This is a genomic window from Flavobacterium sp. WG21, assembly GCF_000335775.1.
In the GTDB taxonomy this organism is placed as follows: Bacteria; Bacteroidota; Bacteroidia; order Flavobacteriales; family Flavobacteriaceae; genus Flavobacterium; species Flavobacterium tructae.
This window is the reverse complement of sequence record NZ_AMYW01000002.1, coordinates 173015-230685: the sequence shown is the minus strand read 5'-3', so window position 1 is coordinate 230685 and position 57671 is coordinate 173015. Positions and strand designations below refer to the sequence as shown.

At 34.8% G+C, this 57671-nt stretch carries 61 protein-coding genes (1 of these 61 cut by a window edge); 55 read left to right on the top strand and 6 right to left on the bottom strand.

The genetic code is table 11. From position 1 onward, the window contains the following. Nucleotides 1-330: 330 nt before the first annotated feature. The 5 genes from C245_RS0102640 to C245_RS0102620 all read right to left on the bottom strand — a co-directional run bounded on the left by C245_RS0102640 (nt 331) and on the right by C245_RS0102620 (nt 11998). On the bottom strand, nt 331-1764 hold the full coding sequence (locus tag C245_RS0102640) for a SusD/RagB family nutrient-binding outer membrane lipoprotein (RefSeq protein ID WP_017495027.1): 1434 nt from the start codon (nt 1762-1764) through the stop codon (nt 331-333). Between the two features lie 13 nt (nt 1765-1777). Beyond that, nucleotides 1778-4966 (bottom strand): SusC/RagA family TonB-linked outer membrane protein, encoded by a 3189-nt coding sequence (locus C245_RS0102635; RefSeq protein WP_017495026.1) that lies wholly within the window; start codon nt 4964-4966, stop codon nt 1778-1780. Nucleotides 4967-5280: 314 nt separating this feature from the next. Further along, nucleotides 5281-6783 (bottom strand): SusD/RagB family nutrient-binding outer membrane lipoprotein, encoded by a 1503-nt coding sequence (locus C245_RS0102630; RefSeq protein WP_017495025.1) that lies wholly within the window; start codon nt 6781-6783, stop codon nt 5281-5283. Nucleotides 6784-6794: 11 nt separating this feature from the next. Then, complete coding sequence (locus tag C245_RS0102625) at nt 6795-10007, bottom strand: SusC/RagA family TonB-linked outer membrane protein (protein WP_017495024.1); 3213 nt, start codon at nt 10005-10007, stop codon at nt 6795-6797. A 275-nt stretch (nt 10008-10282) separates the two neighbouring features. After that, entirely contained in the window at nt 10283-11998 is a 1716-nt protein-coding gene (locus tag C245_RS0102620; RefSeq protein ID WP_017495023.1) for a hypothetical protein, read from the bottom strand. Between the two features lie 169 nt (nt 11999-12167). Between C245_RS0102620 and rpsL the strand changes: the two genes are divergently transcribed. The 37 genes from rpsL to ctlX all read left to right on the top strand — a co-directional run bounded on the left by rpsL (nt 12168) and on the right by ctlX (nt 35856). Beyond that, the gene (gene rpsL, locus C245_RS0102615; protein ID WP_007136570.1) at nt 12168-12551 is read left to right on the top strand and encodes a 30S ribosomal protein S12; all 384 of its coding nucleotides are present in this window, start codon (nt 12168-12170) and stop codon (nt 12549-12551) included. A 119-nt stretch (nt 12552-12670) separates the two neighbouring features. Continuing rightward, complete coding sequence (gene rpsG / locus C245_RS0102610) at nt 12671-13147, top strand: 30S ribosomal protein S7 (protein WP_017495022.1); 477 nt, start codon at nt 12671-12673, stop codon at nt 13145-13147. 11 nt (nt 13148-13158) lie between these two features. Beyond that, on the top strand, nt 13159-15315 hold the full coding sequence (gene fusA, locus C245_RS0102605) for an elongation factor G (protein WP_017495021.1): 2157 nt from the start codon (nt 13159-13161) through the stop codon (nt 15313-15315). 11 nt (nt 15316-15326) lie between these two features. Then, the gene (gene rpsJ / locus C245_RS0102600) at nt 15327-15632 is read left to right on the top strand and encodes a 30S ribosomal protein S10 (protein WP_007803605.1); all 306 of its coding nucleotides are present in this window, start codon (nt 15327-15329) and stop codon (nt 15630-15632) included. Nucleotides 15633-16037: 405 nt separating this feature from the next. Then, on the top strand, nt 16038-16655 hold the full coding sequence (gene rplC, locus C245_RS0102595; RefSeq protein WP_017495020.1) for a 50S ribosomal protein L3: 618 nt from the start codon (nt 16038-16040) through the stop codon (nt 16653-16655). Beyond that, nucleotides 16655-17284, top strand: a complete 630-nt coding sequence (rplD, locus tag C245_RS0102590) for a 50S ribosomal protein L4 (RefSeq protein ID WP_017495019.1) — start codon at nt 16655-16657, stop codon at nt 17282-17284. Before rplC ends, rplD begins: the two co-directional genes overlap by 1 nt. A gap of 7 nt (nt 17285-17291) precedes the next feature. Beyond that, the gene (gene rplW, locus C245_RS0102585; protein WP_017495018.1) at nt 17292-17582 is read left to right on the top strand and encodes a 50S ribosomal protein L23; all 291 of its coding nucleotides are present in this window, start codon (nt 17292-17294) and stop codon (nt 17580-17582) included. Between the two features lie 9 nt (nt 17583-17591). Beyond that, nucleotides 17592-18416, top strand: coding sequence for a 50S ribosomal protein L2 (rplB, locus tag C245_RS0102580; protein WP_017495017.1), 825 nt, complete (start codon nt 17592-17594; stop codon nt 18414-18416). Nucleotides 18417-18422: 6 nt separating this feature from the next. Next, a complete protein-coding gene (gene rpsS / locus C245_RS0102575) occupies nt 18423-18701 on the top strand; it encodes a 30S ribosomal protein S19 (protein WP_008464288.1) in 279 nt (92 codons plus the stop codon). A gap of 6 nt (nt 18702-18707) precedes the next feature. Beyond that, nucleotides 18708-19121, top strand: coding sequence for a 50S ribosomal protein L22 (gene rplV, locus C245_RS0102570; RefSeq protein ID WP_007803631.1), 414 nt, complete (start codon nt 18708-18710; stop codon nt 19119-19121). A gap of 5 nt (nt 19122-19126) precedes the next feature. Beyond that, nucleotides 19127-19888: a 30S ribosomal protein S3 gene (gene rpsC / locus C245_RS0102565; protein WP_007803635.1), complete on the top strand. Its 762-nt coding sequence runs from the start codon at nt 19127-19129 to the stop codon at nt 19886-19888. 19 nt (nt 19889-19907) lie between these two features. Further along, on the top strand, nt 19908-20333 hold the full coding sequence (gene rplP / locus C245_RS0102560) for a 50S ribosomal protein L16 (protein ID WP_017495016.1): 426 nt from the start codon (nt 19908-19910) through the stop codon (nt 20331-20333). Between the two features lie 13 nt (nt 20334-20346). Continuing rightward, nucleotides 20347-20538 carry a 50S ribosomal protein L29 gene (gene rpmC, locus C245_RS0102555; protein ID WP_007803639.1) on the top strand — a complete coding sequence of 64 codons (192 nt, stop codon included), beginning with the start codon at nt 20347-20349 and terminating at the stop codon, nt 20536-20538. Between the two features lie 17 nt (nt 20539-20555). Continuing rightward, nucleotides 20556-20816: a 30S ribosomal protein S17 gene (rpsQ, locus tag C245_RS0102550; protein WP_007803646.1), complete on the top strand. Its 261-nt coding sequence runs from the start codon at nt 20556-20558 to the stop codon at nt 20814-20816. Between the two features lie 2 nt (nt 20817-20818). After that, nucleotides 20819-21187, top strand: a complete 369-nt coding sequence (rplN, locus tag C245_RS0102545) for a 50S ribosomal protein L14 (protein ID WP_007803649.1) — start codon at nt 20819-20821, stop codon at nt 21185-21187. Between the two features lie 11 nt (nt 21188-21198). After that, nucleotides 21199-21513, top strand: a complete 315-nt coding sequence (gene rplX, locus C245_RS0102540) for a 50S ribosomal protein L24 (protein WP_007803650.1) — start codon at nt 21199-21201, stop codon at nt 21511-21513. Nucleotides 21514-21515: 2 nt separating this feature from the next. Further along, the gene (rplE, locus tag C245_RS0102535) at nt 21516-22067 is read left to right on the top strand and encodes a 50S ribosomal protein L5 (RefSeq protein WP_017495015.1); all 552 of its coding nucleotides are present in this window, start codon (nt 21516-21518) and stop codon (nt 22065-22067) included. A gap of 3 nt (nt 22068-22070) precedes the next feature. Next, nucleotides 22071-22340 (top strand): 30S ribosomal protein S14, encoded by a 270-nt coding sequence (gene rpsN, locus C245_RS0102530; protein ID WP_008464305.1) that lies wholly within the window; start codon nt 22071-22073, stop codon nt 22338-22340. A gap of 104 nt (nt 22341-22444) precedes the next feature. After that, entirely contained in the window at nt 22445-22843 is a 399-nt protein-coding gene (rpsH, locus tag C245_RS0102525; protein ID WP_017495014.1) for a 30S ribosomal protein S8, read from the top strand. Nucleotides 22844-22861: 18 nt separating this feature from the next. Then, entirely contained in the window at nt 22862-23404 is a 543-nt protein-coding gene (gene rplF, locus C245_RS0102520; RefSeq protein WP_017495013.1) for a 50S ribosomal protein L6, read from the top strand. Between the two features lie 11 nt (nt 23405-23415). Further along, nucleotides 23416-23766 carry a 50S ribosomal protein L18 gene (gene rplR / locus C245_RS0102515; protein WP_017495012.1) on the top strand — a complete coding sequence of 117 codons (351 nt, stop codon included), beginning with the start codon at nt 23416-23418 and terminating at the stop codon, nt 23764-23766. A gap of 3 nt (nt 23767-23769) precedes the next feature. Continuing rightward, on the top strand, nt 23770-24294 hold the full coding sequence (gene rpsE, locus C245_RS0102510; protein ID WP_085950926.1) for a 30S ribosomal protein S5: 525 nt from the start codon (nt 23770-23772) through the stop codon (nt 24292-24294). 12 nt (nt 24295-24306) lie between these two features. After that, nucleotides 24307-24489: a 50S ribosomal protein L30 gene (rpmD, locus tag C245_RS0102505; protein WP_017495010.1), complete on the top strand. Its 183-nt coding sequence runs from the start codon at nt 24307-24309 to the stop codon at nt 24487-24489. An 11-nt stretch (nt 24490-24500) separates the two neighbouring features. Then, nucleotides 24501-24953, top strand: a complete 453-nt coding sequence (gene rplO, locus C245_RS0102500) for a 50S ribosomal protein L15 (protein WP_017495009.1) — start codon at nt 24501-24503, stop codon at nt 24951-24953. Nucleotides 24954-24966: 13 nt separating this feature from the next. Next, a complete protein-coding gene (secY, locus tag C245_RS0102495; RefSeq protein ID WP_017495008.1) occupies nt 24967-26313 on the top strand; it encodes a preprotein translocase subunit SecY in 1347 nt (448 codons plus the stop codon). A 7-nt stretch (nt 26314-26320) separates the two neighbouring features. Continuing rightward, nucleotides 26321-26536 carry a translation initiation factor IF-1 gene (gene infA / locus C245_RS0102490; RefSeq protein WP_007136545.1) on the top strand — a complete coding sequence of 72 codons (216 nt, stop codon included), beginning with the start codon at nt 26321-26323 and terminating at the stop codon, nt 26534-26536. 12 nt (nt 26537-26548) lie between these two features. Beyond that, nucleotides 26549-26665: a type B 50S ribosomal protein L36 gene (ykgO, locus tag C245_RS23870; RefSeq protein WP_002987490.1), complete on the top strand. Its 117-nt coding sequence runs from the start codon at nt 26549-26551 to the stop codon at nt 26663-26665. Between the two features lie 2 nt (nt 26666-26667). Further along, nucleotides 26668-27042, top strand: coding sequence for a 30S ribosomal protein S13 (rpsM, locus tag C245_RS0102485; protein ID WP_012022478.1), 375 nt, complete (start codon nt 26668-26670; stop codon nt 27040-27042). Between the two features lie 8 nt (nt 27043-27050). Continuing rightward, nucleotides 27051-27434, top strand: coding sequence for a 30S ribosomal protein S11 (gene rpsK, locus C245_RS0102480; RefSeq protein WP_007803677.1), 384 nt, complete (start codon nt 27051-27053; stop codon nt 27432-27434). A 91-nt stretch (nt 27435-27525) separates the two neighbouring features. Beyond that, nucleotides 27526-28131 carry a 30S ribosomal protein S4 gene (gene rpsD, locus C245_RS0102475; protein ID WP_008464326.1) on the top strand — a complete coding sequence of 202 codons (606 nt, stop codon included), beginning with the start codon at nt 27526-27528 and terminating at the stop codon, nt 28129-28131. A gap of 21 nt (nt 28132-28152) precedes the next feature. Then, nucleotides 28153-29145 carry a DNA-directed RNA polymerase subunit alpha gene (locus tag C245_RS0102470; protein ID WP_026109818.1) on the top strand — a complete coding sequence of 331 codons (993 nt, stop codon included), beginning with the start codon at nt 28153-28155 and terminating at the stop codon, nt 29143-29145. 36 nt (nt 29146-29181) lie between these two features. After that, nucleotides 29182-29670, top strand: coding sequence for a 50S ribosomal protein L17 (rplQ, locus tag C245_RS0102465; protein ID WP_017495007.1), 489 nt, complete (start codon nt 29182-29184; stop codon nt 29668-29670). Nucleotides 29671-29920: 250 nt separating this feature from the next. Further along, nucleotides 29921-31039 carry a glutamine-hydrolyzing carbamoyl-phosphate synthase small subunit gene (gene carA, locus C245_RS0102460; RefSeq protein WP_017495006.1) on the top strand — a complete coding sequence of 373 codons (1119 nt, stop codon included), beginning with the start codon at nt 29921-29923 and terminating at the stop codon, nt 31037-31039. Nucleotides 31040-31140: 101 nt separating this feature from the next. Next, entirely contained in the window at nt 31141-32433 is a 1293-nt protein-coding gene (gene eno, locus C245_RS0102455) for a phosphopyruvate hydratase (RefSeq protein WP_017495005.1), read from the top strand. A gap of 157 nt (nt 32434-32590) precedes the next feature. Next, nucleotides 32591-33868, top strand: a complete 1278-nt coding sequence (locus tag C245_RS0102450) for a citrate synthase (protein WP_017495004.1) — start codon at nt 32591-32593, stop codon at nt 33866-33868. Nucleotides 33869-33934: 66 nt separating this feature from the next. Beyond that, nucleotides 33935-34849, top strand: coding sequence for a dimethylarginine dimethylaminohydrolase family protein (locus C245_RS0102445; RefSeq protein ID WP_017495003.1), 915 nt, complete (start codon nt 33935-33937; stop codon nt 34847-34849). A 71-nt stretch (nt 34850-34920) separates the two neighbouring features. Continuing rightward, nucleotides 34921-35856, top strand: a complete 936-nt coding sequence (gene ctlX, locus C245_RS0102440) for a citrulline utilization hydrolase CtlX (RefSeq protein WP_017495002.1) — start codon at nt 34921-34923, stop codon at nt 35854-35856. Nucleotides 35857-35932: 76 nt separating this feature from the next. Here ctlX and C245_RS0102435 read toward each other — a convergent pair whose 3' ends face one another. Beyond that, nucleotides 35933-36562 (bottom strand): MarC family protein, encoded by a 630-nt coding sequence (locus tag C245_RS0102435; protein ID WP_017495001.1) that lies wholly within the window; start codon nt 36560-36562, stop codon nt 35933-35935. 154 nt (nt 36563-36716) lie between these two features. Between C245_RS0102435 and C245_RS0102430 the strand changes: the two genes are divergently transcribed. From C245_RS0102430 to C245_RS22615, 18 genes are all read left to right on the top strand, one after another. Then, nucleotides 36717-37082, top strand: a complete 366-nt coding sequence (locus tag C245_RS0102430) for a CoA-binding protein (protein WP_017495000.1) — start codon at nt 36717-36719, stop codon at nt 37080-37082. Between the two features lie 85 nt (nt 37083-37167). Beyond that, nucleotides 37168-37788, top strand: coding sequence for a recombination mediator RecR (gene recR / locus C245_RS0102425; protein ID WP_017494999.1), 621 nt, complete (start codon nt 37168-37170; stop codon nt 37786-37788). A gap of 70 nt (nt 37789-37858) precedes the next feature. After that, nucleotides 37859-38653 (top strand): polysaccharide biosynthesis/export family protein, encoded by a 795-nt coding sequence (locus C245_RS0102420; protein ID WP_017494998.1) that lies wholly within the window; start codon nt 37859-37861, stop codon nt 38651-38653. 15 nt (nt 38654-38668) lie between these two features. Further along, a complete protein-coding gene (locus C245_RS0102415; protein ID WP_017494997.1) occupies nt 38669-41110 on the top strand; it encodes a polysaccharide biosynthesis tyrosine autokinase in 2442 nt (813 codons plus the stop codon). A 10-nt stretch (nt 41111-41120) separates the two neighbouring features. Then, nucleotides 41121-42104 carry an SDR family oxidoreductase gene (locus C245_RS0102410; protein ID WP_017494996.1) on the top strand — a complete coding sequence of 328 codons (984 nt, stop codon included), beginning with the start codon at nt 41121-41123 and terminating at the stop codon, nt 42102-42104. Between the two features lie 28 nt (nt 42105-42132). Continuing rightward, complete coding sequence (locus C245_RS0102405) at nt 42133-43524, top strand: UDP-glucose 6-dehydrogenase (RefSeq protein WP_017494995.1); 1392 nt, start codon at nt 42133-42135, stop codon at nt 43522-43524. 83 nt (nt 43525-43607) lie between these two features. Further along, entirely contained in the window at nt 43608-44072 is a 465-nt protein-coding gene (locus C245_RS0102400) for a UpxY family transcription antiterminator (RefSeq protein ID WP_017494994.1), read from the top strand. 269 nt (nt 44073-44341) lie between these two features. Continuing rightward, nucleotides 44342-45655 (top strand): nucleotide sugar dehydrogenase, encoded by a 1314-nt coding sequence (locus C245_RS0102395; RefSeq protein ID WP_017494993.1) that lies wholly within the window; start codon nt 44342-44344, stop codon nt 45653-45655. Between the two features lie 29 nt (nt 45656-45684). Then, a complete protein-coding gene (locus C245_RS0102390; RefSeq protein ID WP_017494992.1) occupies nt 45685-46692 on the top strand; it encodes a mannose-1-phosphate guanylyltransferase in 1008 nt (335 codons plus the stop codon). 12 nt (nt 46693-46704) lie between these two features. Further along, nucleotides 46705-47751, top strand: coding sequence for a dTDP-glucose 4,6-dehydratase (gene rfbB, locus C245_RS0102385; RefSeq protein WP_017494991.1), 1047 nt, complete (start codon nt 46705-46707; stop codon nt 47749-47751). A 49-nt stretch (nt 47752-47800) separates the two neighbouring features. Beyond that, the gene (locus C245_RS0102380; RefSeq protein ID WP_017494990.1) at nt 47801-50320 is read left to right on the top strand and encodes an SLBB domain-containing protein; all 2520 of its coding nucleotides are present in this window, start codon (nt 47801-47803) and stop codon (nt 50318-50320) included. Nucleotides 50321-50331: 11 nt separating this feature from the next. Next, a complete protein-coding gene (locus tag C245_RS0102375; protein WP_017494989.1) occupies nt 50332-51396 on the top strand; it encodes a Wzz/FepE/Etk N-terminal domain-containing protein in 1065 nt (354 codons plus the stop codon). Then, complete coding sequence (locus C245_RS0102370; RefSeq protein WP_017494988.1) at nt 51396-52364, top strand: SDR family oxidoreductase; 969 nt, start codon at nt 51396-51398, stop codon at nt 52362-52364. The genes C245_RS0102375 and C245_RS0102370 overlap by 1 nt, the downstream gene beginning before the upstream one ends. Before the next feature lie 39 nt (nt 52365-52403). Beyond that, nucleotides 52404-53681, top strand: coding sequence for a nucleotide sugar dehydrogenase (locus tag C245_RS0102365; RefSeq protein ID WP_017494987.1), 1278 nt, complete (start codon nt 52404-52406; stop codon nt 53679-53681). 9 nt (nt 53682-53690) lie between these two features. Continuing rightward, a complete protein-coding gene (locus C245_RS0102360) occupies nt 53691-55130 on the top strand; it encodes a lipopolysaccharide biosynthesis protein (protein ID WP_017494986.1) in 1440 nt (479 codons plus the stop codon). After that, the gene (locus C245_RS0102355) at nt 55127-56209 is read left to right on the top strand and encodes a DegT/DnrJ/EryC1/StrS aminotransferase family protein (RefSeq protein ID WP_017494985.1); all 1083 of its coding nucleotides are present in this window, start codon (nt 55127-55129) and stop codon (nt 56207-56209) included. The genes C245_RS0102360 and C245_RS0102355 overlap by 4 nt, the downstream gene beginning before the upstream one ends. A gap of 382 nt (nt 56210-56591) precedes the next feature. Continuing rightward, nucleotides 56592-57227: an acetyltransferase gene (locus tag C245_RS0102350; protein WP_017494984.1), complete on the top strand. Its 636-nt coding sequence runs from the start codon at nt 56592-56594 to the stop codon at nt 57225-57227. A 1-nt stretch (nt 57228) separates the two neighbouring features. Beyond that, a protein-coding gene (locus tag C245_RS22615) for a glycosyltransferase family 2 protein (protein ID WP_017494983.1) crosses the window boundary here: on the top strand, nt 57229-57671 show its 5' portion. Its footprint extends 436 nt past the window's final position; 443 of the gene's 879 nt are visible here — the first part of the coding sequence; the start codon lies at nt 57229-57231; its stop codon lies beyond the right edge, outside the window.

The window sequence follows — 57671 nt, the reverse complement described above, 5'->3', positions numbered from 1 at the left end:
GTCCTCGGCATCTTTTAAAAAAAAAGAGGCCATCCTGATATGGATGACCTCTTTTTTATTAGTTTCAGATTTAGGGTGCAAGGGTGTATTTTATTGCAATAGTCTGAAGAAGCAAAAGAATTGAATCTTTGATTTTTTTTATATTGGGAAGTAAGTTTTGAAAATTAATTTGTAGAAAGGTCTCTTGTCAAATAAGCATCCATACTTAGATGGGTTGGCTGTTTGAGTTTTGTTTTCTTATTGCTTCAGCAAGTTATTAATGAAAAAAAGGGCGCTTATCATTCGATAAGCGCCCTTTTTTAGGAGTTGTTTTGTAAGTGAAGAATACTATTATCTAGTACCTCCAGCCCACCAAACTTTTTCTTTGTATACGTAAGAACCGTCTCCATATAGTTCTTTAACGTTTGTATTTGAAGCAACGTCAGATTGACCGTAAGCAAATCTTTGTGGGAACAATTCAGGTTTTGGATTTACCATAGGAATTAGGTCTCCATTACCCATTGCTTGTAAACGTCTGATATCGTTGTAAGATTCAATACCTTCATTTTCGAAGAAAGAAATGTGTTTTTCTACCATGATCTTTTTCAACAATGCATTACCAGTTAATGCTCCAATAGAAGCAATGTAAGTATCTGCTTGCGCTGGTGTAAATGCTACAGCTGTTTTTTTAGCGTAAGCTGCTTTAATAGCTGCATTCATTGTAGTTTGTGCCTCAGGTAAACCTAATCTCGCTTGTGCTTCAGCTTTAAGGAATAATAATTCGTGGTAGCTTAATAAGTAGATTGCGTTTGCTTCACTCATAAGAGCTGAGATAGAATATCTACCTTGCGCTTCAACATCTTCTTTTGAATTGTCAAAAGGAAGTACTACACCAGCCTTTTTTGTAAAGAAAGAAGCTGTACGAGCGTCTGCTGGTCCGTTAGCAACCATAGTGTCGTAGAAACTCTTAGCAACACAAATAGCACCTCTGTTTAATTCGAATCTTGCGAAAGGATTTGGAACACCACCATTTACAAGTTTTAATTCGTCGCTAGAATCTGCGAAAGAAGCATTTACATAGTTAATTACACCTTGGTAATCCGCTTTTCTAAGAGATAATCTCATAGTGTATCTTGCCAATAATCCGTTTGCAGCTTTGATCCATTTAGCAGAATTTCCACCATAAATAGGATCCTGAACACCTAAAGTTGCGTAAGTTGAAGTTTTGTTCAAGTTAGCAATACCTTCAGTAAGGTTTTTAAAGATGTCCTGATAGATAGCCTCCTGTTTGTCAACTTTTGGTTGAAAAATTACTCCTGGTTTTACAGCTTCAGAGTAAGGAACGTCTCCAAAAAGATCGGTAAGGATCGCTAAGTTGTAAGCCTTTAAGATTTGTGCTACACCTAAGGTTTGGAAGTTTCCTTTTTCTTTACCAGTTGTACAGTTGTCAATAATAACTCCTAAATTCAATAATTGTCTGTAGCTATTGTTCCAGCCGTTATTGTAAGTTGAAGATAATTGTGGATCAGCTCTTCTAATCTGAGCATTGTACATTTGATTGTGATTTCCTGCACTTAACTCAGAGTAGATACCTCCATAAAATGAAGCATCAGCACCAGTTACTGTGAAGGCAGAATTCACCATAACATCCGTAATGATTAAGCGGCTAGCCATCTCTGTCGGATTGTTCACATTCTTATTTATTTCGTCCATCTTGTCCTCAGAACAAGCTTGGAATAAGAACGTAGCCATTAAAGCTGTTAGTGTTATTTTTATATTTTTCATTTGATTTTTTTAATTAAAATGTAAAGTTCAATCCAAAACCAATGCTCTTAGTTTGTGGCATTGACCATTGTTCGAATCCACCAGCAAAGTTGTTGTTTCCTTGTGTTGCTTCTGGATCAAGGTTTGGCATTTTAGACCATAACAAGATGTTTCTTGCGAAAACAGAAGCTTTAATGTCTACTGCGTTGTCTAATAATTTAGGGAATTGGTATCCTAAAGTAACCTCTCTTAATTTTACAAAACTAGCATCAAATACTGCAGACTCTGCAATACCATTTAAAGCTGCTTGTAATTGTTGAGCTCCGTTTGGATCTGCAGCACCACCTCTAACGATGTCGTTTGGAGTTCCGTCAGCTTTAACACCTGGGTAAACAAACTGAGAAGTTCTGTCTGCTGTTCTTGCATCTACACCGTAAAAGTTCATTAAGTTGTTAGATCCACTGTACATTTTTCCACCATTTTTCCAATCTACAACTGCTCCTAAAGATACTCTTTTGTATGTGAATTGTGTAGAACCTCCTAAAGTAAATTTAGGTGCAACTTCTCCTAATACTTTTAATTTACCGTCAGCTTGTGGAAGACCTTGAGCGTTTACAACGATGTTGTTGTTAGCATCTCTTAAGTATCCTGTACCGTAGATAACTGGGAAACGATCTCCAACGCTAGCTCTAAGCTGTGGAGTTGTAAATCCTCCAAGGAAGATGTTGTCTACACCGTTTGCTAATGCCTCTACGTAAGAATCAATTTGAGAATAGTTTACGTTAAATGTCCAGTTGAAATCAGCAGTACGAACCGGATTAACGAATAAACTTAATTCGTGTACGTCATTACGCATTTTTCCTCCGTTTGTTACAAGAGAATTTGCTCCTGTAGAACCTGATAATGGAACATTGAAGATTTGATTTGTTGAATTTTGTTTAGAGAAAGTATAATCAACTCCAACTCTGTTGTTGAAGAATTTTAAGTCAACTCCAAGTTCATACGATTTTGTATTTTGTGGTTTTAAGTTTGGATCGTATTGTACGTTGCTAGGAATAAATGAACTAACTCCTCCTAATGGGTATTGTACAGGATTTCCAGACCAGAATCCACCTGAGTAACTTGGTGTTGTGAAAGAGTTACCAACGTAGTTTCCTGCTTGTCCTACTTCAGCAATAGATCCTCTAAGCTTAGCATAAGAAACAACTGAACCACCTTTTAATCCTTCTAATTCAGTTACCACAAAACCTAACGAAGCTGATGGGTAAACAAAATCTCTGTTACCTCTTGGCATATTAGACGCAACATCTTTACGGATAGTACCACTTAAGAAAACCATATTTTTATATGAGAACTCAGCATTACCGAAGAGACCAACAGTACGAATTTGTCTGCGGAATTCTGAAGCTGTTACGATTCTTGCGTTAGTGATAGTTGGGAAACCTCCAAAGTTGAAAGCTGTTCCATTATCATCATATTCTTTAGTGTTTTGGTGATTGTACTCGTTTCCAACCAAAACATTTAAGTTAAAATCATTAGTGATGTTCAAGTTGTAGTTTACTGTAAGTAAAGAGTTGATAACATCATTAGTTGTACCGTAAAGGTGTGCGCTACTAGTTTGTCCTGAAAGATCAAGTTTGCTTCCAAATTCAAAAATATCTCTGTAGTTTGTAGTCCAAGAGTCTACACCTGCTTGATATTTAACAGTAAGTTTTTGACTTCCGTTTTCACTGATAATTGGAGAGTACTGTATGTAAGCGTTACCGTAAACACGGTTTGTTTTTTCGCTGAACTCATTGTTTTTAGCAGCCCAGTAAGGGTTGTTGAAAACACCTGGTCTGTAATAAATCTGATCGTATGGGTTTGAAGGATTAGCATAACCAATTCCTTTTAAGTCGTAACTTCTTGGACCTCCAAATACACCAACAATAGCACCGTCATTTGCAGCTGAACTTTTGTTGATTTTAGTTTGAACGTAGTTAAAAGAGAAACCAGTTTTCCACTCGTTGTTTAACTTTGTATCTACAAGGGCTTTTACAGTATATCTGCTCATTCCTGTTTCAGGGATGATACCGTCTTGCTTAGAGTTTCCTACTCCAAAAGAGTAATTTGTTTTTTCAGTTGACTGAGCAATATTTAAAGTATTGTTGATTGTGAATCCTGTTTTGAAGAAATCACCAATATTGTCATAAGCACGAGGTGCAACCCATGGGTCTAATCCAGCTTTTGCTCTTTGTGGTACATAGTAAAGACCTGGTCTTAGAGTTCCACCGTTTAATGCGTTAGCAACGTTTCCTCCGTAAGTTGCATCATTTGGTAATTCAGAGATTTTTGGACCCCAGTTCATTGAAGAGTTTGGATCAAATTTTCCATTTATACCTTGTGCATACTCATTTTGAGTACTTGGTTTTTTTGAAATAGTTTCAAAACTTGTAGAAGTGTTGAAAGTAATAGTAGGCTTCCCGCTTTGTGCTAAGTTTTTACCACTTTTTGTAGTAATTAAAATTACACCATTAGAAGCTCTTAATCCGTATAAAGCAGATGCTGCTTGTCCTTTAAGAACGTTGATAGATTCAATTTCGTTTGGATCGATATCCACTGCTCTGTTAGCAACATCGGCTCCTGTTACACCGTTTCCAGTACCGAAATCAGGTTGAGATGCTACAGGCATACCATCAATAACATACAAAGGTGTGTTGTTTCCTGTGAAAGAACGGGCACCACGAATTATGATTTGAGAAGAAGCTCCAGGCGCACCACTAGAAGGAGTAATAGATACACCCGCTAATTTACCTTGTAAAGCTCCGGCAAGACTGTTGTTGTTTGCTCTTGTGATGTCTGCAGCTTTTACCTCCTGAGTTGCATATCCAAGTGCACGTGAGCTTTTCTTAACACCTAAAGCTGTAACTACTACGCTTTCCAATTCTACTGAATCGTCTTTTAATTTTGTGTTAACAGTGGTAGAACTAGCTGATACTTCTTGGGCTTTCATCCCAATGTAGCTAAAAACTAATACTTGATTTGGTGCTGCTTTGATAGAGTATTTTCCATCAAAATCTGTTTGCGTTGCTGTCTTAGTTCCTTTTACTAATACACTAACACCTGGTAAAGGTATTCCTGTATTGTCAGAAACTGTTCCAGAAACAGCTCTTTCTTGCGCGAAAGTAAGTTGCGCAACTAGTACTAAGAAAAGTACTAGGAATCCATTGAACTTTAGTTTCATTTTTAAATATTTTGAATTAGTCCGACAAAAATCTTAATAATTAGTTAATATACCTAATCAAAAAAGTTTTTTTTTCAGTGAAACGGCATTTTTGCTGACTGGAGTTATTTTTTTATCGTTAAAATGCATTCAAAAATGATGAATTGTTATTTTTTTACTTAAAAAGCAATGGATAGTTTAGTTTGTGCCTGCTGAATTAAATGTTAAATTTTATAGGAAGGACGATGAATTTCAGTTTTTTCTGCGTTTTCAACAAAAAAACCACCCCGGAAGGAGGTGGTTTTGTGTTAAATTATGTTATTTTTTGGCGATTCCTATTTATCCCAAAAAATCTTTGTGCTTAGTTTATCTCCTCCAATCGAAGTTGATGCAGCGTTATAATTTGTTGCATTTAATGTTTGTTCTCTAATAGGGTATGCCATTCTGGATGGAACCTTACCTTCGGCAGCTGCGTCTGCACTTGTTGGCGCTGTCAAAACTGGGAAGTCTAGTCTTCTTGTTGATGTCCAGCCTTCAAATCCTCTGTTGAACAGTGCATACCATGCTTGTTCTCCTACTTTTTGCTGCCAGGTTCCTGTGGCTGTAGCATATGCTACAGCTGGTTGGGCAAGATAAGCATTTGCATCTGCTGATGAAACGCCCCAGTCTTCCATAGAAGCTAGAATTGCTGCATTGTAATGTGAAGCAATTGTTCCTCCAACAGCAACTCCTCTTCCGGAAGCTTCTGCTAATAAGAATTCTACTTCGGCATAATCTAATAAAGTACCGCTAAAGTCCGGAGCTTTAATTTTGTCACTTGCATGAGTGTATCTTGATTGAGAGTTTTTTATTCCAACAATTCCACCTCTATAACCGGTTACAGTAATTAAGTCGCCTGCAGCATTTGTGTCTTTATAAGTTGGTCTGAAGTAAGGTGTTTTTCTTGGGTCATTTAGTGCGACCAGTTTGTCTACAAATGGTTTTGCTACAACAAAGTCATTTCTTCCTGAGAATACCATATCTACATAAAGCGGGTTAGTGTTTGGAAGATCTAACATATAAGGAAGTTTTGCGTTATCAGCATTTGATGTGAATCCGCCTGCTGCGCCGGAGATGATTGCTGCGTCTGCAATTGCTGATTCAAGACCAGATGATTTTAAGTTGATTCCTAATTTTAGTTTGATGCTATTGGCAAACTTAATCCAGGCAGTTAGGTTGTCTTTGTAGATAACTTCAGCAGAGCCAAAGGCCGGTTTTGAGGTGTCTAATCCAGCGATGTCTTTGTTTAGACGTACTATTAAGTCTTTATAGATGTCTACGGCTTTATCATATTTAGGTAAATAATCTCCGGATCCTTTTAGGGATTCTGAGTAAGGAACATCGCCAAAAGTGTCTACTAAAATTTGGTACGTATAAACCATTAATATGTCAATAAGGATCAATTGATTCTTTTTAACTGTAGTTTTTTGTGCAAATTCAGGATCTGCAGGTGAGATTACATCTTTTTCCAGAAAGCCCTTCGCTTGAGATAAATCAGCAAGTGGTCCTGCATAAAGCCTGTCCCAGTGATTGTCTGAAATTTTACGGGTTACCCAGTTGTAATTAGATTCATCCAGATAGGTGGTTTCAGTCCATTGTTGGTTTACTAATCTGAATATGTTTCTGTTTACATTGGTGTTGACAAGTTGCTCTGTTAAGTTTTTTTCAGCATTTGTAAATAAAGTGCTAGGGGGTACTACAGAAGGGTTTTTTACATCTACATTTAAGTCTGTTAGGCTGCTGTCGTCACATGAAACTGTGAGAAGCATGATTCCTAATGCATATAGTATTTTTTTCATTTTGTTCTGTATTAAAATTTGAATGTTAAGTTAAAACCAATATCTCTGGTAGTTGGAAGAGATCCAACTGAATAGCCTCTTGAGCTGTTTCCTGATGATAGTCCACTTTCTGGGTCTGCGTATGGTAGGTTTTTATGAATTATCCATAAGTTCGAACCAACTAAACTTGCTGATGCCGCGTTTATGAATGTATTTTCGAACATGCTTTTAGGGAAGTTGTAAGTGATAGATACTTCTCTAAGCTTAACAAACGAGGCATCGTAAATAAAAGCTTTGTTTGGTGCAGCTTGGTAGCCCATGCTGTTTGCGATTGATCCACCTTTTGTTTTTACAGTGTTTGGAGTTCCGTTAGGAGCAACTCCAGGATTTAAAAGACCATTTTCTCTAATGTCTCCTACAGCTGTTTCTCTATATAGTCCGGATGCAAGCCCGTAATACATATCTAGTGAGAAGATGTCTCCGCCTTTTTGAGTGTCAATTAAGAATCCAAAAGTCAAATTTTTATAAGTAAATTTGTTTCTAACTCCACCAATCCAATCCGGAGTAATGTTTCCGATTGTGTTGCTTGAAGATGTAGTGATCATGTATTTACCTGTGGCTTGATCTATTGTTGGCTGTCCGTTTGTGTAAACGAAATCAGTTCCTTTTAGGGCGCCATAAGCTTCACCAGGAGCTGCGTTAACTGTAACACCACCTTGGAATGCACCTAATTGAAGATTATCTAGTCCATTTGGTAATGTGATAACTTTACTTCTATTGTTTGACCAGTTTACAATTATTTCCCAGCTAAAGTCTTTTGTTTTAATTGGAGTTCCGTTTAACTGAATTTCAAAACCTTTGTTTTCGATGTTTCCACCGTTAACAAGTGCGTTCGTAAAGCCGGATCCTGAAGATACTGCTGCCGCAACAATCTGGTCAACTGAGTTTGTTTTGTAGTAGGTAATGTCAAATCCTAGACGTCTGTTTAATATACTTGTCTCTAGACCAACTTCGAAAGATTTTGTTCTTTCCGGTTTAAGGTCTGGGTTTTTGTTAATGCTACGGAATGGAAGTAATAAGGAGTTTGTGTAAAGAGGTTGTCCTTGAAAGTTAGGAACTCTTGTGTAAGTGTTGTTTAGTTGAAGTGCATCTGCATCATTTCCTACTTCAGCATAGTTCACTCTGAATTTTCCAAAATTTAACCAGTCTGCCTTTACTACGTTTGAGAAAAGGAATGATCCTGAAACCGCTGGATAAACATAAGAGTTGTTATTGTCAGGTAATGTAGAAGAAACATCTCTTCTGATAGAGGCATCTACAAAGTAAGTGTCTAGATAGCCAACAGATGCTTGAGCGTAGATACCATTAACACCTGAGGATATTTTGGCTTCTCTTGGGAATGGTAAGTCTAAACGTGAGTTAGATAGAGCATATATTCCAGGGGTAACTAAACCTCCAATAGTTGAAGAAAGGACATTGTCTCTTTTGTTTCTTCTGATGTTGGTTCCAATTACTCCATTTAAACTAATGTCTTCACCAATTTTTTTGTTGAAGTTTAACATGAAATCATAATTAATTTCCTGGAAGTCGATTTCGTTTCTTTGGTATCCTGATGATTCGTTAACAGGAGAAAGACCAAATCCTGAAGCAATTGACCCGACAGCTCTTCTTTCTTCCTGAAGTTGCTTATAGGTGTCAAGTGAGACTCTTCCTAATGCACTTAACCATGGAGCGATCTCATAATTAAGGGAAGCGTAGCTGAATAAACGGGTTCTGTCATCAGAAGAATAATTTTGATAACGTGTGAAATAAGGATTGTCCCAATATGCTGGTTTCAAACCTGAAGGATCTGTCGGATCAGTCCAGTTCCAGGTTATGTTTTGACCGCCTGATGCAAAGTAAACATCTTTTTGCGCTTGAACGTCAGTGTTGGTTTGCCACCATTGTCTGAAGTTACCCATAATGTTATCGTTATAACCAGTTGAGTTTCTACCTACAGTGCTTTGTAGGGTAACGGCCGCATAAGCATTAGCGGTAAGTTTATCGGTAACTTTTTGACTAAATCTTGCACTAATCTGATTTTTTTTCAATTCACTGTTTGGAAGAATACCAGTTTGATTAGTGTTTACATAAGTCAATGATAAGCTTGATCTGTCAGTTGATTTTTCTAATGCAATGCTGTTAACGAATGTATGAGCATTATTAAAGAAAGTTACAGGGCCATTTTTTGCAGCTGTCCATGGAGTGGCTTTTCCGTAGTTTGGCGAGAAAGGAGTAAAAGCATCCCATTGGTAAACTGGTTGGTTGTCAAAAGCATCTCCGTCAGAGGCATCATTTGATGTGTCTACAGTATCTGGTGTACCAGTTCCTAAAAATGAGGAGCCAATACCATATCCTGATCCATATCTGTTTTGATATTTAGGAAAAGTTGATTTGTCAACACTTCCGTTTGTGAATCCGCTTGAGAACGAAAAACCGATTTTGTTGTCTGATTTTCCTTTTTTAGTGGTAACCATTACAACTCCATTTGCAGCTCTGGATCCATATAATGCTGTTGCAGCAGCTCCTTTTAGGATGTTGATGCTTTCAATATCTTCCTGGTTGATATCCGAGGCATTGTTACCGTAATCGTAACCGCCTCCACCAACTTGTTGCGAAGAAACGTTTGAGTTGGAGTTGTCAATAGGCACCCCGTCAATGACCCAAAGAGCCTGGTTATTTCCGGTAAGTGATTTATTACCTCTAATTACAACGTTAGTAGAACCTCCGAAGTTGTTGTTTCTTTGAACTTCTACACCCGCGGCTTTACCTGATAATAAATTGGCAACGTTGGTGTTCCCTGCTCCTCCGTTAACATCTTTTCCTGAAATTTGTTGAGAAGCATATCCTAAAGATTTTTTTTCTCTTTTAATACCCATCGCTGTGGTTACTACAACTCCTTCCAGTTGCTGGGCATCTCCGGATAATTTTGTGTTTACTTGTGATGAGCTGGCGGCAATTTCCTGAGTCTTCATGCCGATGTAGCTAAATACTAAAATTTGACTTGACGTGGCTTTGATGGAATACTTACCATCAAAATCGGTCTGTGTGCCTGTTTTGGTTCCTTTGATTTGTACGCTTACCCCTGGTAGTGGCATACCTGCATCATCGGTAACAGTTCCCGAAACGGCTCTTTCTTGCGCAAAGGTTAGTTGCGCGAATAGTACTAAAAGTAGTACTAAAAATCCATTGAACTTTGGTTTCATTTTTGTAATTATTTTGAATTAGTCCTACAATATTCATAATAATTTGTTAATAATCCTAGCGTTGTGTTGTTGAATTTTCTCACAATGTCAAAATTTAACATTGTAACATATTGTAATCATTGTGTTAAATAATTGGGTTAATTGGGTGTTTTGCCCGTCAATGCTGAGATTAATCTGATATAATGGGTGTTATTATTTAGAATTTTTCGGTATTTTTTATTCCTTAATAATTTGTTAATAATGGGAATATTGTTTTGGTGAATTTTCTCACAACGTTAAAATTTAACATTGTAGTGTATGTTAACGATTGTGTTAAATAATTTTATTTCCTGAAGATTTTCCCCGCCATTGCTGAGATTAATGCGGAGCAGGCCACTCGTTGTCTGAATGGTTGTGCCGATTCCGACTCCTGATAATTTTTGTAATTTATTAAGATTTTGAGTGTTGGTTAAATCCTGATAAATGGCAAAATCGATAATGGAATTGATATACAGGTTGTTAGAGACTTTGTATCTGTATTCGGTAAGTAGCATAGAGGCGAAATTGCCCTGGAGACTGTTTTCTGCAAAACCTCTTATAGAGTTTGTTCCTCCAAATCGAAACAATTCGTTGGTAATGTAATTTTGACTTTTCAGATAAAGGATTTGTGGATTTATGTAGATGAAGTTTTTCTTGTTTAACTCAAAATTATAAGAGAGGTTAAGGTTGGTGTAGAATTGTTTGCTGGATTCGACGGTTTTAGGGCTGTTGTTGGTGTCTCTTTTTCCGTAGCCTAAAAGAAGGTTGAGGGAGGCTTTTTTTGGGAATAAACTTTGAAGATAATCTGTTTTTTTAAATTCAAGGGTAGAGGTGATGTATGAATTTTTGTAGTCGCTAATTGTGGTGTTGTTTGTGTTTTGAATGTCACTAGATTCTGTTGATTGATAGCCTAAGTATAGTCGTGTATTGTAGTTTAAAAAATAACCCAGGTCAATTGCGGTTTTGGTGTTTTGAAAAGTACTGTCCTGTTTGAAAATATTTAATTGTGCTTTGATGCCTAGTGAGGATTGAAATATGTAAGGAATTTCAATTTTAGTATTGAAGGTTTTTTGTTGATTTCCGTCACTTTTCCAGTATAGTGAAAATTGTTCTCCTGCGTGAAGAGTGTTTAATAATGATAAGTCCAGATATCCATTTAGAGTTGTTTTTTTATTTTCGTCATTAGAAAAACCAATATAGCCGTCAAAAGTGTTTGCTTGTCTTTTTTCTACATAGGTGTATATTTTCGTAGAATCGGTTGTTAATAATACCTCCGGATATTTGATTTGGGTTGTAAATTCAAATGCATTAATGTCGTTGTATAATTGTTTTACGGTTTCCTGATTAAAAGTCTTATTTAAGTACTTCTTTTTAAGTTGTTTTAGATGTCCTTTTGGGAAATAATCTCTTTTTGTTGGGTCATTCTGAGTTAGAATAATGGAATTTACGACGCGTTTTTTTTCGGATTTATAATTTAACTCCGCGTAAATTATGGATTTCTTTTTTTGTAGGTTTTCAAGTTTTAGTTTGTTTAAGGCGAAACCTGCTTTTTCAGCATCTAATGTTTTTTGGTTTAGATAATTTTCCAGTTCTTCATATGCTAGAATTAAAGTGTCGTTTTTGATTTTTGCTTCATCAAAAAAACGGTGATTCGCTCCTATATATATATGAACTTCTTTTGTTTTGTTTTTTAAGTCGATTTTTGAGATAAAAGTACTATCGTTTGTTTTTTTTGTTTCAAGTATAGCGTGGTCGAGATATCCTTGTTTGGTTAATTTTTCGGATACATTTTTAACTTCTTCGAAAAGAGATTTTATGTTAGTGTGATTTCCTGAATAATTCAGTGAATCAATAATTTGTGTTTCGATTTGATTTGCTCCTTTAATTTGTAAATGAAGGTTTTGAGCACAAGAAGAGATGCCGATTAGAAAAAACAGGAGAGGTAAAAGCGATTTCAAAAGCAATTGTTTCATTAAATTAAAAGTATTACAAATATCTATTGTTTGTTTGTAAAATCATATGCTTAAATAATGTTATTGAAAATTAATGAATTAACGTTTGTATAGTGAAAAATATTTTATACATTTGCAACCCCGTAAAAAGCGGGAATTTAATATACATAATAAATTTTTAGTATTAATTATGCCAACAATTCAACAATTAGTAAGAACAGGAAGAACTCAGATCACTAAGAAGAGTAAATCGGTTGCTTTAGATTCTTGTCCTCAAAGAAGAGGGGTTTGTACGCGTGTTTACACTACTACACCAAAAAAACCAAACTCTGCAATGCGTAAAGTTGCGCGTGTACGTTTGACAAATGGTAATGAAGTGAATGCTTACATCCCTGGAGAAGGACACAATTTACAAGAGCACTCGATAGTATTAGTGCGAGGTGGAAGGGTAAAAGATTTACCAGGTGTTAGATATCATATCGTTCGTGGAGCGCTTGACACGTCAGGAGTTGCAGGAAGAACGCAAAGAAGATCTAAGTACGGTGCTAAACGCCCAAAAGAAGCAAAAAAGTAATTTAAAACGTTAAGAGTTGGAGGTTAGGAGTTAAGGGTTGGGGTTTTAAGCATGTGCTTGAAATCTGTAACACATAACATTTAACGGATAACCTATAACTTTTTATTTAAAAAAAAGACATGAGAAAAAGAGCGGCAAAGAAAAGACCACTTTTACCAGATCCAAGGTTTAATGACCAATTGGTAACACGTTTCGTGAACAACTTAATGTGGGATGGTAAGAAATCTACAGCTTTCAAAGTATTTTATGATGCAATTGATATCATTGAATCTAAAAAGCAAAATGATGAGAAAACTTCATTAGAAATTTGGAAAGATGCTTTAACAAACGTTATGCCTCACGTAGAAGTACGTAGCCGTAGAGTAGGTGGAGCTACATTTCAAATTCCAATGCAGATTCGTCCAGACAGAAAAATTTCTATGGCAATGAAGTGGTTAATACTTTATTCAAGAAGAAGAAACGAAAAATCTATGGCACAACGTTTAGCGTCAGAATGTTTAGCAGCTGCTAAAGAAGAAGGTGCTGCGGTTAAGAAAAGAATGGATACTCACAAAATGGCAGAAGCTAACAAAGCATTCTCTCACTTTAGATTTTAATTCGTAAAGAAATGGCTAGAGATTTAAAATATACAAGAAATATCGGAATTGCTGCTCATATTGATGCTGGTAAAACAACAACTACTGAGCGTATTCTTTTTTATACTGGAAAGTCACACAAAATTGGTGAGGTGCATGATGGTGCTGCAACAATGGACTGGATGGCGCAAGAGCAGGAAAGAGGTATTACAATTACTTCTGCTGCTACAACTTGTACTTGGAATTTTCCAACAGAGCAAGGTAAAGTTCTTCCGGAATCATTGCCTTACCACTTTAATATTATTGATACTCCTGGACACGTTGACTTTACTGTAGAGGTAAATCGTTCTTTGCGTGTATTGGATGGTTTGGTATTCTTGTTTAGTGCAGTTGATGGTGTTGAGCCTCAATCTGAAACTAACTGGAGACTTGCTGATCAATATAGAGTTCCTCGTATGGGATTCGTAAATAAAATGGACCGTCAAGGTGCTAACTTTTTAGGAGTATGCGGACAGGTTAAAGATATGTTGAAATCGAATGCGGTTGCAATTACTTTGCCTATTGGTGATGAGGCTGATTTTAAAGGTATCGTTGACTTAGTTAAAAATCAGGCTATTGTATGGCATGATGAGACTCAAGGAGCTACTTTTGATATCGTTGATATTCCAGCTGACATGGTTGACGAGGTTAGACAATATCGTTCTATCCTTATCGAAGAAATTGCTACTTACGATGAAAATCTTTTAGATAAGTACATGGAGGATGAGAACTCTATTACTGAAGATGAGATTAACAATGCTTTAAGAGCTGCTACAATTGATATGGCAATCATTCCTATGCTTGCTGGTTCTTCTTTCAAAAACAAAGGAGTTCAATTCATGTTAGATGCAGTTTGTAAATATTTACCATCTCCTTTGGATAAAGAAGGTATTGAAGGAATTCACCCTGATGATGCTGATTTATTAGAAGAAGATCAAACTAAAATCTTGCGTAAGCCAGATGTAAAAGAGCCGTTTGCTGCTTTGGCATTTAAAATTGCTACTGACCCATTTGTAGGTCGTTTAGCTTTCTTCCGTGCTTATTCTGGTCGTTTAGATGCTGGTTCTTACGTTTTAAATACTCGTTCTGGTAATAAAGAAAGAATTTCTCGTATTTACCAAATGCACGCTAACAAACAAAATCCAATCGAATTTATTGAGGCTGGGGATATTGGAGCTGCTGTAGGATTTAAAGATATTAAAACTGGAGATACATTATGTGATGAAAAGAATCCAATTATTTTGGAGTCTATGAAATTCCCTGATCCGGTAATTGGTATTGCTATTGAGCCTAAAACTAAAGCTGACGTAGATAAAATGGGTATGGCTTTGGCTAAATTAGCTGAAGAGGATCCGACATTTACAGTTAGAACTGATGAGGCTTCAGGTCAAACGATTATCTCAGGTATGGGTGAGCTTCACTTAGATATCTTAGTAGATCGTATGAAACGTGAATTCAAAGTTGAAGTAAACCAAGGTGAGCCTCAGGTTGAATACAAAGAAGCTTTCACAAGATCAGCTACGCATAGAGAAACTTATAAGAAACAATCTGGAGGTCGTGGTAAATTCGGTGATATCGTATTTACAATCGAGCCTGCTGATGAAGTTGATGGTAAAGTTCCTGTAGGATTACAGTTTATTAATGCTGTAAAAGGTGGTAACGTTCCTAAAGAATATATTCCAGCTGTTGAAAAAGGATTTAGAGAGGCTATGAAAACTGGTCCGTTAGCAGGATACGCTGTGGATAGTTTGAAAGTAACTTTAACTGATGGATCTTTCCACCCTGTGGATTCTGATGCATTATCTTTTGAGTTAGCTGCAAGAATGGGTTATAAAGAATCAGGACGTGCTGCCGGAGCTGTTATTCTTGAGCCAATCATGAAAATCGAGGTTATTACTCCTGAAGAAAACATGGGTGATATCGTAGGTGACTTGAACCGTCGTAGAGGTCAGGTTAATGATATGGGTGACAGAAATGGGGCTAAAACTATTAAAGCTGATGTGCCTTTATCTGAAATGTTTGGATATGTTACAACATTAAGAACATTGTCTTCAGGTAGAGCTACTTCAACAATGGAGTTTTCTCACTATGCAGAAACGCCTTCTAATATTTCAGAAGCGGTAATTAAAAAAGCAAAAGGTAACGCTTAATTCTTAAGAAAATGAGTCAAAAAATCAGAATAAAACTAAAGTCTTACGATCACATGTTGGTAGATAAATCTGCTGAAAAGATCGTGAAAACAGTAAAAACTACTGGTGCAGTTGTAACAGGTCCAATTCCATTGCCAACTCACAAAAAACTTTTCACTGTGTTACGTTCTCCGCACGTTAACAAAAAAGCGAGAGAGCAATTTGAAGTAATGTCATACAAGAGATTGATTGATATTTATTCATCTTCATCTAAAACTATTGATGCTTTAATGAAACTTGAATTGCCAAGTGGGGTTGAAGTAGAGATAAAAGTATAATTTTTTTATATTTTTTATATAAAAAGCGAGTCAGAAATGTCTCGCTTTTTTTTGTTTTAAAATATTGCTTTTTTACGGTATGATTTTGAGTTTTTTTTATTTTTAATTTTTCTGTAAATTTTCATAAAGGCCTTTGTTTTAAGGGGATTCGGGTGTTTTTTGTTGTGAATTTATTAATTAATTGTTAAGCGTGAATGTGTTCAAAATGTAAAAAATGATTTCATTATTGGAAAAAAATAAGGTTGTTTTTGAAGTTGTTTTGATGCTTGGTTTTTGATAATGAGCGATTTAATTTTTCTAACTGTTTGGTATATTCAATTTTAATATCTACTTTTGCACTCCCTGTTTGGAAATTTCTGTTATTTTCAAATTGAAGGGAATTTTAGTAATTAATAATTAATATTTATGTCTGGGTTAATTGGTAAAAAAATCGGCATGACTAGTATTTTCGACGAAAACGGGAAAAACATTCCTTGTACAGTAATCGAAGCTGGTCCTTGTGTTGTTACCCAAGTCAGAACCAAAGGTGTTGACGGGTACGAAGCGTTGCAACTTGGTTTCGATGACAAAAACGAGAAACATTCCACAAAAGCGGCTTTAGGGCACTTTAAAAAAGCTGGAACTGTAGCTAAGAAAAAAGTCGTTGAATTTCAAGATTTTGCAACTGAGCAAAAATTAGGAGATCTTATTGATGTTTCTATTTTTTCTGAAGGAGAATTTGTAGATGTACAAGGTGTATCTAAAGGTAAAGGTTTTCAAGGGGTTGTTAAACGTCACGGATTTGGTGGTGTTGGACAAGCAACTCACGGTCAACACAACCGTTTAAGAGCGCCAGGTTCTGTAGGAGCATCTTCTTATCCATCTAGAGTATTCAAAGGAATGCGTATGGCTGGAAGAATGGGAGGAGACAATGTAAAAGTTCAAAACCTTAGAGTTTTAAAAGTAGTGGCTGAAAAGAACCTACTTGTTATTAAAGGATGTGTTCCTGGACATAAAAACTCTTATGTAATCATTCAGAAGTAATGGAAGTAAAAGTATTAGATTTCAACGGAAAAGATACTGGAAGAAAAGTTCAACTTTCTGATTCAGTATTCGCAATTGAACCAAACAATCACGCTGTATACCTTGATGTTAAGCAATATCTTGCTAATCAAAGACAAGGGACTCACAAAGCTAAAGAAAGAGCTGAAGTGACAGGAAGTACGCGTAAGATTAAAAAACAAAAAGGAACTGGTACAGCTCGTGCGGGAAGTATCAAAAATCCATTGTTTAAAGGTGGTGGAACAATTTTCGGACCAAGACCAAGAAGTTATTCATTCAAATTGAATAAAGGCTTGAAAAGATTGGCAAGAAAATCAGCTTTCTCAATCAAAGCAAAAGAGTCGAATATTATCGTTCTTGAAGACTTTAATTTTGAAGCGCCAAACACTAAAAATTTCATTAACGTTTTGAAAGCTTTAGGGTTAGAAAATAAAAAATCTCTATTTGTGTTGGGAGAGACGAATAAAAATGTATATTTGTCGTCACGCAATTTAAAGGCTTCTAATGTCGTAACTAGCTCAGAATTAAGCACTTACGCTATTTTAAACACTAACAATTTAGTGCTTTTAGAAGGTTCTTTGGAGTTAATCGAAGAAAATTTAAGCAAATAATAGGAGTATGAGCATCATAATTAGACCTATAGTAACAGAAAAAGTAACCAAAGAAAGTGAAGTTTTAAACCGCTTCGGATTCGTTGTTGACAAAAAAGCAAACAAAGTTCAAATTAAGAAAGCTGTTGAAGCTGCTTATGGAGTAACTATCGTTTCAGTTAACACGATGAACGTAAGACCGGACAGAACTACAAAATACACTAAAAGTGGTTTAATCAGTGGAAAGACAAATGCTATTAAAAAAGCAATTGTACAAGTACAAGAAGGAGAAACAATTGATTTTTACAACAATATCTAAGATAGAAAAATGTCAGTAAGAAAATTAAAACCTATTACCCCAGGTCAGCGATTTAGAGTTGTGAATGGTTATGACGCCATTACAACTGATAAGCCGGAACGCTCTTTGATAGCGCCGATAAAAAACTCTGGAGGTAGAAATAGTCAAGGAAAGATGACCATGCGTTATACGGGTGGTGGTCACAAGCAGAGATATCGTATTATTGATTTCAAAAGAACTAAAGTTGGAATTCCAGCTACTGTGAAATCAATCGAATACGATCCAAATCGTACTGCATTTATCGCTTTATTAGCTTATGCTGATGGAGAGAAAACTTATATTATCGCTCAAAACGGATTGAAAGTTGGTCAGAAATTAGTTTCTGGTCCAGAATCTCAACCAGAGATTGGTAATACATTGCCTTTAAGCAGAATTCCTCTTGGAACTGTTATATCTTGTATTGAGTTACGTCCAGGACAAGGAGCAGTTATTGCTCGTTCAGCTGGAACTTTTGCTCAGTTAATGGCAAGAGACGGAAAATACGCTACAATTAAAATGCCATCTGGAGAGACAAGATTAATCTTGTTAACATGTTCGGCTACAATTGGAGCTGTTTCTAATTCTGATCACCAATTAGTTGTATCTGGAAAAGCAGGTAGAACAAGATGGTTAGGAAGAAGACCTAGAACTAGACCAGTAGCGATGAACCCAGTTGATCACCCTATGGGAGGTGGTGAAGGACGTTCTTCTGGAGGGCACCCACGTTCAAGAAACGGATTGCCAGCTAAAGGTTACAGAACTCGTTCTAAGAAAAACCCGAGTAACAAGTATATCGTAGAACGTAGAAAGAAATAATAAGATATGGCACGTTCATTAAAAAAAGGACCTTTCGTTCATTATAAGTTAGACAAGAAAGTTCAGGAAAACGTAGAAAGTGGTAAAAATGCAGTTGTAAAGACTTGGTCTAGAGCTTCCATGATTACTCCGGATTTCGTTGGACAAACTATCGCAGTTCATAACGGTCGTCAATTTGTACCGGTTTACGTAACAGAAAACATGGTAGGTCACAAATTAGGAGAGTTTTCACCAACTAGATCTTTTAGAGGTCATGCTGGAGCAAAAAATAAAGGTAAAAAATAAGAAGCAATGGGAGTTCGTAAAAGAGAAACAGCAGATGCGAGAAAAGAGGCTAATAAGTCTATTGCTTTCGCAAAATTGAATAACTGCCCTACTTCACCTAGAAAAATGCGCTTAGTAGCGGACTTGGTAAGAGGTCAGAAGGTAGAAAGAGCACTTAACATTTTAAGATTCAGTTCTAAAGAAGCTTCAAGAAAATTAGAGAAACTATTATTATCTGCAATCAATAACTGGGAGCAAAAAAATAGTGAAGGTAATTTAGAAGAAGCTGGATTATTTGTTAAAGAGATCAGAGTAGATGGTGGAATGATGTTGAAAAGACTTCGTCCAGCTCCACAAGGTCGTGCACACAGAATAAGAAAACGTTCTAACCACGTTACAATCGTGCTTGGAGCTATCAATAACACACAAAGCAATTCTTAAGCAGCATGGGACAAAAGACAAATCCAATTGGAAATAGACTTGGTATCATCAGAGGGTGGGACTCAAACTGGTATGGTGGAAATGACTACGGTGATAAATTAGCCGAAGATCACAAAATCAGAAAGTATATCCACGCTCGTTTATCAAAAGCTAGTGTATCTAAAGTAATCATCGAGAGAACTTTGAAACTTGTAACCGTTACTATCACTACTGCTAGACCTGGTATCATTATCGGAAAAGGCGGACAAGAGGTAGACAAGTTGAAAGAAGAACTTAAGAAAGTTACTGACAAAGAGGTTCAAATCAACATCTTTGAAATTAAAAGACCTGAGTTAGATGCTTATCTTGTGGCGACAAGCATCGCTCGTCAAATCGAAAGCCGTATTTCTTACAGACGTGCAATCAAAATGGCTATTGCTGCTTCTATGCGTATGAACGCTGAAGGTATCAAAGTTTTGATTTCTGGTCGTTTGAATGGTGCTGAGATGGCGCGTTCAGAAGGTTTCAAAGAAGGTAGAATTCCTCTATCAACTTTCAGAGCTGATATTGATTATGCTTTGGCTGAAGCTCACACTACTTACGGTAGAATGGGTATCAAAGTATGGATCATGAAAGGTGAAGTTTATGGAAAGAGAGATCTTTCTCCACTTGCAGGAATGGATAAAAAACAATCTGGAACTGGTGGTGGTAAAGGTGGCGATTCTCCAAGAGGAGACAGAAAGCCTTTTAATAAAGGTGGAAAACCAGACGCTCGTAAAAGAAAGTAAATTTTTAAACTAAAGAAAAATGTTACAGCCTAAAAGAACAAAATACCGTAAGGTACAAAAAGGTAAGATGAAAGGTAACTCTCAAAGAGGGCATGAACTTTCTAATGGAATGTTTGGTATTAAATCTGTACATGAAGATGGAATGTTCTTGACTTCTCGTCAAATCGAAGCTGCGCGTATCGCTGCAACTCGTTACATGAAGAGAGAAGGACAATTATGGATTAAAATATTTCCAGACAAGCCTATTACTAAGAAACCTCTTGAAGTACGTATGGGTAAAGGTAAAGGAGCAGTTGAGTATTGGGCTGCTGTTGTTAAACCAGGAAGAATTATGTTTGAAGTTGGAGGAGTTCCATTGTCAGTTGCAAAAGAGGCTTTACGTCTTGCAGCTCAAAAACTTCCAGTAAAAACTAAATTCGTCGTTGCTAGAGATTTCGAAGCATAATTAAATTTATATTATGAAACAATCAGAAATAAAAGATCTTTCTGCAGCGGAGTTGCAAGAAAAACTTAGTCAAACTAAGAAAATATATGCTGACCTAAAAATGGCTCACGCTATTTCTCCAATTGAGAACCCACTTCAAATTAGAAGTGTAAGAAGAACAGTTGCAAGATTGGCTACAGAGTTAACTAAAAGAGAGTTACAATAATTGTATTCTGCTGAAAGATGGAAGAAAAAAGAAATTTAAGAAAAGAAAGAATAGGTGTTGTTACTTCAAATAAAATGGATAAGTCTATTGTTATTGCTGAAGTAAGAAAAGTAAAGCACCCATTATACGGTAAGTTCGTGTTGAAAACTAAGAAATATGTTGCACACGACGAAACAAACGACTGTAACATTGGAGATACTGTAAGAATTAGCGAAACGCGTCCTTTAAGTAAAACAAAATGTTGGAGATTAGTTGAAATCTTAGAAAGAGCTAAATAATTATGGTACAACAGGAATCAAGACTAAAAGTAGCAGATAACACGGGAGCAAAAGAAGTTTTAACTATCCGTGTTTTAGGAGGTACCAAAAGAAGGTATGCCTCTGTTGGTGACAAGATTGTAGTATCTATTAAAGATGCAACTCCAAACGGAAACGTGAAAAAAGGAGCTGTTTCAACTGCAGTTGTTGTACGTACCAAAAAAGAAGTGAGAAGAGCTGATGGTTCTTATATCCGTTTCGATGATAATGCATGTGTTCTTTTGAACGCTGCAGGGGAAATGAGAGGAACACGTGTTTTTGGTCCGGTAGCAAGAGAACTTCGTGAAAAACAATTCATGAAAATTGTATCATTAGCACCAGAAGTGCTTTAATTCGTTTTAAGATGATAAAGCTAAAAATAAAATCAGGAGATATCGTAAGAGTTATTGCTGGAGACCATAAAGGTGCTGAAGGTAAAGTATTACGTGTTTACCGTGAGAAAAATAAAGCGATAGTTGAAGGTGTAAACATGGTTTCAAAACATACAAAACCAAGTGCTAAAAACCCTCAAGGTGGTATCGTTAAGAAAGAAGCTTCTATACAAATATCTAACATTTCACTAATTGATCCTAAAACTAAGGAAACAACTAGAGTTGGTATTAGAGTAGAAGGAGATAAGAAAGTAAGATTTTCAAAAAAATCTAATCAAGTACTATAGTAATGGCATATACACCTAGACTAAAAGAAGAATATAAGAGTAGAGTAATCTCTGCTCTTAAAGAAGAATTCGGATATACAAACGTAATGCAAGTTCCTAAACTTGAAAAAATCGTTTTGAGCCGTGGAGTTGGTGCAGCTGTATCTGATAAAAAACTTATTGACTATGCAGTTGATGAGTTAACAAAGATCACTGGACAAAAAGCAGTATCTACAATTTCAAAGAAAGACGTTGCGTCATTCAAATTGAGAAAAGGGATGCCTATTGGAGCAAAAGTTACTTTACGTGGAGAGAGAATGTATGAGTTTTTAGATAGACTTATTACTTCTGCTTTACCACGCGTTAGAGATTTTAGTGGTATCAAAGCTACTGGTTTCGACGGAAGAGGTAATTACAATCTTGGAGTTTTAGAGCAAATCATTTTCCCTGAAATTGATATTGACAAAGTAAACAAAATTTCAGGAATGGATATTACTTTTGTTACTACTGCAAAAACAGACAAAGAAGCAAAGTCGTTATTGGCTGAATTAGGTTTACCTTTTAAAAAGAATTAAGACATGGCTAAAGAATCAATGAAAGCCCGTGAGGTGAAAAGAGAGAAAACGGTAGCTAAGTACGCTGAAAAAAGAAAAGCTTTATTAGAAGCTGGAGATTATGAAGGCTTACAAAGATTACCTAAAAATGCTTCACCAGTTCGTTTACACAACCGTTGTAAATTAACAGGTAGACCAAGAGGTTATATTCGTCAATTTGGTATTTCACGTGTAACTTTCCGTGAGATGGCAAATAATGGATTAATCCCTGGAGTAAAAAAGGCTTCTTGGTAATCTCGCAATAAGTTATTACTTTTGCAAACCGAAAAATAATTTTAATTGATTAAAGGTTCGGGAGACGGGTGTCTCCCGAAAACCATAATCGCAATCAAATACATATGTATACAGATCCTATTGCAGATTATTTGACTAGAGTTCGTAACGCTGTGGCTGCAAACCACAAAGTTGTTGAAATTCCAGCTTCTAATCTAAAAAAAGAAATAACTAAGATCTTATTTGATCAAGGTTATATCTTGAGTTACAAATTTGAAGACAACTCTGTTCAGGGTTCAATCAAGATCGCTTTGAAGTATGATAAAGATACTAAAGAGCCTGTAATTAAAGATATCCAAAGAATTAGTAAACCTGGTTTACGTAAATACGCAGGTGCTGCCAAATTACCAAGAATCCTTAACGGATTAGGAATTGCTATTGTTTCAACTTCAAAAGGTCTTATGACTGGAAAACAAGCGAAACAATTAAATGTAGGTGGTGAAGTAATTTGTTACGTATACTAATTTTAAAGACTAAATAAGATGTCAAGAATAGGTAAAAGCCCAATTGTAATCCCTGCTGACGTAACTGTAGAAGTTAAAGACGGTATCATTACAGTAAAAGGAAAAAAAGGTCAACTATCTCAGGAGTTTTCGGACGTAACTGTAAAAGTTGAAGGCGATCAAGTACAAGTTGAAAGATCGTCTGATCATAAAGACCAAAGAGCAAAACACGGATTGTACAGATCTTTAATCAGTAATATGATTGTTGGTGTATCTGAAGGTTTTACAAAAGAACTTGAATTAGTTGGAGTTGGTTATAGAGCTTCAAACCAAGGTCAAAAGTTAGATTTAGCTCTTGGATATTCTCACAATATTGTTTTAGAAATTGCTCCAGAAGTAAGTTTAGAAACAATATCTGAAAAAGGAAAGAACCCTATCGTAAAATTAACATCATTTGATAAACAACTTTTAGGTCAGGTTGCTGCGAAAATCAGAGGTTTCCGTAAGCCTGAGCCATACAAAGGAAAAGGTGTTAAATTTGTGGGTGAAGTATTAAGAAGAAAAGCAGGTAAATCAGCTTAAAAAATAAGATTATGTCATTAACAAAATCTGATAGAAGACAGAGAATTAGATTCAGAATTAGAAAATCGATTAGTGGTACTGCCGCTAACCCAAGACTATCTGTATTTAGAAGTAACAAAGAAATTTACGCTCAACTTATTGATGATGTAAATGGAGTTACTTTATTAGCTGCATCTTCAAGAGAAAAAGAAATAGGAAAAGGTACTAACGTTGAAGTAGCTGCTGCTGTTGGAAAACTAGTTGCAGAGAAAGCGTTAAAAGCCGGGATTGATACCATCACTTTTGACAGAGGTGGATATTTATACCACGGTCGTATTAAATCATTAGCAGAAGGCGCAAGAGCGGCTGGACTTAAATTCTAATATATTATGTCTAAATACAAAAATGTAGAATTGGTAAAACCAAGTGGTCTTGAACTTAAAGATCGTCTGGTAAGTGTTAATCGTGTTACTAAGGTTACAAAAGGTGGTAGAGCTTTCGGTTTTTCTGCTATTGTAGTTGTAGGTGATGAAAACGGAGTAGTTGGTCATGGATTAGGAAAATCTAAAGACGTTTCTGAAGCAATTGCGAAAGCAGTAGAAGATGCTAAGAAAAATTTAGTAAAAATTCCTTTGAACGGACAATCTGTTCCTCACGAACAAAAAGGTAAATTTGGTGGTGCGCGTGTATTCTTAATTCCTGCTTCTCATGGTACAGGAGTTATTGCTGGTGGAGCTGTTCGTTCAGTTCTTGAATCAGTAGGTATTCACGATGTATTATCTAAATCTCAAGGATCATCAAATCCTCATAACGTGGTAAAAGCAACTTTTGATGCTTTATTACAAATGAGAAGCGCTCATACTGTTGCAAAACAAAGAGGTGTTTCTTTAGAAAAAGTTTTTAAAGGTTAATTCAAGGAAATTATGGCTAAATTATTAGTAAAACAAGTAAGAAGCAAAATCAACTGCCCTCTTTCTCAAAAAAGAGGTTTGGAAGCTTTAGGTCTACGTAAAATGGGACAAGTTGTAGAGCATGATTCAAATCCTGCAATCCTTGGGATGATAAACAAAGTTAAACACTTAGTTTCTGTAGAAGAAGCTAAATAACAAATACTGTTATGAATTTAAGTAACTTACAACCAGCTGAAGGGTCAACACACAATCAAAATAAAAGATTAGGTAGAGGAGAAGGTTCTGGAAAAGGTGGTACTTCTGCAAGAGGTCACAAAGGAGCAAAATCTCGTTCTGGTTATTCTAAAAAGATTGGTTTTGAAGGAGGACAAATGCCACTTCAAAGACGTGTGCCTAAGTTTGGTTTCACAAACATCAATCGTAAAGAATACGAAGGTGTTAATTTAGATACGCTTCAATTATTAGTAGACAATGGTGTGATTACTGATTCTGTTTCTATGACAGATTTCGTAGCAAATCGTCTAGCTACCAAAAATGAAATCGTTAAGATTTTAGGTAGAGGAGAGTTGAAAGCAAAATTAAAAGTAACTGCCCACAAATTTACCGCTACTGCAAAAGCTGCTATCGAAGCTGCTGGTGGAGAAGCTGTAACTATATAACTTATCTATTAAGATGAAGAAATTTATTGAATCAATAAGTAATGTTTGGAAAATCGAAGAACTGAAAAATAGAATCTTAATTACATTAGGATTGCTTTTAGTATATCGTTTTGGTGCACACGTTACGCTTCCTGGAATTGACGCAACTCAGTTAACAGGTTTAGCGGGACAAACTAAAAATGGTTTAGGATCTATCCTGGACATGTTTACAGGAGGTGCTTTCTCTAAAGCTTCAGTTTTTGCTTTAGGTATTATGCCTTATATTTCTGCATCTATTGTTGTTCAGTTAATGGGAATTGCGATTCCTTATTTGCAAAAACTTCAAAACGATGGAGAGAGTGGTAGAAAAAAGATTAATCAAATCACTCGTTGGTTGACTATAGCTATTACACTGGTTCAAGGTCCAACTTATATCTATAATTTGTACAGAACATTGCCTGGAAGTGCATTCTTACTAGGCTTTAATTCACCTGAATTTTTGTTCTCGTCAGTTATTATCTTAGTTACAGGTACAATTTTTGCTATGTGGCTTGGAGAAAAAATTACAGATAAAGGTATTGGAAATGGAATTTCATTATTGATTATGGTTGGTATTTTAGCACGCTTACCGCAAGCTTTTATACAAGAATTCACAACCAGAGTTACCAATAACAATGGAGGTCCAATGTTGTTAGTTATTGAGATTATCGTGTGGTTATTAGTAATCATTTCTTGTGTATTGCTTACAATGGCAGTACGCAGAATCCCGGTTCAGTACGCTCGTCGTACGACAACTGGAGATTACGAGCAGGATTTAGCTGGTGGTAACAGACAATGGATTCCTCTTAAGCTTAATGCTTCAGGAGTTATGCCAATCATCTTTGCTCAGGCAATTATGTTTATTCCTGCAGCTGTAGCTGGATTGTCTAAATCAGACACATCACAATCTATTGTTGGTGCGTTTAGTAATATGTTCGGATTTTGGTACAATTTTGTATTTGCAACTTTAATTATTGTATTTACATTCTTTTATACTGCAATCACTGTTCCTACTAACAAAATGGCCGATGATTTAAAAAGAAGTGGTGGTTTTATTCCTGGAGTTCGTCCGGGAGCTGAAACTTCAGACTTCCTTGATAAAGTGATGTCTTTAATAACTTTCCCAGGATCTTTATTCCTTGCTTTGATTGCTGTGTTCCCAGCTATTGTTGTAAGTATTATGGATGTACAACAATCTTGGGCAATGTTTTTTGGAGGTACCTCATTAATAATTATGGTTGGAGTTGCAATAGATACTATTCAACAAATCAATTCATACTTGTTAAACAAACATTATGATGGTTTAATGAAGACTGGTAAAAATAGAAAAGCGGTAGCTTAATATATTTATGGCAAAACAATCAGCAATAGAACAAGACGGATCAATCATCGAAGCATTATCAAATGCGATGTTCCGTGTAGAGTTAGAAAATGGACATATTGTAATTGCTCATATTTCCGGTAAAATGCGTATGCATTACATCAAGTTATTACCTGGTGATAAAGTGAAATTGGAAATGAGTCCTTACGATTTGTCAAAAGCAAGAATTACTTATCGATATTAAAGGATATTCACTATGAAAGTTAGAGCATCAGTAAAAAAGAGAAGTGCCGAGTGCATTATCGTGCGTAGAAAAGGGAGATTGTACGTAATAAACAAAAAGAATCCTAGATTTAAACAAAGACAAGGATAATTATGGCAAGAATAGCAGGGGTAGATATCCCAAAAAATAAGAGAGGTGTTATCGCACTTACCTACATCTTTGGATTAGGAAAAAGTAGAGCTATTGAGATTTTAGAAAAAGCTCAAGTTAGCCAAGATAAAAAAGTTCAAGATTGGAATGATGACGAGATCGGAGCAATTCGTGATGCAGTTTCATTTTACAAAATTGAAGGAGAATTACGTTCTGAAGTTTCTTTAAACATCAAACGTTTAATGGATATTGGTTGTTACAGAGGTATCCGTCATAGATCTGGTCTTCCGTTAAGAGGGCAAAGAACTAAAAACAACTCTAGAACAAGAAAAGGTAAAAGAAAAACTGTTGCTAACAAGAAAAAAGCAACTAAATAATAAGTAATATGGCTAAAGCAACTGCAAAAAAACGTAAAGTTATCGTTGAATCAACGGGTGAAGCTCATATTTCTGCCACTTTCAACAACATTATCATTTCTTTGACTAATAAGAAAGGTGAAGTTATTTCTTGGTCTTCAGCTGGTAAAATGGGTTTCAGAGGTTCTAAAAAGAACACTCCGTATGCAGCTCAAATGGCAGCAGAAGATTGTAGTAAAGTAGCTCTTGAGGCAGGACTTAAAAAAGTGAAAGTTTATGTAAAAGGACCAGGAAACGGACGTGAGTCTGCTATCCGTTCTATTCATAACGGGGGAATTGAAGTTACTGAGATTATCGATGTTACTCCAATGCCTCACAACGGATGTCGTCCTCCAAAGAGACGTAGAGTTTAATTTTATTTATTCATAGTATAAACAAGGTAGAGCATAGATTATCGAAGGATTAGACCTGAATTCATAATCTCTACCTTAAATTTTTTTTAAAATGGCAAGATATACTGGTCCTAAAACCAAAATCGCTCGTAAATTTGGCGAAGCAATCTTCGGAGATGATAAATCATTCGAAAAAAGAAATTACCCACCTGGACAACACGGGATGGCTAAAAAAAGAGGAAAAAAATCTGAGTACGCTGTTCAGTTAATGGAAAAGCAAAAAGCTAAATATTCTTACGGAATTTTAGAAAAACAATTCAGAAATTTATTCGAAAAAGCGTCAGCAACTAAAGGAGTAACTGGTGAAGTTTTATTACAATTATGTGAAGCAAGATTAGATAATGTTGTTTTTAGAATGGGAATTGCTCCATCTAGAAGAGGTGCGCGTCAAATCGTATCTCACAGACACATTACTGTTAATGGTGAAGTTGTAAATATTCCTTCTTACCACCTTAAGCCTGGTGATAAAGTAGCAGTTCGTGAAAAATCTAAATCTTTAGAAGCTATCGAACGTTCTTTGTCAAATTCAAGTCATGTTTATGAATGGATTACTTGGAACAATGATCTTAAAGAAGGAACTTTCGTTTCTGTGCCTGCAAGACTACAAATTCCAGAAAACATTAAAGAACAATTAATCGTAGAGTTGTACAACAAATAATAATTGACTTAGTCGAAATTTATGGCAATATTTAATTTTCAAAAGCCCGATAAAGTTATCATGATCGATTCAACCGATTTTGAAGGTAAATTTGAATTTAGACCTTTAGAACCTGGTTACGGATTGACAGTTGGTAATGCACTTAGAAGAGTTTTGCTTTCAGCATTAGAAGGTTATGCAATTACATCTGTTCGTATCGAAGGTGTAGATCATGAGTTTTCTACTATTTCAGGTGTTGTTGAAGATGTTACCGAAATTATCCTTAATCTAAAGCAAGTGCGTTTCAAACGTCAAATTGAAGATATCGATAATGAAGCAGTTACAATTTCTGTTTCCGGTAAAGATCAATTGACAGCAGGTGATTTTCAAAAATTTATTTCAGGTTTCCAAGTTTTGAATCCAGACCTTGTTATCTGTAATTTAGATTCTAAAATCAAATTGAACTTCGATTTAACAATCGAAAAAGGTAGAGGATATGTTCCTGCTGAGGAGAACAAAAAACAGAATGCTGCAATTGGAACTATTTTTACAGATTCTATTTTTACTCCGGTAAAAAATGTAAAATATGCAATTGAAAACTTCCGTGTTGAGCAAAAAACAGATTATGAAAAATTAGTTTTTGAAATTAAAACTGATGGTTCTATTAATCCTAAAGATGCTCTTACTGAAGCTGCTAAAGTTTTAATTCACCACTTCATGTTGTTCTCTGACGAAAGAATTACACTCGAGGCTGACGAAATTGCACAAACAGAATCGTATGATGAAGAGTCATTGCATATGAGACAATTGCTTAAAACTAAGCTTGTTGATATGGATTTATCTGTGAGAGCATTAAATTGCTTGAAAGCGGCTGAAGTTGATACACTTGGTGATTTAGTATCGTTCAATAAAAATGACCTAATGAAATTCCGTAATTTTGGTAAAAAATCTTTAACTGAACTTGATGAACTTGTTGCAGTGAAGAATTTAACTTTCGGAATGGATTTAGCTAAATACAAATTAGATAAAGAATAATTCAATCCGCTACGGCGGGTTAAATTTAAAATAGCAATGAGACACGGAAAAAAATTCAATCACTTAAGCAGACAGACTGGACATAGAAAAGCTATGTTAGCTAATATGGCTTGTTCTCTTATCGAGCACAAACGTATTAACACTACTGTTGCTAAAGCTAAAGCGCTTAAACAATTCGTTGAGCCTTTAATTACAAAATCGAAAGAAGATACGACTCACAACCGTCGTATTGTTTTTGCTTACTTACGTAGCAAATATGCGGTAACTGACTTGTTCAGAGACGTAGCTGCTAAAGTTGGTGACCGTCCAGGAGGATACACTCGTATCATTAAAGTTGGAAATCGTTTAGGAGATAATGCTGATATGGCAATGATCGAACTTGTAGATTTCAACGAACTTTACAATGGAGGTAAAAAAGAAGTTAAAAAAGCAAAAAGCCGTCGTGGTGGAAAAGCTAAAAAAGCTGAAGGTACTCCTGAAGCTCCAGCAGCTGAATCAGAAACGACTACTGAAGCTTCTGAATAATTATGAAAGTAATGATTCTATAGAAATCAAGGATAAACTAATTTTTAGTTTATCCTTTTTTTTTGATTTTTTTGGAGTGAAATTAAAATTTAACTGATCTGACTTTATTGGTTTTATTTTTAGAGAGGAAAGTTTTAAAAAATCTTGGAGGCACTCTTTTAAAGAAGTAAATTTGCAAAATATCTAATTACAATTGAAAAACCTATCGGGGATTTCATGAAACAATTAAAAAAACAATACAAATTAAAGAATGAAATACACAACACGACAAAGCGCCATTTTATTACTTAGTGATGGGACTATTTTTCACGGAAAATCTATCGGAATTAGCGGTAAGACTTTTGGTGAGGTTTGTTTTAATACGGGAATGACCGGATACCAGGAGATTTTTACAGACCCTTCTTATTTTGGTCAAATAATGGTTGCGACTAATACTCATATTGGAAATTACGGTGTTAATGATTCTGAAGTTGAATCAGAAAGCATCAAAATTGCCGGTTTGGTTTGTAAAAATTTTAGCTTTAATTATTCCAGAGAAGATGCTTCCGGAAGTCTGGAAGATTATTTTACGAAACAAAACTTAATCTGTATTTCTGATGTTGATACCAGAGCTCTTGTAAGTTATATTCGTGACAATGGGGCTATGAATGCTGTTATTTGTACAGATGGTACTTCAATTGAAGATTTGAAAAAAGAATTGGCGAATGTGCCTAACATGGAAGGTTTGGAGTTGGCATCAAAAGTTTCAACTACTGAGCCTTATTTTTTTGGTGATGAAAATGCTACCTATAAAATATCAGCTTTAGATCTTGGGATAAAAAAGAATATCTTAAGAAATTTAGCTAAAAGAGATTGTTATATTAAAGTGTATCCATATAACTCAACGTATAAAGATTTAGCAGAATTTAATCCGGATGGATACTTTTTGTCTAATGGTCCCGGAGATCCGGATCCGCTTTTTGGAGCTATTGAAGTGGCAAAAGAAATTTTAGCAAATGATAAACCGCTGTTTGGAATTTGTTTAGGACATCAGGTGATTGCTTTGGCAAATGGTGTTCAAACGTATAAGATGTTTAATGGTCATCGTGGAATTAATCATCCCGTGAAAAATTTAATTACAGGTAAAGGTGAAATAACTTCTCAAAATCATGGATTTGCTGTAAACAAAGAGCAGTTGGATAATCACCCTGAATTGGAGATTACACATTTGCATTTAAATGATGAAACGGTTGCGGGTATGCGCATGAAGAATAAGAATTGTTTTTCAGTACAATACCATCCTGAAGCAAGTCCGGGACCTCACGATTCATCTTATTTATTCGATCAGTTTGTCGAGAATATAAAAGAAGCTGCTGCTAAAACGATGTAGTTAATAAATAAAGCTGTTTAATGAGTTAAATGCGTATTTGCTATTAAATATTTTTATAATTTCGAAAAAAAATATAATTTATTAATAAAAAAATAAAAATAATGAGTATTATAATTAAAGTTCACGCTAGACAAATTCTTGATTCCAGAGGTAATCCTACTATTGAAGTTGATGTAGTAACTGAAAATGGTGTTTTAGGTAGAGCAGCTGTTCCATCTGGAGCATCAACGGGAGAGCATGAAGCTGTTGAATTACGTGACGGAGGTAAAGCTTATCTTGGAAAAGGAGTTTTAAATGCAGTGAACAATGTAAATACTGTTATTGCTGAAGAATTAGTTGGTACTTCTGTTTTCGAACAAAATACAATCGACCAGTTAATGATTGACTTGGATGGTACTCCAAACAAATCTAAATTAGGAGCTAATGCTATTTTAGGAGTTTCGTTGGCTGCTGCAAAAGCTGCTGCTAATGAATTAGGGTTGCCGTTATACAGATATGTTGGTGGAGTTTCTGCTAACACTTTGCCAGTACCAATGATGAACATCATCAACGGAGGTTCTCACTCTGATGCACCTATCGCATTTCAGGAGTTTATGATTTTCCCTGTAAAAGCGACTTCTTTTACACATGCTATGCAAATGGGAACTGAAATCTTCCATAGCTTAAAAAAAGTATTACACGACAGAGGTTTAAGTACAGCTGTAGGTGATGAAGGAGGTTTTGCGCCAAACTTGGCCGGAGGTACTGAAGATGCTTTGGATACTATCAAATTGGCAGTTGAAAAGGCTGGATATTCTTTCGGTGACGAAATTATGATTGCACTTGACTGTGCTGCTTCTGAGTTTTATGTAAACGGAAAATACGATTACACTAAATTTGAAGGAGAAACCGGAAAAATCAGAACTTCAGAAGAGCAAGCTGATTATTTAGCTGAATTGGCTGCTAAATATCCAATTATCTCTATCGAAGACGGTATGTATGAAGACGACTGGAATGGATGGAAATACTTAACGGATAAAATTGGAGATAAAGTTCAGTTAGTAGGTGACGATTTGTTCGTAACTAATGTAGCTCGTTTGTCTACAGGAATTGAAAAAGGGATCGCTAATTCAATTTTAGTAAAAGTAAACCAAATTGGTACTTTGACAGAAACTATTGCTGCTGTGAACATGGCTAAAAATGCAGGATATACTTCAGTAATGTCTCACCGTTCAGGAGAAACAGAAGATAATACAATTGCTGACCTAGCGGTTGCTTTAAACTGTGGACAGATTAAAACAGGTTCAGCTTCACGTTCTGATCGTATGGCAAAATACAATCAATTGTTAAGAATCGAAGAAGAATTAGGAAGTACAGCTTATTTTCCTGGCTTAAATGCTTTTAAAATTAAATAATTGTAAGAGTTATATATATTCAATTTAAACCATCTGCTGCGGCAGATGGTTTTTTTTGGAGTTTTAACAAATTCATAGCAGGATTCTTTTTTTAATTAGTCTTAAATTCATTAGATTTGATAAATTATTATTTTATAAGATTTATTTCCGATATATTATGTCAAAAATAGCTACATTAGAAGTAGATGGTCAAAAAATTGAACTTCCGGTAATCACGGGGAGTGAAAATGAATCAGCTATCGATATTAACAAATTACGTGATTTAACTGGTATTATTACTTTAGACCCGGGATACAAAAACTCTGGTTCTTGTAAGAGTGAAATCACCTTCTTAGATGGAGAATTAGGGATTTTACGTTACAGAGGATATTCAATTGAAGATTTGGCTGAAAAAGCAAGTTTCTTAGAAGTATCTTACCTTTTAATTTTTGGGGAATTACCGACTGCTAAGGAATTAGAGCAATTTGAAAATGGTATTAAAAAGCATACTTTGGTAAACGAAGAAATGAAAAATATCATTGACGGTTTTCCAAAAACGGCTCACCCAATGGGCGTTTTGTCTGCTTTGACTAGCGCTTTAACGGCATTCAACCCAAAAGCAGTAAATGTTGAAAATGAAAAAGAGATGTACGAGGCCATTTGTAAAACAATGGGTAAATTTCTTGTAATTGCAACATGGACTTATAGAAAATCTATGGGGTACCCGTTGAATTATTACGACAATACAACTGGTTATGTAGAGAATTTTATGCAGTTAATGTTTAAACTGCCTACAGGACCATACTCTGCAAATCCAATTGTGATTGATGCATTAGACAAATTATTTATTCTTCATGCTGATCACGAACAGAATTGTTCTACTTCAACAGTAAGAATGGTAGGTTCTTCTCATGCTGGTTTATTTGCTTCTATTTCTGCAGGTGTTTCTGCGCTTTGGGGACCTTTACATGGTGGTGCAAATCAGGCAGTACTTGAAATGTTAGAGGAAATCAACAAAGATGGTGGAGATACGGATAAATTCTTAGCAAAAGCAAAAGACAAAAATGATCCATTCCGTTTAATGGGATTTGGTCATAGAGTTTACAAAAGCTTCGATCCTAGAGCGAAAATCATCAAAAAAGCGGCTAAAGAAGTATTAGATACATTAGGTGTAGAAGATCCTATTTTAGAAATCGCTAAAAAATTAGAGTCAGCAGCTCTTGAAGACGAATACTTCAAATCAAGAAATTTATATCCTAATGTTGATTTCTACTCTGGAATTATCTACAGAGCATTAGGAATACCAACAGATATGTTTACTGTAATGTTTGCTATTGGAAGACTACCAGGCTGGATTGCGCAATGGAAAGAAATGCGTGAGAACAAAGAGCCAATTGGCCGTCCAAGACAAGTTTATACTGGACATCCATTGAGAGACTTTAAGTCAAACAAATAAAAAAAAATTAAAGCTTCACTTAACCTGTGAAGCTTTTTTTATCTTTGCCCAAAATACAATATAGTTATGTTGCAATTAAATATAAAGAACGAAACGTCAAGACTGCGGGCAGTAGTTTTGGGTTCTGCAGTTCATAATGGGCCAACTCCATCTTTAGAGGAAGCTTATGATCCTAAATCATTGGAACATATTAAAGCCGGGACTTATCCAATCGAAAAAGATATGATTGTCGAAATGGATGCTTTTAATGCTGTTTTTCAAAAATATGATGTAAAAGTATATCGTCCGGAAATGATTGAGAGTTACAATCAGATTTTTGCCCGTGATATAGGATTTGTGATAGATGATACTTTCGTGAAATCTAATATTCTGCCAGACAGAGAGCGTGAGTTGGATGCAATTCAATACGTAATCGACCAGATGAATCCGTTAAAAGTAATTCGCCCACCGGAAGAAGTTCATATTGAAGGTGGAGATGTGATGTTGTGGAATGATCATGTGTTTATTGGAACTTATAAAGGAAGTGATTACAAAGATTACATTACGGCAAGAACTAATATGCATGGTGTTGAATATTTAAGGAAAATGTTTCCAAATAAAATTGTAAAAGAATTTGATTTGGTGAAATCTAAATTAGAAGCTCGCGACAATGCCTTACACCTTGATTGCTGTTTTCAGCCGGTTGGAAAAGATAAAGGAATTATCTACAAGAGAGGTTTCCGTGAAGAAGCAGATTATTTGTATTTGGTGAACCTTTTTGGAAAAGAAAATTTGTTTCATATCGAAAGAGACGAAATGTATAATATGTTTTCAAACGTATTTTCGATCGACGATAATGTAGTAGTTTCCGAAAAGAATTTTACCCGTCTGAACAATTGGCTGCGTGCTAATGGTTTTATTGTAGAGGAAATTCCATACGCAGAAATTGCAAAGCAGGAGGGATTGTTGAGATGTTCCACTTTACCACTAATAAGAGACTAAAAGAGTTTTAAGTTTCAGGTTTCACGTTCGTTAACATGAAACCTGAAACTTGAAACAAAAAAACATATAAAATGAAACAAACTACAAATGCAATCGTAATGATTCGGCCAGTAGCTTTCAGAATGAATGAGCAAACGGCAGTAAATAATTATTACCAAAAAGTATTAGACGGACTTTTACCAAGTACGGTAAATGCAAAAGCACAACAGGAGTTCGATACTTTTGTTGAAAAACTCAGAGCGGTTGGAGTTGATGTCACCGTTATTGAAGATACTTTAGAAACTGATACCCCGGATAGTATTTTTCCAAATAACTGGATTTCATTTCATGAAAATGGAGATGTGGCACTATATCCGATGTTTGCGGAGAATCGTCGTCAGGAGCGCCGTGAAGATATTTTAGATGTGCTTGAAGAGAAAGGCTTTGAAATCTCAAATATAGTTGACTATACATCGGCAGAAGAAGATGGTTACTTTTTAGAAGGAACCGGAAGTTTGCTTTTGGATAGAGCAAATGCAAAAGCGTATTGCGCTTTGTCTCCTCGTGCAGATGAAGAGCTGTTTATCGAATTCTGTGAAGATTTTGATTATGCTCCGGTTATTTTTGAGGCTTTTCAAACGGTTGACGGAGAACGTAAATTGATTTATCATACGAATGTAATGATGTGTTTGGGTGAAACATTCGCTGTTATCTGTGCAGATAGTATCGATGATAAAAAAGAACGTAAAATGGTTCTTGAAAATCTAAAAGCGGATAAAAAGGAAGTTATTCTAATTACCGAAGCACAGGTAAATAATTTTGCCGGAAATATGCTGGAAGTTAGAGGTACAAATGATAAGAGGTATATTGTAATGAGTGCATCGGCACATCAGAGTTTGACTCCGAAACAAATTGCACAATTAGAAAATCATGCGGAAATTTTAAGTTCCAGCTTGGATACTATTGAAGCTTGCGGGGGTGGAAGTGCCCGCTGTATGATGGCTGAAGTGTTTTTACCAAGAAGTTAATAGAACGGTTAAGTATAAAAAAGGGGATAAAATGTATATTTTATCCCCTTTTTTATTAGATGTATGTTGATAGTGTTTACATCAAGTTTCCTTTAATAATATTGATGATGGAGCTAACGATATATTGAATTCCAATAGAAATTACGATAAAACCGACAATTCTGGAAATAGCTACAATTCCTGAAGCACCAAGTATGCGCGCTAAATAATGAGCACTTTTAAGGATTGCAAAAATTGTAAATGCAATTGCCAGGATAGCTGAACATGAAATTATAATTTCGTTTATTCCGTGGTGTTCCTGATAAAAAGCAATTAATAGAGACATTGATCCTGGTCCTGCAAGCATTGGTATTGCCAGAGGTGTTAAAGCGATGTCGTTTCTTTGTTGTGCGTCCGTTTCGATTTTTTTATTGATTCCTCGTTTTTTATTGAATTTTCCCGAAAGTAAAGAAAAACCGGAATTTACAATTACGATTCCGCCCGCAATTCTTAAAGCATCAATGCTTATTCCGAAAAAAGTCAAAACATATTGACCGATAAAATAGGAGACCAATAAAATGATTCCAACATTAATAGCAGTCCAAAGTGAAATTCGGGAACGTTCTTTTTGAGAATCGTGTTGTGTTAGTCCAACAAAAATAGGCACGGTGCCGATAGGGTTTAATACTGAAAACAGTGCGGCAAATAAATAAATGAATAAATCCATAGAGTTTAGGTTAGTGCCGTAAAAATAGACATTTTTTAAAACTTCGGACTAAGATCATGTAAGGATATTGTTTTTTTTATTGCTTTTAATTCTAAAAAGATAACCTAAAATAAGCTCATTCTTTTTGATTACTTTTGCAGTATATTTAAAAATAATGAGAAATAAGAAAACCCTTGTTCTTGGTGCTACTACAAAACCGGAACGTTACGCTTTTAAAGCTATAAATATGCTGGTTGAAAAAGGACATACTGTATTGGCAATCGGTCAGAACAGAGGCGAAGTTGCCGGCGTGAAGATTCATACAAAAACAATTCCGGTAAAAAATATTGATACTGTTACGTTGTATTTAAATCCTGCCCGTCAGCGAGAATATTACAATTATATTATAGAAGCGCAGCCTAAAAGAGTTGTTTTTAATCCAGGAGCAGAGAATCCGGAGTTTTGTCAATTGTTAGAATTAAACAATATCAAGGCAGAAGTGGCCTGTACTTTAGTTTTATTGGCTACAAATCAGTATTAAGTTTTTTGTTTTTGACCTCAGAACATTGAGGAATTCATTTTTAATCGGATCAGAAAAGAAACATTAATGTATTACTTTTGTCGTCATGGAGTTTTCATCAAAATTAATAGAAAAAGCAGTAAGTGAAATGTCGCAGTTGCCCGGAATTGGTAAACGCACGGCGTTGCGATTAGTGCTGCATTTGTTAAAACAGCCTAAAGAACAAACCAGTTTTTTATCGCAGGCTCTATTGAATATGCGTGAGAACATTAAATTTTGCCAAAATTGTCACAACATCTCAGATACCAAAGTCTGCGAAATTTGTGCTAATTCATCAAGAAACCATCAAACGATTTGTGTTGTCGAGGATATTCGTGACGTTATGGCGATTGAAAACACAGGTCAGTATAAAGGAATTTATCATGTACTGGGAGGAAAAATTTCTCCAATTGAAGGAGTTGGCCCCAGTCAGTTGAATATTTCAAGTCTGGTCGAAAAAGTAAAGGCAGGAAAGGTGGTAGAAATTATTTTTGCACTCAGTTCTACAATGGAAGGGGATACCACTAATTTTTACATCTATAAACAAATTGCCGAATCGGAAATCATAATTTCTACCATTGCAAGAGGAATTTCGGTAGGAGATGAATTGGAATATGCAGATGAAATTACCCTTGGGAGAAGTATTTTGCATAGGGTTCCATTCGAAAAAACTTTCAAAAACAATTAAATAAACCCAAATAACACTTAGATTTTCTGAAGATTAAAGGAAAGTCTATATTTGCGATAAAATTTCACTAATGACAAAAAAAGGCTTTTATATACTGTTATTAATTAGCATACTATTTACTTCTTGTATTCCCGTAAAAGATCTGGTTTATTTACAAGATAAAAATAATTCGGGAGAACAGAATAATATTACTGCTGTGGAATCTAAGCCTTACAGATTGCAGGTAAATGATGTTTTAAGTATTGACATAAAAGCAATTGACCCAAAGTTGGTTTCCATTTTTAATACTACAGAAACTGCTTCTTCGGGAGCTGGAAAATCAGAGTCAGGATTGTATTTTAATGGATTTACAGTTGACGATCATGGTAATATCAGAATGCCAATCTTAGGAGAAATCAATGTTATCGGATATACTCTTGAAGAAGTGCGTGTTCGAATCGAAAAGAAGTTACTTGAAGAGTATTTTAAAAGTGAGGCTAATATTTTTGTTACTGTGAAATTAGCTGGTTTTAGATATACTATAAATGGAGAAGTAGGAAGTACAGGTACAAAAACGCTGTTTCAGGAACATGTAAATATTATGGAAGCTATCGCAAATGCCGGAGATATCACAGTTACGGGTAATAGGAAATCGGTAACCGTAATTCGTCAGACACCGACTGGTGTACAAATGCAGGATATCGATTTGACGGATATTAATGTGATGAAATCGCCTTATTATTATTTGCAGCCTAACGATTATATTTATGTAAAACCGGTCAAACAAAAATCATGGGGGACTGGAAAGACTGGTATAGAATCTATTACAACAATTATTACCGTTTTGTCATTGGCTACAACGGTATATTTGTTGCTTAAAAACTAAAATTAAATTCAAAAGATGTTAGATATAAAAGATTTTTCCATTTTTGAAAATCATTCAAATTTTGATTTTAAAGGATTTCTACTGAAAATTGCCAGCTACTGGAAACTCTTTGCGGTTAGTTTGATAATTGCTTTTGCTATTGCTTACCAGGTAAATATTCGTAAAGAAAAAATTTACGGTATGCAGACTATGGTTTCGATTAAGGAAGAACGAAACCCGTTTTTTACTTCTAATACAAGTCTGGTTTTTAATTGGGGAGGGGTTTCGGATCAGGTCAATGGAATTTCAACCGTTATACAATCAAGATCACACAACGAGTTAGTTGTGGATAAATTGGAGTTTTATATTGATTATCTTGTTCAGGGAAAATATAATTTGATTGATTCTTATGGAGCAGTTCCATTTTACGTAAAAATCAACAAAACAAAAGGACAGCTTGCCAATACATTAATAGGTATTAAGTTTTTAAGTCCAACTGAATATGAAATTCGAATTCCATTTGAAGGTAATTCTGCTTCATTAATTACGTATTCCAATAACAGTTATAGCAATACAACCGTTCAGCCTAAAGAGTATGTAAGAAGGTGTAAGGCTGGAGAACAAGTCACGCTTCCTTTTTTAAATTGGAATTTACAGATAAATGATAATCCGGGATTTTATACTGGAAATGAGTATTTTGTTAGATTTAATGATTTTGACGGAACCGTATCGCGTTATAGAGGTGTGAGTGTTAACGCTGATGAAAAAGGAGGATCAATATTGACTCTAGGAATGCAAGGTACCAATAAAGCCAGGATGGTTGATTATTTGAATGCAACGGTAAAAATGTTAATCAAAATTCAGCTGGACGGGAAAAATCAGTTTGCGACAAATACCATCCGATTTATCGATAGTACTCTTATTGCTATGGAAATGCAATTGAAGCAAACAGGTAATGAGTTGAAAACTTTTAGGAAGGATAAAAATATATATGAAATTGAAGCCGGTGGAGCTAAAGTTTCAGATAAAATAATGGATTTTGATGTTGAAAAAGATCAGGTCACAAGAAAAATTGCCTATTACAATTCTTTAAAATCGTATTTAAACAATAGTACAGATTATTCAAGATTACCGGCTCCTACAGTAGCAGGTATTGAAGATCCAAACGTTATTTTGCATGTTTCAAAACTTATTGCGCTTTCGGCACAAAGATCGGAAATGGCTTATGCAGTAAAAAGTGACAAGATGTTTAAAGATTTTGACAATCAAATGCAAGCTGTAAAAAGTGTTTTGTTAGAAAATATAACTTCTGCAAAAGCTTTATTGTTGACTGATTTGGCTATGGTAAATGCTAAAATTGGTCAGGCGGAAAGTACTGTCAAAAAACTTCCGGAAGAACAACAGGAGCTGTTAAAAATTCAGAGAAAATATGACTTAAGTGATAATATTTATACTGAATTTTTGAAAAAAAGAAACGAAGCTGAAATTGTAAAAGCATCGAACTTATCCGATATTCATTTTATTGATCCTGCAAAAGATATCGGAGGCGGATTAATTGGTCCGAAAACTTCAGTGAATTATGTACTGGCCTTATTTATGGGGATATTAATTCCGTTGTTGTTCGTTTTTGGAATTTTCTTTGTCAATAACTCGATTCAGAATACCGAAGATATTAGTAAATTGACACAAATACCGTTAATTGGTATCATTGGAGTAAATAAAGATTCGTTGAGTTTGGCGGTATTTGATAAGCCAAAATCGGCATTATCAGAAGCATTTAGAGCTATTCGTTCCTCTTTGCAGTTTTTATATAAGAAACAGCAGGTGAGCGGTTCGAAAACTCTAATGATTACGTCGTCAATAAGTGGTGAAGGAAAGACATTTTGTTCCATAAATATTGCTACGGTATTCGCTTTAAGCGAAAAGAAAACGGTAATTCTTGGTTTGGATTTAAGAAAACCGAGATTGGCAGATGAGTTCAATTTGAAAAATCAAACAGGTGTTGTTAATTACCTCATAAAGCAAAATAGTTTAGAAGAAATTACACACCGTACAGAAGTTCCAAATCTGGATGTTATACTTTCGGGGCCAATTCCACCAAATCCTTCAGAGCTAATTTTGAGTGATGCGATGAGAGAGATGATCTTAGAGTTGAAGCAAAAATACGATTATATTATTTTGGATACACCTCCGGTTGGGTTGGTTTCGGATGCGTTAGAACTTGCACAATTTGCAGATGTAACTCTTTATATAGTAAGGCAAAATTATACCAAAAAGGATATGATTACATTGCTAAACACCAGAGTTAAAAGAGGGGAGCTGAATAATGCCAGCATTGTATTAAATGGTTATGAGAATAAGGCAAAATATGGAGCCGCTTATGGATACGGTTACGGAGCTTATGCAAACGGTTATCATGATGAAGAGGAAAAACTTAGTGTTTGGAAGGTGATTTTGAGTAAATTCAATAAAAAATAATTGGTAGCAAATGAGTACATCAAAACAACATACAATTTTGATTACAGGTGGAGCGGGATTTATCGGATCAAATTTATCAGAGTATTTTTTAGAACTTGGTTATAAAGTGGTTTGTCTGGATAATTTTTCGACAGGCCATCGTCATAATTTAAAGGATTTCATTTCAAATCCTGATTTTAGATTAATTGAAGGAGATATTCGAAATTTTGCCGATTGCATTTCAGCTGTTGAAGGTGCTGATTATGTTTTGCATCAGGCCGCTTTAGGTTCTGTTCCGAGATCAATTAATGATCCTATTACGACAAACGATGTGAATGTTTCCGGTTTTTTAAATATGCTGACCGCTTCTCGTGATGCGAAAGTTAAAAGGTTTATTTATGCAGCGAGTTCATCAACTTATGGGGATTCTCAGGGATTGCCGAAAGTTGAGGATGTAATAGGAAAGCCTTTGTCTCCATATGCCATTACAAAATATGTAAACGAACTCTATGCTGAGATTTTTAGTAAAACTTATGGATTAGAGACTATCGGATTGCGATATTTTAATGTTTTTGGCAGAAAGCAGGATCCTAATGGAGCTTATGCAGCTGTAGTTCCAAAATTTGTTATGCAGTTAATGAAATATGAAAGTCCTGTAATTAATGGGGATGGAAATTATTCTCGAGATTTTACTTATATAGACAATGTAATTCAGATGAATGAATTGGCAATGACGAGTGAAAATCCGGAAGCCATAAACACAGTTTATAATACCGCTTTTGGCGATCGAAATACTTTAAATGATTTAGTAGGTTATTTAAAGGAATACTTAGGAGCATTTGATTCTAAAATTTCTGATGTGGAGATAGTTTATGGGGCAAATCGTGCAGGAGATATTCCACATTCATTAGCAAGTATTGATAAAGCAAGAAAAATGCTGGGATATGATCCTAAATATTCTTTACAGGAAGGATTAAAGGAAGCGGTGAGCTGGTATTGGAAAAATTTGAAATAAAATAAAGATCAAGATAATAGTATAGTAAATGAAAATTACAAAAATTTGTTGCATTGGTGCTGGTTATGTTGGAGGTCCAACGATGGCGGTAATTGCTCAAAAATGCCCACATATTCAAGTGACTGTTGTCGATTTGAACGAACAAAGAATTGCAGACTGGAATGATCCAAATACGGATAATATTCCGATTTATGAGCCTGGGCTTTCAGAAATAGTAGCGGAGGCCAGAGGAAGGAATTTGTTTTTTTCGACAGAAGTTGAAAAAGCAATTGATGAGGCTCAGGTGATTTTTATTTCAGTAAATACACCAACCAAGACTTATGGTAAGGGAAAGGGAATGGCGGCTGATTTAAAATACATTGAATTATGTGCCCGACAAATTGCAAAAGTTGCCAAGGAAAACAAAATTGTTGTTGAGAAGTCAACTTTACCTGTACGCACAGCGGAAGCTATTAAAAGCATTTTGGATAATACAGGGAATGGAGTTCAGTTTCAAATTTTATCAAATCCGGAATTCCTGGCAGAAGGGACTGCGGTTACTGATTTGTTGAATCCGGATCGAATTTTAATTGGTGGAGATACAACACCGGAAGGTGAGGAAGCAATTAGCGCATTGGTTGATGTTTACGCAAACTGGGTAGACAAAGAAAAGATTTTGACTACGAACGTTTGGTCGTCGGAATTGTCTAAGTTAACGGCAAATGCATTTTTGGCACAACGAATTTCTTCTATAAATGCAATGTCTGAATTGTGTGAAAAAACAGGTGCTGATGTTAATGAAGTTGCCCGTGCCATTGGAATGGATAGCAGAATTGGACCAAAGTTCTTAAAGGCATCAGTTGGTTTTGGAGGTTCTTGCTTTCAAAAAGACATTCTTAATTTAGTGTATATTGCAAAATCTTACGGATTAAATGAAGTAGCAGATTATTGGGAACAAGTAATTATAATGAATGATCATCAGAAGAAAAGATTCTCAAGTAAGATTGTTCAGACTTTATACAATACTGTCGCCGATAAGAAAATTACATTTTTAGGTTGGGCTTTCAAAAAAGACACCAATGATACAAGAGAATCTGCGGCAATCTATGTAGCAGATGATTTGATTAATGAACAGGCAAAAATTTCTGTTTATGACCCGAAAGTTTCAAAGACTAAGATATTAAATGATTTAAATTATTTAGAAACGAGGTCAGCGGAAGAGAACAATATAGCAGTTTCAACGTTTGCTAACGCTTACGACGCATGTAAAGGTGCTCATGCAATTGCTATTTTAACAGAATGGGACGAGTTTACAATGTACGATTGGCAAAAGATATACGATTCTATGCATAAGCCAGCTTTTCTTTTCGATGGCAGAAATATCTTAGATGCAAAAAAACTAGAATCAATTGGTTTTATTTATAATGGGATTGGTTCCTAATTGAAAAAGATATTGAAGTGAAATTCAATCTAAAATCAGGAAGAGGGGGGTGTTGGAGATTTTATTCATTGTAAAGGAAAATTATGAATTGGTATGTTGTTTATACAAAACCGAAATGGGAGAAGAAAGTTGCGGATAGACTGATCCAAATGGGTATTGAATGTTATTGTCCATTAATTACGCAAGTGAAAGAATGGTCAGATAGAAAGAAGAAAGTTGAAGTCCCCCTTTTTAATTCTTACGTATTTGTTCAGTTGAAAGATATTGATCGAAATTCAGTTTTCCAGATAGCCGGGGTAGTTCGTTATTTGTTTTGGTTAGGGAAACCGGCCATAGTTCGCGATGAAGAAATTAATAGTATAAAAGCAAGTCTGAAAGCTCCAAATATAAGCGATATATCAGTGACTTCAATTCAGGCTGGAGATCGAATTAAAATAGAAGCTGGCGTTTTTAGTAATCAGGAAGCGATAGTTCAGGAAGTTTCAAATACACATTATATATTGGTTTTAGAATCTTTGGGATGTGTGCTTAAAATAAAATACAAATAAAATAGTTATAGTTTAACTATTTCAGTTAAAACAGAGGGTAAAATTCTTTAATTTGAGATTTTATTTCTCTGTTTTTTTTGCAATGTAATTTTTTGCATGCTGATTGATAGAGGATTGTTGGATTAAGTTTTTTTTAATAGTCCGTTTTTTTGGGCATTACGGGAAAGCGTATTGATTAACTTGAGTTAATATACTATATTTGCCCAAAATAAATGTAGGGTGTCTGGGGCAAAAAAATGTGACTCAGAAGGGCGGAGCCGTGAATTGAAATGACTGAAGTGGATAAAAAAGAATACAAATTGGATGAAAACATAAAGATAGCCGTTATTGGCTTAGGTTATGTTGGTTTGCCTTTGGCCAGATTATTTGCTACAAAATATGCCGTTGTAGGTTTTGATATCAATGAAGGGCGAGTTGCTTCTCTAAAATCTGGTACTGATACTACGTTGGAGATAGATGACGAAACTTTACAGAAGGTTTTGGTTGATAATTCTGATGACAAACAAGGATTGTACTGCACAACTTCTATAGAAGATATCGCAGATTGTAATTATTTTGTGATAACAGTTCCTACTCCGGTAGATAAAAATAATCGTCCTGATTTGACTCCGTTATATAAATCTAGCGTAACAGTTGGTAAAGTATTAAAAAGGGGAGATATTGTTATTTATGAATCGACTGTGTATCCCGGTGTAACGGAGGAAGAGTGTGTGCCTGTTTTAGAAAAGGTTTCTGGTTTAAAATTTAATGAAGGCTTTTTTGCAGGATACTCGCCTGAAAGAATAAACCCTGGTGATAAGGAACATACTGTTGAGAAAATTCTAAAGGTAACCTCAGGGTCTACTACGGAGATTGGTCAAAAAGTAGATGCTCTTTACAAATCTGTAATTACTGCCGGAACCCATTTGGCACCTTCAATAAAAGTTGCAGAGGCAGCTAAAGTGATCGAGAATTCACAGCGAGATATTAATATTGCCTTTGTAAACGAGTTAGCCAAGATATTCAATCTTATGGATATTGACACTCAGGAAGTATTGGCAGCAGCTTCTACAAAATGGAACTTTTTACCCTTCAAACCTGGATTGGTTGGAGGACATTGCATTGGTGTAGACCCTTACTATCTGGCACAGAGAGCTCAAGAATTTGGATATCATCCTGAAATAATTTTGGCAGGACGACGTTTAAATGACAGTATGGGGGAATATGTGGCCGCCCAGGTGGTAAAACTGATGATAAAAAAAGGAATTTCTGTTAATGGAGCTAATCTGTTAATGCTTGGAATTACTTTCAAAGAAAATTGTCCGGATGTTAGAAATACAAAGATTGTTGATGTAATCAAAGCGTTAAAAGAATACGGGATAACAGTCACATTATATGATCCTTTAGCCAGTATAGAGGAAGTTAAAAAAGAATACAAATTACAAACTATTAATTCTGTACCAAAAGAAAAATTTGATGCAGTTGTACTTGGAGTAGCACATGCTGAATTTTTAAAACTGGATTTTTCAGAGTTGCAGAAAGAAAATAGTTTATTATACGATGTAAAAGGAGTCTTAGGTACTTTAGCTGATAACAGGCTATAGTAAAAAAGGCTTTTTTTATTTTAAAGAAAATGGAAGTAAACAATTCAATCATACATGTTATTTTGACCGGAGGAATTGGCAGCAGACTTTGGCCATTATCCAGAAAAAGTCAACCAAAGCAATATTTGGAGATGTTTGAAGGAAAGTCTTTATTTGAATTGACAGTTGATCGCAATAATCATTTAGCTGATAAAGTAATGGTTGTTGGCAATGTAGACAATCATTCTCTTAGTGCCAAAGTAATGGATAAGTCAAAAAGAGAGTATGTAAATATTGTTGAAGCGACTCCTCGAAATACTGCTGCGGCAATTGCATTTGCTGCATTTGCTTGTGATCCTGATGATATTTTAATTGTTACCCCATCTGATCATATTATTGAAAAGATGGAAGATTACAATAAGGCTATAGATGAAGCTATTGTAAAGGCTAAAGAAGGGTGTATCGTAACTTTTGGGATTATTCCAACTAAACCGGAAACGGGATACGGTTACATTGAATCAAAAGGTGATAAAGTAGTTTCATTTCGTGAAAAACCAAACGAAACAACCGCTAAAAATTTCATCGCAAGAGGTAATTTTCTGTGGAATAGTGGTATGTTTTGTTTTAAAGCTGGAGTTCTTTTAGAGGAATTGAAACAATTTCAACCGGACGTTTTTGAGAAATCTAAAGCCGTTTGGGAAGCTAATAAAGAGGGTTTTTTAGATTTAGATTTGTCTTTAGAAATCCCATCCATAAGTATCGATTATGCTGTTATGGAACGCAGTAAGAAAATAAAAGTAGTTCCTGCAGCATTTTCATGGTCGGACTTAGGTTCGTTTGAATCCGTTTATGACTATTTAGTGTCAAGAGGACATTCTATCGATGATAATGGGAACATGATTATTGGTACCGAAAAATATACCGCATTTTTAGGATTAAAAAATACCATTTTTGTCTATACAGATACTGCAAATTTAATTCTGCAAAAAGAGAATTCGCAAGACGTAAAAGATTTATATGGTGAGCTGGAAAGGCAAAATTCAGAATTATTAAATTAATCAGAAACTAAAATGAAAAAGATTCTTGTAACTGGCGGTGCCGGTTTTATTGGTTCACACGTAGTAAGACGTTTTGTAAATAAATATCCGGAGTATCAAATCTTTAACCTTGATGCATTGACTTATGCTGGAAATCTTGAAAACATTAAAGATATTGAGGATAAGTCTAATTATACTTTTGTAAAAGGAGATATTGTGGATGAAACTTTTATAAATGAACTTTTTTCAGAACATAATTTTGACGGTGTTTTACATTTAGCTGCAGAATCTCATGTCGATCGTTCTATTGAGGATCCCTTAGCTTTCGTTAAAACGAATGTGATTGGAACAATGAATTTATTAAATGCGGCGAAGAATCAATGGAAAGGGAATTTCGATGGGAAACGTTTTTATCACATCAGCACTGACGAGGTGTACGGCTCACTTGGAGCTGAGGGACTTTTTACAGAAACCACTTCTTACGATCCTAATTCTCCTTATTCAGCTTCTAAGGCAAGTTCAGATCACTTTGTAAGAGCTTATGGTGAGACTTATGGTTTGCCTTATGTGTTGACAAATTGTTCTAATAATTATGGATCTTATCATTTTCCTGAAAAATTAATTCCTCTTTTTATAAATAATATTATCAATAATAGAGCTTTACCAGTATATGGTGATGGTAACTATACACGTGATTGGTTATTTGTTGAAGATCATGCTATTGCGATAGACTTGGTTTTTCACGAAGGTAAAAATCATGAAACGTATAATATTGGAGGCTTTAATGAATGGAAGAATATAGATTTGGTTAAACTATTATGCCAGATTATGGATCAGAAACTAAATAGACCAGAAGGAACTTCACAAGGATTAATTACTTATGTGAAAGACAGACCGGGACATGATTTGCGTTATGCCATTGATGCTTCAAAAATTAATAAAGAGTTGGGATGGAAACCTTCAGTTACTTTTGAAGAAGGTTTAGAAAAAACGATTAATTGGTATCTGAATAATGAAGAGTGGTTACAGAATGTGACTTCTGGTTCTTATAAAGATTATTATCACAAACAATACTCATAAAATAAACATTTCGTTTCAACCAAACTTAAGGTTAAATTTTAACTCAAATATGAAAAAGATACTATACGTTCTTGCTTTGTTTTTTATTTTGCTAGCATCTTTTAACGTAAATGCTCAGGATATAATAAAGTCGAAGGATTTAAGCACTGTAAAAGTCGATTATTTATCGGATGACGAAATCGGTAAGATTGTTGCTCAGTTAAAAAGCAATAATGCTAATATTAACGATGTTCAGTCTATGGCTTTGTCAAAAGGAATGACCCAAAGTGAGTTCGATAAATTAAGAACACGAGTAACAGAGTACGAGAAAAAAAACGGCAAAGATAAAGATAAGAACTCAAAAGATAAGGATAAAAAGAAAGATGATAAGTCAAAAGAATTTGATAAAGATTCTGAGTTTGGAAGAAAACAGGAGAAGATTAAAAATGAAAAAATTAAAGATTCATTAAACGCTTTGATTTTTGGATCCGAATTGTTTGATAACCCTACTTTAAATTTTGAGCCGGATTTGAAAATGGCGACACCGGTAAACTATATCTTAGGGCCAGGTGATAAGTTAGAAATTAGTATATATGGTATTCAACAGTTTGACGATACGGTACCGGTTAATTTTGAAGGTAAAATTTCAATTCAAAATGTTGGACAAATAGCAGTATCAGGAATGTCAATCGAAGCTGCTTCACAAAGAATAAAAGCTGCGATCGCAAGAGTTTATAGTACGGTTAGATCCGGACAATCTCAGGTTAGTGTTAGTTTGGGTGATATTAGAACAATTAAAGTAACAATTGTTGGAGGGAAGCAACCGGGTAATTATTCTATTTCTTCTCTTGCCTCTGTTTATAATGCACTTCATTTAGCAGGAGGTCCAGGTAAGAATGGCAGTTATAGAAATATAGAATTGATTCGAAATAACAGAGTTTACAAGAATGTTGATATTTACAAGTTTCTGGTAAAAGGTGATCAGTCAGATAACGTTAGTTTAAAGGATAATGATGTTATTAGAATTCCTGCTTATACTCAAAGAGTGACAGTTGAGGGAGAGGTGAAACGACCAGGGATTTTTGAGATGAAAAAAGGAGAAAAGTTTTCTGATCTTTTAAATTTTGCCTCAGGATTCAATGAGTTTGCTTATACAGCTTCAGTAAATGTACTTCAGAAAACAGGAAAGGAATTTAAAGTTCATGATATCAACGAAAGTGAATATGGTTCCTATGTTCCGCAATCAGGAGATGTGTTCAAGGTGACAAAGATTTTGAACCGATTCGAAAATCGTATTAAAATTGAAGGAGCTGTTTTTAGACCAGATTATTACTCTTACAGTGAAGGAATGAGAGTCTCAGATCTTATTACCAGAGCTGAAGGACTTAAGGAAGATGCTTATACCAAAAGAGCACGAATTATCCGTTTGAAGACCGATTTAACAACTGAAATCGTTAATGTAGATTTAAGTGCTGCTTTATCCGGAGATTTAAATGCTGATCTTGAACTTAAAAGAGAAGATATTGTAACAGTGTATTCTATTTTAGAGTTTAGAGAGGAGTATAAAGTAACAATTGACGGAGAAGTTAAAAATCCGGGTGAGTATGAGTATTTTGAAAATTTAACCTTGAACGATTTGGTAGTTCAGGTTGGTGGTTTGACAGGTTCAGCATCAAAAAGAGTGGAAATAGCCAGAATGGTGAAATCTGATGTAATCGATGATGCTGATCCAAAAAAAATTGAATTAGTTGAGCTTGAAATTACCGCTGATAACAACGAACAGATTAAAAACTTTGTGTTAAAGCCTTTTGATGTGATCAATATAAGAAGAATGGCAGTTTACGAAAAGCCTGAAATGGTTAAGGTAAGTGGAGCTGTTACCTATCCAGGTAAATATGTTCTAGCCAATAAAAAAGAAACTGTTTATAACGTTGTAATGAGAGCAGGAGGCTTAACATCTATTGCGAATCTCGATGGTATGAAAATAAAAAGGCCAATAAAGCAAGAGCAAATTGAACAATTAGAAACTGTAAATCTTAATTTGGATAAAAAACTGACCGCAGAAGAAGAAGCGATGAAATCAAAACAGGAAGGCCTAAATTTAAAAGAAAAAGATACACTTAGTTCTAAATTATCTAAAAAACTTAGAGACGAATTAAAATTCGCGACTATTCCCGTAAATTGGGAAAAGATTGTAAAAGATAAAAATCATTATTCAAATGTAACATTGTTTCCAGGAGATGAGATAGAAGTTGCTGTTTATAATGAAGGTGTTAAAGTGACCGGAAATGTATTATTGACTTCTGAAATTCCATATAGAAGTGGAAAAGGATTTAAGTATTATATAAATTCTGTAGGAGGTGTCGATAGTAAAGGATGGAAGAGAAAGGCTTATATCATTTATCCAAACGGTAAGGCATCCGTGACGACATCATTTTTGTTTTTCAGATCATATCCAAGAGTTGAGCCTGATTCGCAAATTGTAGTCCCTGAAAAACCTCAGACCAAGAAAATGACAGCAGGAGAGTGGGTTGGTATCGGAAGTGTGATTTCTAGTCTAGCGTTATTGATTGTTACTGCTTTCAAGTAAATTATTTTTTGATGGAAAAGAAAACTATAGAAAACGATGAAATTTCGTTAAAGGAGCTGTTAGAAAAAGTGAAAGTATGGAGGTATTATTTACTTTCTGAATGGAAAATAATTGTGTTAGCGGGAATAATAGGGGCTGTTTTGGGATTGACATATTCGTTCATAAAAAAACCTGTTTATACAGCTACACTAACTTTTGCACTCGAGGATGAAAAAGGCGGCGGCGGTTTAGGTAGTGCTTTAGGTTTAGCTAGTTCTTTAGGTTTGGATTTAGGTGGCTCAGGAGGAGGGGTTTTTACTGGTCCTAATTTAACTGAATTATTTAAGTCACGCTCAATGGTTGAAAAGACTTTGTTAACTCCAGCAAGCGTTAATGGAAAGGAGATATCTTTAGCTGAAATGTACATCCAGATTAATGATTGGAGAGCAGGTTGGAATAAGGATCCTAAGTTTAAAAAAATTCAGTTTTTGCCAGAAAGTAACCGCAAATATTTTACTCGTGTACATGATAGTATTTTAGGAATTATTTATAAGAATTTATCTGTAGGTGGATTGGTTGTTGTGCAAAAGGATAAAAAAGTGTCAATTATCAATATTGATGTTAAATCAACTAATGAATTGTTCGCAAAATATTTTTGTGAGGCTCTTGCTAAACAAGTTTCAGATTTTTATGTAGGGACTAAAAGTAAAAAAGCGAGAATTAATATGGCAATTTTAGAACGGCAAGTAGATTCTATCAGAGGGCAATTAAATGGTGCAATTACTAGTGTCGCAGCAGCAAACGATGCTACTTTTAATTTGAATCCAGCACTTAATGTAAAAAGAACGCCTTCTGCAAGACGACAGATAGATGTTCAAGCTAACACTGCTATATTGACAGAACTTGTAAAACAAAGTGAATTAGCAAAAGTAACTTTACGTAAAGAAACTCCCTTGATACAGGTTATAGATAGACCAATTTTACCATTGGCTAAAGAACGCTTTGGTAAGGCAAAAGGAATTTTACTGGGAGGTTTTTTGGGAGGTTTTTTGATTATAGCTTATTTAATATTTAAGAGAATAGTAAAATTTATTTAATGAAAATTTTAATTACAGGAGGAGCTGGTTTTATTGGGGCAAATTTAAGTGAGTATTTTTTAGATAAAGGATATAAAGTTGTCTGTCTTGATAACTTCTCTACAGGACACAGATATAATTTATCAGATTGTTTAAGTAATCCTAATTTTACTTTAATAGAAGGTGATATTCGAAATTTAGCAGATTGTAAAAGAGCAGTTGAGAATGTTGATTATGTTTTGCATCAAGCTGCATTGGGCTCTGTGCCAAGATCGATAAATGATCCTGTCACAACAAATGATGTTAATGTTTCTGGTTTTTTAAATATGCTTACTGCTTCACGTGATGCTAAGGTAAAGCGTTTCGTATATGCTGCAAGTTCATCAACTTATGGTGATTCTATAGGATTGCCTAAAATTGAGGAGGTAATAGGTAAGCCACTTTCACCTTATGCTATAACTAAATATGTTAATGAATTATATGCGGAGATTTTTAGTAAAACATATGGAATAGAGACAATTGGTCTGAGATATTTTAATGTATTTGGTAGAAAGCAAGATCCAAACGGGGCATATGCAGCTGTTATTCCAAAGTTTGTTATGCAATTTATGAATTATGAAAGTCCGGTTATTAATGGAGACGGAAATTATTCAAGAGATTTTACATATATAGATAATGTCATACAGATGAATGAGCTGGCTATGACAACTAAGAATCCTGAAGCGATTAATACAGTTTATAATACCGCTTTTGGTGATAGAACTACATTAACAGAATTAGTAGGGATGCTGAAAGATAACTTGGTAAAGTTAGATCCAAAAATAATGGATGTAGAAGTTCTATATGGGGCTAATAGGACGGGTGATATCCCTCACTCTTTAGCTAGTATTGCTAAGGCAGAACGGTTATTAGGATATAGGCCTGAGTATTCAATTCAAAGAGGGATTAAAGAGGCTGTTAATTGGTATTATAAGAGTTTAAAGTTATAATGAGTAGTATAATTATAATCGCGTAGAAAATATTTAGAAATGAAAAAAATTGCCATTATTGGTTTAGGTTACGTAGGACTCCCATTAGCAAGATTATTTGCAACAAAATACCCTGTTATTGGGTTTGATATAAATATAGATAGAATAGCTTCTTTGAATGAAGGACATGATAAAACTTTTGAAGTTGATGACGATGTTTTAAAAGCTGTTTTAGTTGAAGAATCTTCTAATAAAAAAGGATTGTTTTGTACCAATGATTTAGAATTTTTAAAAGAATCTAATGTTTTCATTATTACAGTTCCAACACCAGTTGATAAGAACAATCGTCCAGATTTAACTCCACTTTATAAAGCGAGTGAGACTGTAGGAAAGGTTTTGAAAAAAGGTGATATAGTCATATATGAATCTACTGTATATCCAGGTGTTACAGAGAACGAATGTGTACCTGTGTTAGAGAAAATATCAGGACTAAAATTTAATATTGACTTTTTTGCAGGGTATTCCCCAGAGAGAATTAACCCGGGAGATAAGGAACATACTGTTGAGAAAATCTTAAAAGTTACTGCAGGATCTACACCAGAAGTAGGTATTGTTATTGATGATTTATATAAAAGTATTATTGTTGCGGGGACCCATTTAGCACCTTCGATTAAGGTAGCTGAAGCTGCTAAAGTAATTGAAAATTCTCAGCGTGACATTAATATTGCTTTCGTAAATGAATTAGCAAAGATTTTCAATTTAATGAACATAGATACTCATGCTGTTTTAGAGGCAGCAGGTACTAAATGGAATTTTTTACCGTTTAAGCCTGGATTGGTGGGTGGTCATTGTATTGGTGTTGATCCATATTATTTAGCACAAAGAGCTCAAGAATTTGGATATCATCCGGAAATAATTCTTGCAGGAAGAAGACTAAACGATAGTATGGGAGAGTATGTTGCTTCTCAGGTCGTAAAGTTGATGATAAAAAAAGGGATTGCAATTAATGGAGCAAGTGTTTTAATGCTTGGAATGACATTTAAGGAGAATTGTCCAGACGTACGAAACACTAAAATAGTGGATGTAATTAACGCATTATCCGATTATGGAATTAAAGTAGTTACCTTTGATCCTTTGGCAAATCCAAAAGAGGTTGAAGAGGAATATGGATTGTTTACGACTTCAAAATTGCCGGATGCGAGATTTGATGCTGTGATTTTAGGAGTTGCACATAGAGAATTTTTTAAAATTGATTTTAACTCTGTTCAAAAATCAAATAGTGTACTGTATGATGTGAAAGGATGTTTGGAAAGTAGTATAATCGATGGCCGCCTGTAATTTTACTTTATGTCTTTAAAAAAAGCCGCTTTATACGGAATGTTTTGGTCGGCAATACAACAGTTTAGTACGCAGGGAATCAGTTTTGTTGTATCAATCATTTTAGCCAGATTACTTTCTCCGTCTGAATTTGGATTAATAGGTATGATTACGGTTTTAATGAGTATTGGAACTGTACTTATGGAAGGCGGATTAAGTCAGTCTCTGATAAGAACTAACAATCCGACAAAGGAAGATTACACAACAGTTTTTTATTTTAATTTAATTGGTAGTTGTGTTATTTATCTAATAATTTTTTTATTATCAGGTTCTATTGCCGAGTTTTATAATCAACCCTTATTGAAATCTGTCATTAATTGGTATGGTCTGATTTTTATAATCAATGCTTTTTCGAGTGTGCAATACACTAAACTATCCAAACAGATGGAGTTTAGGAAAGAACTTTTAGTTGTTATTCCATCTCTTATTTTAAGTAGTATTGTTGGAATCGCAATGGCCTATATGGGTTACGGAATATGGAGTTTGATAGTGAGTGCTTTAGTTCAATCTATTTTGGCATCAATTCAGTTATGGATACGATCAGATTGGAAACCATCGTGGAGTTTTAATAAAGAAAAATTTAATTACCATTTTCATTATGGTTATAAATTGACTTTATCAGGAGTATTAGATGCTATTTTTGTAAATGCTTATGCAATAATAATAGGGAGGTTTTTTGCTCCAGCCCAGGTTGGTTTTTATAATAGGGCAGATACTTTAAAACAACTACCAGTTAGTAATATCTCGGTGGTGTTAAATAAAGTTACTTTTCCATTATTTGCACAGGTGTATAATGATGATGAAAGATTGAAAGATATCTATAAACGTATTATGCAAATGGTACTATTTTTAATAGCCCCGACTTTGTTGTTTATGTCTGCTTTGGGAGAACCATTGTTTCGTTTGCTTTTTACGGCCAAATGGCTACCAGCTGTTCCCTATTTTCAAATATTGTGCTGGAACGGGATACTTTATCCTATTCATGCATATAATCTAAACATTTTAAAGGTAAAAGGCCGAAGTGATCTTTTTTTGAAACTGGAAGTAATAAAGAAATTGATGATTACAATAGTAATTATAGCTACGATTCAGTTTGGAGTGCAAGGCTTGTTATATGGAAGTATAGTAACATCAGTCTTGGCTTTTTTTATAAATACTTACTACACGGGTATTTTTCTTAAGTATACATCGACAAATCAATTATTAGATCTATTACCTATAGTGTTTTTGGCTACAATAAATGGAGTATTGGTTTACTGTCTGGATTCTGTTCTTAAAGATTATTTGAACTATGATATACTAAGGCTTATTATTGGAAGTGTTATGGGGACATTATTGTATTTGGTAATGGCCTACATATTCAAGATAGATTCATTAAACGAGTTGATTAAAATTATAAAAAAACAATGATACCAGTTACAAAACCATTTTTACCTCCGCAAGAAGAATATCAAGGATTGGTTGACGGAATTTGGAAGCGGCAGTGGCTTACCAATATGGGACCATTGGCAAGTGAATTAGAGATGAATCTTAAGGAGCATCTTAAAGTAAATCACCTGTTATTTGTTACTAATGGTACAGTAGCTTTGCAAATGGCAATTAAAGCGTTGGAAATAACAGGAGAGATAATTACGACACCATTTTCATTTGTGGCAACAACTTCATGTATTGTATGGGAAGGCTGTACACCAGTTTTTGTAGATATAGATGAAAAAAGTTTAAATATTAATCCTTCAGATATCGAGGCTGCAATTACGGATAAAACACAAGCCATATTAGCAACTCACGTATATGGTAATCCCTGTGATGTGGTAGCAATTGATAAAATTGCAAAAAAGCATAATTTAAAAGTGATTTATGATGGAGCTCATGCTTTTGGAGTGGAGGTAAATGGAAAATCCATATTTGAATATGGTGATATTTCTACTTGTTCTTTGCATGCAACAAAACTGTATCATTCGATCGAAGGAGGGTTGATTATTACAAAATCGGCTGATTTGCTAAAAAAAATGGCCTACATTAGAAATTTTGGAATCTCTGGATTTGATAGTTTTGCTGAATTGGGAATTAATGGTAAAAATTCTGAATTCCATGCAGCTATGGGCCTGGTAAATTTGAATCATGTAGATAAGATACATAATCAAAGAAAAAAAATAACTAATAGATATAATGATAAATTGCTAACATTGAATGCACGTCGTCCAATTTGGCATCAGGAAGCAACCGAAAATTATTCATACTATCCTTTGATAATTGATAATGAAGAGTTGTTGTTAAAAATAAAAGCCGTTTTAGATGGTAATGAAATTTTTACTCGTCGTTATTTTTATCCTTCGTTAGCAAATTCATTGCCTTATTTGAAATCAGAAGATTTCGCAATTACTGATGCAATTTCTAGACGTGTTTTATGTTTGCCTTTATATCATGATCTGACTTTGGAAGAAGTAGATTTGATTTGCAGATTAATCTTGAGAATTCAGAATAACTAAAATAAAAGACAAAAGTAATAGATTAGATGTGGGAGTTTCAGTTTTTCGGAATATGTAAAAGACTTTCTAATGATAATTGTATCAGTTTGTTTTAACAATCCAAAATTGTAGAGAGTTACTAATCAGTGTGAGAGTAATTTTTACTTTGAAAATTGCTTGTTTAAAAATTTGTTGAAGTCATTTTGAGAGCGCTAAATTTGATGATAATTTAATCATTAGTTTTCTTCAAATATTTTTTTCTTTTTAATATAGTTTCTTCAATATTTGTAATTGTATAGAATAAAGTTGCAGATAGGGAAAATTGGGAATAATCTAAAAGATAGTAACTATTAGATTTTAGTATTGAGTATTCCTGTATGTCTTGTAATCTAAGGATAAAATCATGAAAAATTTAATAATAATAGGAGCAAGGGGGTATGGCCGCGAAGTATATGGCCTCGCCAAACATTGTGCAGGATATAATACTGATTACGTTATAAAAGGTTTTTTAGATGATAAATCAGATGCACTTATGGGGTTTGATGATTATCCGGAGGTTATTTCATCTGTGGAGGCTTATGTGATTCAGGACGAGGATGTATTTATTTGTGCTTTGGGTAGCGTACAATGGAAAAAATGGTACGTAGAGATGATTTTGTTAAAAGGAGGCAAGTTTATCAATTTAATTCATCCAACAGTTATTTACGATCCAGGTTTAAAGCTAGGCAATGGAGTAATCATTTTTATGTACTCGAATATTAGTAATGATTGTGAAATTGATGATTTTGTAACAATTCAAGGGTTTGTGACAATAGGTCATGATTCTAAAATCGGGAAGTGGTGTCATATTAACGCCTATAGTTTTATGGGAGGATATGCCGCATTGGGAGAGGAAGTTTGTCTGAACACACGAGCTACAATATTACCCAATATTATGGTTAATAGAGGAGCGACTGTTGGTGCTTGTAGTTTAGTTGTAAGAAATGTAAAGGAAAATACTACAGTTTTTGGTGTTCCTGCAATAAAATTAAAGATTTAAAATGAGAGAATTGGAAAGCCCTATGGTTTCGGTTAATATGATTACTTATGGGCATGAAAATTATATAAAAGAAGCCATCGAAGGGGTATTGATGCAGGAAACTGATTTTGAGTTTGATTTAATTATTGCCGAAGATTGCTCACCTGACAATACCGGAGAAATTATAGAAAAAATAATTAAGAATCATCCGAGAGGTTATAGAATTAAGTATTTTAGACATGATATAAATGTTGGAATGCAGGCAAATAGTATTTTTGGATTTGAGAAATGTCAGGGGAAATATATTGCTATTTGTGAAGGAGATGACTACTGGGTAGATTCTTTAAAATTGCAAAAGCAAGTTGATTTTTTGGAAGCTAATCCAGAGTTTAATTTTTCGATGGGACGTGTAGATGTGTTAATACAGGAGAGTGGTGAGATAAAGAAAAAGATTGAGTATGTAAA

What these genes read in the sequence shown, in the direction of transcription:
- C245_RS0102445 (WP_017495003.1), top strand. Translation starts at nt 33,935, where the DNA reads ATGTTGCAATTAAATATAAAGAACGAAACGTCAAGACTGCGGGCAGTA.
- C245_RS0102410 (WP_017494996.1), top strand. Translation starts at nt 41,121, where the DNA reads ATGAGTACATCAAAACAACATACAATTTTGATTACAGGTGGAGCGGGA.
- C245_RS0102620 (WP_017495023.1), bottom strand. Translation starts at nt 11,998, where the DNA reads ATGAAACAATTGCTTTTGAAATCGCTTTTACCTCTCCTGTTTTTTCTA.
- C245_RS0102350 (WP_017494984.1), top strand. Translation starts at nt 56,592, where the DNA reads ATGAAAAATTTAATAATAATAGGAGCAAGGGGGTATGGCCGCGAAGTA.
- ctlX (WP_017495002.1), top strand. Translation starts at nt 34,921, where the DNA reads ATGAAACAAACTACAAATGCAATCGTAATGATTCGGCCAGTAGCTTTC.
- rpsK (WP_007803677.1), top strand. Translation starts at nt 27,051, where the DNA reads ATGGCTAAAGCAACTGCAAAAAAACGTAAAGTTATCGTTGAATCAACG.
- rplF (WP_017495013.1), top strand. Translation starts at nt 22,862, where the DNA reads ATGTCAAGAATAGGTAAAAGCCCAATTGTAATCCCTGCTGACGTAACT.
- rpsS (WP_008464288.1), top strand. Translation starts at nt 18,423, where the DNA reads ATGGCACGTTCATTAAAAAAAGGACCTTTCGTTCATTATAAGTTAGAC.
- C245_RS0102415 (WP_017494997.1), top strand. Translation starts at nt 38,669, where the DNA reads ATGTTAGATATAAAAGATTTTTCCATTTTTGAAAATCATTCAAATTTT.
- C245_RS0102430 (WP_017495000.1), top strand. Translation starts at nt 36,717, where the DNA reads ATGAGAAATAAGAAAACCCTTGTTCTTGGTGCTACTACAAAACCGGAA.
- rpsN (WP_008464305.1), top strand. Translation starts at nt 22,071, where the DNA reads ATGGCTAAAGAATCAATGAAAGCCCGTGAGGTGAAAAGAGAGAAAACG.
- rplR (WP_017495012.1), top strand. Translation starts at nt 23,416, where the DNA reads ATGTCATTAACAAAATCTGATAGAAGACAGAGAATTAGATTCAGAATT.
- C245_RS0102405 (WP_017494995.1), top strand. Translation starts at nt 42,133, where the DNA reads ATGAAAATTACAAAAATTTGTTGCATTGGTGCTGGTTATGTTGGAGGT.
- rpsD (WP_008464326.1), top strand. Translation starts at nt 27,526, where the DNA reads ATGGCAAGATATACTGGTCCTAAAACCAAAATCGCTCGTAAATTTGGC.
- rplQ (WP_017495007.1), top strand. Translation starts at nt 29,182, where the DNA reads ATGAGACACGGAAAAAAATTCAATCACTTAAGCAGACAGACTGGACAT.
- rplC (WP_017495020.1), top strand. Translation starts at nt 16,038, where the DNA reads ATGTCTGGGTTAATTGGTAAAAAAATCGGCATGACTAGTATTTTCGAC.
- rplW (WP_017495018.1), top strand. Translation starts at nt 17,292, where the DNA reads ATGAGCATCATAATTAGACCTATAGTAACAGAAAAAGTAACCAAAGAA.
- C245_RS0102395 (WP_017494993.1), top strand. Translation starts at nt 44,342, where the DNA reads ATGACTGAAGTGGATAAAAAAGAATACAAATTGGATGAAAACATAAAG.
- rplN (WP_007803649.1), top strand. Translation starts at nt 20,819, where the DNA reads ATGGTACAACAGGAATCAAGACTAAAAGTAGCAGATAACACGGGAGCA.
- C245_RS0102355 (WP_017494985.1), top strand. Translation starts at nt 55,127, where the DNA reads ATGATACCAGTTACAAAACCATTTTTACCTCCGCAAGAAGAATATCAA.
- rpsQ (WP_007803646.1), top strand. Translation starts at nt 20,556, where the DNA reads ATGGAAGAAAAAAGAAATTTAAGAAAAGAAAGAATAGGTGTTGTTACT.
- recR (WP_017494999.1), top strand. Translation starts at nt 37,168, where the DNA reads ATGGAGTTTTCATCAAAATTAATAGAAAAAGCAGTAAGTGAAATGTCG.
- C245_RS0102380 (WP_017494990.1), top strand. Translation starts at nt 47,801, where the DNA reads ATGAAAAAGATACTATACGTTCTTGCTTTGTTTTTTATTTTGCTAGCA.
- C245_RS0102390 (WP_017494992.1), top strand. Translation starts at nt 45,685, where the DNA reads ATGGAAGTAAACAATTCAATCATACATGTTATTTTGACCGGAGGAATT.
- rplP (WP_017495016.1), top strand. Translation starts at nt 19,908, where the DNA reads ATGTTACAGCCTAAAAGAACAAAATACCGTAAGGTACAAAAAGGTAAG.
- rpmD (WP_017495010.1), top strand. Translation starts at nt 24,307, where the DNA reads ATGGCTAAATTATTAGTAAAACAAGTAAGAAGCAAAATCAACTGCCCT.
- rpsC (WP_007803635.1), top strand. Translation starts at nt 19,127, where the DNA reads ATGGGACAAAAGACAAATCCAATTGGAAATAGACTTGGTATCATCAGA.
- C245_RS0102470 (WP_026109818.1), top strand. Translation starts at nt 28,153, where the DNA reads ATGGCAATATTTAATTTTCAAAAGCCCGATAAAGTTATCATGATCGAT.
- rplD (WP_017495019.1), top strand. Translation starts at nt 16,655, where the DNA reads ATGGAAGTAAAAGTATTAGATTTCAACGGAAAAGATACTGGAAGAAAA.
- rplO (WP_017495009.1), top strand. Translation starts at nt 24,501, where the DNA reads ATGAATTTAAGTAACTTACAACCAGCTGAAGGGTCAACACACAATCAA.
- C245_RS0102375 (WP_017494989.1), top strand. Translation starts at nt 50,332, where the DNA reads ATGGAAAAGAAAACTATAGAAAACGATGAAATTTCGTTAAAGGAGCTG.
- rpmC (WP_007803639.1), top strand. Translation starts at nt 20,347, where the DNA reads ATGAAACAATCAGAAATAAAAGATCTTTCTGCAGCGGAGTTGCAAGAA.
- C245_RS0102420 (WP_017494998.1), top strand. Translation starts at nt 37,859, where the DNA reads ATGACAAAAAAAGGCTTTTATATACTGTTATTAATTAGCATACTATTT.
- C245_RS0102365 (WP_017494987.1), top strand. Translation starts at nt 52,404, where the DNA reads ATGAAAAAAATTGCCATTATTGGTTTAGGTTACGTAGGACTCCCATTA.
- ykgO (WP_002987490.1), top strand. Translation starts at nt 26,549, where the DNA reads ATGAAAGTTAGAGCATCAGTAAAAAAGAGAAGTGCCGAGTGCATTATC.
- C245_RS0102370 (WP_017494988.1), top strand. Translation starts at nt 51,396, where the DNA reads ATGAAAATTTTAATTACAGGAGGAGCTGGTTTTATTGGGGCAAATTTA.
- C245_RS0102435 (WP_017495001.1), bottom strand. Translation starts at nt 36,562, where the DNA reads ATGGATTTATTCATTTATTTATTTGCCGCACTGTTTTCAGTATTAAAC.
- rfbB (WP_017494991.1), top strand. Translation starts at nt 46,705, where the DNA reads ATGAAAAAGATTCTTGTAACTGGCGGTGCCGGTTTTATTGGTTCACAC.
- secY (WP_017495008.1), top strand. Translation starts at nt 24,967, where the DNA reads ATGAAGAAATTTATTGAATCAATAAGTAATGTTTGGAAAATCGAAGAA.
- rpsG (WP_017495022.1), top strand. Translation starts at nt 12,671, where the DNA reads ATGAGAAAAAGAGCGGCAAAGAAAAGACCACTTTTACCAGATCCAAGG.
- C245_RS0102640 (WP_017495027.1), bottom strand. Translation starts at nt 1,764, where the DNA reads ATGAAAAATATAAAAATAACACTAACAGCTTTAATGGCTACGTTCTTA.
- eno (WP_017495005.1), top strand. Translation starts at nt 31,141, where the DNA reads ATGAGTATTATAATTAAAGTTCACGCTAGACAAATTCTTGATTCCAGA.
- rpsJ (WP_007803605.1), top strand. Translation starts at nt 15,327, where the DNA reads ATGAGTCAAAAAATCAGAATAAAACTAAAGTCTTACGATCACATGTTG.
- rplB (WP_017495017.1), top strand. Translation starts at nt 17,592, where the DNA reads ATGTCAGTAAGAAAATTAAAACCTATTACCCCAGGTCAGCGATTTAGA.
- C245_RS0102625 (WP_017495024.1), bottom strand. Translation starts at nt 10,007, where the DNA reads ATGAAACCAAAGTTCAATGGATTTTTAGTACTACTTTTAGTACTATTC.
- rplV (WP_007803631.1), top strand. Translation starts at nt 18,708, where the DNA reads ATGGGAGTTCGTAAAAGAGAAACAGCAGATGCGAGAAAAGAGGCTAAT.
- rpsH (WP_017495014.1), top strand. Translation starts at nt 22,445, where the DNA reads ATGTATACAGATCCTATTGCAGATTATTTGACTAGAGTTCGTAACGCT.
- carA (WP_017495006.1), top strand. Translation starts at nt 29,921, where the DNA reads ATGAAATACACAACACGACAAAGCGCCATTTTATTACTTAGTGATGGG.
- C245_RS0102635 (WP_017495026.1), bottom strand. Translation starts at nt 4,966, where the DNA reads ATGAAACTAAAGTTCAATGGATTCCTAGTACTTTTCTTAGTACTAGTT.
- rpsL (WP_007136570.1), top strand. Translation starts at nt 12,168, where the DNA reads ATGCCAACAATTCAACAATTAGTAAGAACAGGAAGAACTCAGATCACT.
- C245_RS0102630 (WP_017495025.1), bottom strand. Translation starts at nt 6,783, where the DNA reads ATGAAAAAAATACTATATGCATTAGGAATCATGCTTCTCACAGTTTCA.
- C245_RS0102360 (WP_017494986.1), top strand. Translation starts at nt 53,691, where the DNA reads ATGTCTTTAAAAAAAGCCGCTTTATACGGAATGTTTTGGTCGGCAATA.
- infA (WP_007136545.1), top strand. Translation starts at nt 26,321, where the DNA reads ATGGCAAAACAATCAGCAATAGAACAAGACGGATCAATCATCGAAGCA.
- rplE (WP_017495015.1), top strand. Translation starts at nt 21,516, where the DNA reads ATGGCATATACACCTAGACTAAAAGAAGAATATAAGAGTAGAGTAATC.
- C245_RS0102450 (WP_017495004.1), top strand. Translation starts at nt 32,591, where the DNA reads ATGTCAAAAATAGCTACATTAGAAGTAGATGGTCAAAAAATTGAACTT.
- C245_RS0102400 (WP_017494994.1), top strand. Translation starts at nt 43,608, where the DNA reads ATGAATTGGTATGTTGTTTATACAAAACCGAAATGGGAGAAGAAAGTT.
- fusA (WP_017495021.1), top strand. Translation starts at nt 13,159, where the DNA reads ATGGCTAGAGATTTAAAATATACAAGAAATATCGGAATTGCTGCTCAT.
- rpsM (WP_012022478.1), top strand. Translation starts at nt 26,668, where the DNA reads ATGGCAAGAATAGCAGGGGTAGATATCCCAAAAAATAAGAGAGGTGTT.
- rplX (WP_007803650.1), top strand. Translation starts at nt 21,199, where the DNA reads ATGATAAAGCTAAAAATAAAATCAGGAGATATCGTAAGAGTTATTGCT.